This is a genomic window from Paracoccus sp. (in: a-proteobacteria) (assembly GCF_039808215.1).
Taxonomy (GTDB): Bacteria; Pseudomonadota; Alphaproteobacteria; order Rhodobacterales; family Rhodobacteraceae; genus Paracoccus.
In genome coordinates this window covers 1-54899 of the sequence record NZ_JBDHSP010000016.1, presented here as the reverse complement: position 1 = coordinate 54899, position 54899 = coordinate 1, and the positions used below count along the sequence as shown (strand labels likewise).

The 54899-nt window shown below is 67.9% G+C and carries 59 protein-coding genes (1 of these 59 running past the window's edge); 46 read left to right on the top strand and 13 right to left on the bottom strand.

The annotated features are described in order from the left end of the window. The 21 genes from WMK75_RS07980 to aroA all read left to right on the top strand — a co-directional run. Positions 1-352, top strand: partial view of a hypothetical protein gene (locus WMK75_RS07980; protein WP_347267147.1) — the 3' portion only. The gene continues 248 nt to the left of window position 1, outside the view; only the last 352 of its 600 coding nucleotides appear in the window; its start codon lies off the left edge, out of view; its stop codon occupies positions 350-352. Next, a complete protein-coding gene (locus tag WMK75_RS07975; RefSeq protein ID WP_347267146.1) occupies positions 352-597 on the top strand; it encodes a DUF5337 domain-containing protein in 246 nt (81 codons plus the stop codon). Before WMK75_RS07980 ends, WMK75_RS07975 begins: the two co-directional genes overlap by 1 nt. Before the next feature lie 4 nt (positions 598-601). Continuing rightward, positions 602-1897 (top strand): NADH-quinone oxidoreductase subunit NuoF, encoded by a 1296-nt coding sequence (nuoF, locus tag WMK75_RS07970; RefSeq protein ID WP_347267145.1) that lies wholly within the window; start codon positions 602-604, stop codon positions 1895-1897. A gap of 6 nt (positions 1898-1903) precedes the next feature. Continuing rightward, the gene (locus WMK75_RS07965) at positions 1904-2362 is read left to right on the top strand and encodes a DUF5333 domain-containing protein (protein ID WP_347267144.1); all 459 of its coding nucleotides are present in this window, start codon (positions 1904-1906) and stop codon (positions 2360-2362) included. Then, entirely contained in the window at positions 2359-2805 is a 447-nt protein-coding gene (locus WMK75_RS07960; protein WP_347267143.1) for a hypothetical protein, read from the top strand. The genes WMK75_RS07965 and WMK75_RS07960 overlap by 4 nt, the downstream gene beginning before the upstream one ends. Before the next feature lie 148 nt (positions 2806-2953). Then, positions 2954-5023 carry an NADH-quinone oxidoreductase subunit NuoG gene (gene nuoG / locus WMK75_RS07955; protein ID WP_347267142.1) on the top strand — a complete coding sequence of 690 codons (2070 nt, stop codon included), beginning with the start codon at positions 2954-2956 and terminating at the stop codon, positions 5021-5023. An 11-nt stretch (positions 5024-5034) separates the two neighbouring features. After that, complete coding sequence (locus WMK75_RS07950; RefSeq protein ID WP_347267141.1) at positions 5035-5802, top strand: hypothetical protein; 768 nt, start codon at positions 5035-5037, stop codon at positions 5800-5802. A gap of 18 nt (positions 5803-5820) precedes the next feature. Further along, the gene (gene nuoH / locus WMK75_RS07945; RefSeq protein WP_347267140.1) at positions 5821-6858 is read left to right on the top strand and encodes an NADH-quinone oxidoreductase subunit NuoH; all 1038 of its coding nucleotides are present in this window, start codon (positions 5821-5823) and stop codon (positions 6856-6858) included. Between the two features lie 2 nt (positions 6859-6860). Next, entirely contained in the window at positions 6861-7190 is a 330-nt protein-coding gene (locus WMK75_RS07940) for a TM2 domain-containing protein (protein WP_347267139.1), read from the top strand. A 1-nt stretch (position 7191) separates the two neighbouring features. Next, positions 7192-7683: an NADH-quinone oxidoreductase subunit NuoI gene (gene nuoI / locus WMK75_RS07935; protein WP_347267138.1), complete on the top strand. Its 492-nt coding sequence runs from the start codon at positions 7192-7194 to the stop codon at positions 7681-7683. Beyond that, positions 7680-8084, top strand: a complete 405-nt coding sequence (locus WMK75_RS07930) for a carboxymuconolactone decarboxylase family protein (RefSeq protein ID WP_347267137.1) — start codon at positions 7680-7682, stop codon at positions 8082-8084. The genes nuoI and WMK75_RS07930 overlap by 4 nt, the downstream gene beginning before the upstream one ends. Then, the gene (locus WMK75_RS07925) at positions 8081-8683 is read left to right on the top strand and encodes an NADH-quinone oxidoreductase subunit J (RefSeq protein ID WP_347267136.1); all 603 of its coding nucleotides are present in this window, start codon (positions 8081-8083) and stop codon (positions 8681-8683) included. The genes WMK75_RS07930 and WMK75_RS07925 overlap by 4 nt, the downstream gene beginning before the upstream one ends. A 105-nt stretch (positions 8684-8788) precedes the next feature. Continuing rightward, positions 8789-9094, top strand: coding sequence for an NADH-quinone oxidoreductase subunit NuoK (gene nuoK, locus WMK75_RS07920; RefSeq protein WP_347267135.1), 306 nt, complete (start codon positions 8789-8791; stop codon positions 9092-9094). Positions 9095-9100: 6 nt separating this feature from the next. Continuing rightward, on the top strand, positions 9101-11206 hold the full coding sequence (nuoL, locus tag WMK75_RS07915; protein ID WP_347267134.1) for an NADH-quinone oxidoreductase subunit L: 2106 nt from the start codon (positions 9101-9103) through the stop codon (positions 11204-11206). 1 nt (position 11207) lies between these two features. Next, positions 11208-12746 (top strand): NADH-quinone oxidoreductase subunit M, encoded by a 1539-nt coding sequence (locus tag WMK75_RS07910; RefSeq protein ID WP_347267133.1) that lies wholly within the window; start codon positions 11208-11210, stop codon positions 12744-12746. 9 nt (positions 12747-12755) lie between these two features. Further along, positions 12756-14234 (top strand): NADH-quinone oxidoreductase subunit NuoN, encoded by a 1479-nt coding sequence (nuoN, locus tag WMK75_RS07905; protein WP_347267132.1) that lies wholly within the window; start codon positions 12756-12758, stop codon positions 14232-14234. Beyond that, positions 14227-14985, top strand: coding sequence for a biotin--[acetyl-CoA-carboxylase] ligase (locus WMK75_RS07900; RefSeq protein ID WP_347267131.1), 759 nt, complete (start codon positions 14227-14229; stop codon positions 14983-14985). The genes nuoN and WMK75_RS07900 overlap by 8 nt, the downstream gene beginning before the upstream one ends. 3 nt (positions 14986-14988) lie before the next feature. Then, complete coding sequence (locus WMK75_RS07895) at positions 14989-15768, top strand: type III pantothenate kinase (RefSeq protein ID WP_347267130.1); 780 nt, start codon at positions 14989-14991, stop codon at positions 15766-15768. Then, positions 15761-17437 carry a ribonuclease J gene (locus WMK75_RS07890; protein WP_347267129.1) on the top strand — a complete coding sequence of 559 codons (1677 nt, stop codon included), beginning with the start codon at positions 15761-15763 and terminating at the stop codon, positions 17435-17437. The genes WMK75_RS07895 and WMK75_RS07890 overlap by 8 nt, the downstream gene beginning before the upstream one ends. Positions 17438-17486: 49 nt before the next feature. Then, positions 17487-18188, top strand: a complete 702-nt coding sequence (locus tag WMK75_RS07885) for a tRNA (guanine(46)-N(7))-methyltransferase TrmB (RefSeq protein ID WP_347267128.1) — start codon at positions 17487-17489, stop codon at positions 18186-18188. A 58-nt stretch (positions 18189-18246) separates the two neighbouring features. Next, complete coding sequence (aroA, locus tag WMK75_RS07880; RefSeq protein WP_347267127.1) at positions 18247-19578, top strand: 3-phosphoshikimate 1-carboxyvinyltransferase; 1332 nt, start codon at positions 18247-18249, stop codon at positions 19576-19578. Positions 19579-19583: 5 nt separating this feature from the next. Here aroA and WMK75_RS07875 read toward each other — a convergent pair whose 3' ends face one another. From WMK75_RS07875 to WMK75_RS07865, 3 genes are all read right to left on the bottom strand, one after another. After that, positions 19584-20663 (bottom strand): hypothetical protein, encoded by a 1080-nt coding sequence (locus WMK75_RS07875; RefSeq protein ID WP_347267126.1) that lies wholly within the window; start codon positions 20661-20663, stop codon positions 19584-19586. 158 nt (positions 20664-20821) lie between these two features. Next, a complete protein-coding gene (gene rpoH / locus WMK75_RS07870) occupies positions 20822-21727 on the bottom strand; it encodes an RNA polymerase sigma factor RpoH (RefSeq protein ID WP_347267125.1) in 906 nt (301 codons plus the stop codon). 66 nt (positions 21728-21793) lie between these two features. Then, entirely contained in the window at positions 21794-22819 is a 1026-nt protein-coding gene (locus WMK75_RS07865) for a pseudouridine synthase (protein WP_347267124.1), read from the bottom strand. On the opposite strand from WMK75_RS07865, the gene WMK75_RS07860 reads away from it, so the two are divergent. Next, positions 22818-23123: a DUF6476 family protein gene (locus WMK75_RS07860; protein WP_347267123.1), complete on the top strand. Its 306-nt coding sequence runs from the start codon at positions 22818-22820 to the stop codon at positions 23121-23123. The genes WMK75_RS07865 and WMK75_RS07860 overlap by 2 nt on opposite strands. On the opposite strand, the gene WMK75_RS07855 is transcribed toward WMK75_RS07860, so the two are convergent. Continuing rightward, entirely contained in the window at positions 23114-23368 is a 255-nt protein-coding gene (locus WMK75_RS07855) for an accessory factor UbiK family protein (protein WP_347267122.1), read from the bottom strand. The genes WMK75_RS07860 and WMK75_RS07855 overlap by 10 nt on opposite strands. Positions 23369-23472: 104 nt before the next feature. Between WMK75_RS07855 and lgt the strand changes: the two genes are divergently transcribed. The 4 genes from lgt to WMK75_RS07835 all read left to right on the top strand — a co-directional run bounded on the left by lgt (position 23473) and on the right by WMK75_RS07835 (position 26750). Further along, positions 23473-24363 (top strand): prolipoprotein diacylglyceryl transferase, encoded by an 891-nt coding sequence (lgt, locus tag WMK75_RS07850; RefSeq protein ID WP_347267121.1) that lies wholly within the window; start codon positions 23473-23475, stop codon positions 24361-24363. Continuing rightward, positions 24360-25418: an SAM-dependent methyltransferase gene (locus WMK75_RS07845; RefSeq protein WP_347267120.1), complete on the top strand. Its 1059-nt coding sequence runs from the start codon at positions 24360-24362 to the stop codon at positions 25416-25418. The genes lgt and WMK75_RS07845 overlap by 4 nt, the downstream gene beginning before the upstream one ends. Beyond that, positions 25402-26166, top strand: coding sequence for a peptidoglycan editing factor PgeF (gene pgeF / locus WMK75_RS07840; protein WP_347267119.1), 765 nt, complete (start codon positions 25402-25404; stop codon positions 26164-26166). The genes WMK75_RS07845 and pgeF overlap by 17 nt, the downstream gene beginning before the upstream one ends. A 137-nt stretch (positions 26167-26303) precedes the next feature. After that, the gene (locus WMK75_RS07835) at positions 26304-26750 is read left to right on the top strand and encodes a DMT family transporter (protein ID WP_347267118.1); all 447 of its coding nucleotides are present in this window, start codon (positions 26304-26306) and stop codon (positions 26748-26750) included. Between the two features lie 24 nt (positions 26751-26774). On the opposite strand, the gene WMK75_RS07830 is transcribed toward WMK75_RS07835, so the two are convergent. After that, the gene (locus WMK75_RS07830; RefSeq protein ID WP_347267117.1) at positions 26775-27275 is read right to left on the bottom strand and encodes an Lrp/AsnC family transcriptional regulator; all 501 of its coding nucleotides are present in this window, start codon (positions 27273-27275) and stop codon (positions 26775-26777) included. A gap of 163 nt (positions 27276-27438) precedes the next feature. Between WMK75_RS07830 and trxB the strand changes: the two genes are divergently transcribed. Continuing rightward, a complete protein-coding gene (gene trxB, locus WMK75_RS07825) occupies positions 27439-28464 on the top strand; it encodes a thioredoxin-disulfide reductase (protein WP_347267116.1) in 1026 nt (341 codons plus the stop codon). Positions 28465-28542: 78 nt separating this feature from the next. Continuing rightward, on the top strand, positions 28543-29325 hold the full coding sequence (locus tag WMK75_RS07820) for a hypothetical protein (RefSeq protein WP_347267115.1): 783 nt from the start codon (positions 28543-28545) through the stop codon (positions 29323-29325). 19 nt (positions 29326-29344) lie between these two features. On the opposite strand, the gene WMK75_RS07815 is transcribed toward WMK75_RS07820, so the two are convergent. Both WMK75_RS07815 and WMK75_RS07810 read right to left on the bottom strand, forming a co-directional pair. After that, on the bottom strand, positions 29345-29572 hold the full coding sequence (locus tag WMK75_RS07815; RefSeq protein ID WP_347267114.1) for a DUF1150 domain-containing protein: 228 nt from the start codon (positions 29570-29572) through the stop codon (positions 29345-29347). Between the two features lie 13 nt (positions 29573-29585). Continuing rightward, positions 29586-29996 (bottom strand): Hsp20 family protein, encoded by a 411-nt coding sequence (locus tag WMK75_RS07810; protein WP_347267113.1) that lies wholly within the window; start codon positions 29994-29996, stop codon positions 29586-29588. Between the two features lie 189 nt (positions 29997-30185). On the opposite strand from WMK75_RS07810, the gene WMK75_RS07805 reads away from it, so the two are divergent. From WMK75_RS07805 to WMK75_RS07795, 3 genes are read left to right on the top strand one after another with little or no spacing between them, the layout of a single operon-like run. Beyond that, positions 30186-30404 (top strand): DUF465 domain-containing protein, encoded by a 219-nt coding sequence (locus tag WMK75_RS07805; RefSeq protein ID WP_347267112.1) that lies wholly within the window; start codon positions 30186-30188, stop codon positions 30402-30404. A 52-nt stretch (positions 30405-30456) separates the two neighbouring features. Continuing rightward, positions 30457-30942, top strand: coding sequence for a 5-(carboxyamino)imidazole ribonucleotide mutase (gene purE / locus WMK75_RS07800; protein WP_347267111.1), 486 nt, complete (start codon positions 30457-30459; stop codon positions 30940-30942). Further along, complete coding sequence (locus WMK75_RS07795; protein ID WP_347267110.1) at positions 30935-31999, top strand: 5-(carboxyamino)imidazole ribonucleotide synthase; 1065 nt, start codon at positions 30935-30937, stop codon at positions 31997-31999. Before purE ends, WMK75_RS07795 begins: the two co-directional genes overlap by 8 nt. On the opposite strand, the gene cobD is transcribed toward WMK75_RS07795, so the two are convergent. Continuing rightward, positions 31962-32927 carry a threonine-phosphate decarboxylase CobD gene (gene cobD / locus WMK75_RS07790; RefSeq protein ID WP_347267109.1) on the bottom strand — a complete coding sequence of 322 codons (966 nt, stop codon included), beginning with the start codon at positions 32925-32927 and terminating at the stop codon, positions 31962-31964. The genes WMK75_RS07795 and cobD overlap by 38 nt on opposite strands. A 220-nt stretch (positions 32928-33147) precedes the next feature. Here cobD and WMK75_RS07785 point away from each other — a divergent pair, with 220 nt between their 5' ends. Genes WMK75_RS07785 through WMK75_RS07765 form a run of 5 tightly spaced genes read left to right on the top strand, consistent with a single transcriptional unit; the run spans position 33148 to position 36795 of the window. Further along, positions 33148-33648: a YbjN domain-containing protein gene (locus WMK75_RS07785; protein WP_347267108.1), complete on the top strand. Its 501-nt coding sequence runs from the start codon at positions 33148-33150 to the stop codon at positions 33646-33648. A 37-nt stretch (positions 33649-33685) separates the two neighbouring features. After that, complete coding sequence (gene proC, locus WMK75_RS07780; protein ID WP_347267107.1) at positions 33686-34489, top strand: pyrroline-5-carboxylate reductase; 804 nt, start codon at positions 33686-33688, stop codon at positions 34487-34489. Then, positions 34486-34827, top strand: coding sequence for a tRNA-binding protein (locus WMK75_RS07775; RefSeq protein WP_347267106.1), 342 nt, complete (start codon positions 34486-34488; stop codon positions 34825-34827). The genes proC and WMK75_RS07775 overlap by 4 nt, the downstream gene beginning before the upstream one ends. Next, a complete protein-coding gene (locus tag WMK75_RS07770; protein WP_347267105.1) occupies positions 34827-35777 on the top strand; it encodes a D-glycerate dehydrogenase in 951 nt (316 codons plus the stop codon). Before WMK75_RS07775 ends, WMK75_RS07770 begins: the two co-directional genes overlap by 1 nt. Positions 35778-35835: 58 nt before the next feature. Then, positions 35836-36795 (top strand): magnesium transporter CorA family protein, encoded by a 960-nt coding sequence (locus tag WMK75_RS07765; protein WP_347267104.1) that lies wholly within the window; start codon positions 35836-35838, stop codon positions 36793-36795. Here the strand turns inward: WMK75_RS07765 and WMK75_RS07760 are convergent. After that, positions 36792-37457 (bottom strand): DUF1045 domain-containing protein, encoded by a 666-nt coding sequence (locus tag WMK75_RS07760; protein ID WP_347267103.1) that lies wholly within the window; start codon positions 37455-37457, stop codon positions 36792-36794. The two genes, WMK75_RS07765 and WMK75_RS07760, sit on opposite strands and share 4 nt — an antisense overlap. Positions 37458-37559: 102 nt before the next feature. Between WMK75_RS07760 and WMK75_RS07755 the strand changes: the two genes are divergently transcribed. Then, positions 37560-38612, top strand: coding sequence for a DUF475 domain-containing protein (locus WMK75_RS07755; RefSeq protein WP_347267102.1), 1053 nt, complete (start codon positions 37560-37562; stop codon positions 38610-38612). Between the two features lie 84 nt (positions 38613-38696). On the opposite strand, the gene WMK75_RS07750 is transcribed toward WMK75_RS07755, so the two are convergent. The 4 genes from WMK75_RS07750 to cobS all read right to left on the bottom strand — a co-directional run bounded on the left by WMK75_RS07750 (position 38697) and on the right by cobS (position 44801). After that, positions 38697-40511, bottom strand: coding sequence for an aminopeptidase P family protein (locus WMK75_RS07750; protein ID WP_347267101.1), 1815 nt, complete (start codon positions 40509-40511; stop codon positions 38697-38699). 21 nt (positions 40512-40532) lie between these two features. Then, positions 40533-41801, bottom strand: a complete 1269-nt coding sequence (gene epsE, locus WMK75_RS07745; protein ID WP_347267100.1) for an exopolysaccharide biosynthesis GT4 family glycosyltransferase EpsE — start codon at positions 41799-41801, stop codon at positions 40533-40535. 95 nt (positions 41802-41896) lie between these two features. Further along, the gene (cobT, locus tag WMK75_RS07740; protein WP_347267099.1) at positions 41897-43759 is read right to left on the bottom strand and encodes a cobaltochelatase subunit CobT; all 1863 of its coding nucleotides are present in this window, start codon (positions 43757-43759) and stop codon (positions 41897-41899) included. Positions 43760-43826: 67 nt separating this feature from the next. Next, positions 43827-44801, bottom strand: a complete 975-nt coding sequence (gene cobS / locus WMK75_RS07735; protein ID WP_347267098.1) for a cobaltochelatase subunit CobS — start codon at positions 44799-44801, stop codon at positions 43827-43829. Positions 44802-44975: 174 nt separating this feature from the next. Here cobS and WMK75_RS07730 point away from each other — a divergent pair, with 174 nt between their 5' ends. The 9 genes from WMK75_RS07730 (at position 44976) to fusA (ending at position 54755) form a co-directional block, all read left to right on the top strand. Then, positions 44976-45944, top strand: a complete 969-nt coding sequence (locus tag WMK75_RS07730) for a DUF808 domain-containing protein (RefSeq protein WP_347267097.1) — start codon at positions 44976-44978, stop codon at positions 45942-45944. Positions 45945-46007: 63 nt separating this feature from the next. Further along, on the top strand, positions 46008-47387 hold the full coding sequence (locus WMK75_RS07725; RefSeq protein WP_347267096.1) for an FAD-linked oxidase C-terminal domain-containing protein: 1380 nt from the start codon (positions 46008-46010) through the stop codon (positions 47385-47387). A gap of 111 nt (positions 47388-47498) precedes the next feature. Then, the gene (locus WMK75_RS07720; protein WP_347267095.1) at positions 47499-48281 is read left to right on the top strand and encodes a GH25 family lysozyme; all 783 of its coding nucleotides are present in this window, start codon (positions 47499-47501) and stop codon (positions 48279-48281) included. Next, the gene (locus WMK75_RS07715) at positions 48257-48913 is read left to right on the top strand and encodes a CPBP family glutamic-type intramembrane protease (protein WP_347267094.1); all 657 of its coding nucleotides are present in this window, start codon (positions 48257-48259) and stop codon (positions 48911-48913) included. Before WMK75_RS07720 ends, WMK75_RS07715 begins: the two co-directional genes overlap by 25 nt. Positions 48914-48974: 61 nt before the next feature. Further along, positions 48975-50750, top strand: a complete 1776-nt coding sequence (gene aspS / locus WMK75_RS07710) for an aspartate--tRNA ligase (protein WP_347267093.1) — start codon at positions 48975-48977, stop codon at positions 50748-50750. A 148-nt stretch (positions 50751-50898) separates the two neighbouring features. Then, positions 50899-51453, top strand: a complete 555-nt coding sequence (locus WMK75_RS07705; RefSeq protein WP_347267092.1) for an isoprenylcysteine carboxylmethyltransferase family protein — start codon at positions 50899-50901, stop codon at positions 51451-51453. Positions 51454-51764: 311 nt separating this feature from the next. After that, complete coding sequence (gene rpsL / locus WMK75_RS07700) at positions 51765-52136, top strand: 30S ribosomal protein S12 (protein ID WP_010399029.1); 372 nt, start codon at positions 51765-51767, stop codon at positions 52134-52136. Between the two features lie 12 nt (positions 52137-52148). Next, positions 52149-52619: a 30S ribosomal protein S7 gene (gene rpsG, locus WMK75_RS07695; RefSeq protein WP_347267091.1), complete on the top strand. Its 471-nt coding sequence runs from the start codon at positions 52149-52151 to the stop codon at positions 52617-52619. Between the two features lie 12 nt (positions 52620-52631). Next, entirely contained in the window at positions 52632-54755 is a 2124-nt protein-coding gene (fusA, locus tag WMK75_RS07690; RefSeq protein WP_347267090.1) for an elongation factor G, read from the top strand. The last annotated feature ends 144 nt before the right edge of the window (positions 54756-54899 follow it).

Below are 54899 nucleotides of genomic sequence, written 5' to 3'. Positions count from 1 at the left end.
GCCCGCGCCGGCACCCGCGGCGCCCCGGCCGGCGCAGTCCGGTCCGCGGCTGCCCATCGTCGCCGGCACGCTGCCGGCGGGCTGGGCGGAGGAACCCGCGCCGGGCGCCGACGATCTGCAGCGCATCAAGGGCGTCGGCCCCAAGATCTCGGACTGGCTGCGCGACAATGGCATCACCAGCTTTGCCCAGATCGCCGCCTGGGATGCCGGGGCGGTCGCCGATGTGGCGCAGCGCCTCGGGCGGCTTGGCGGGCGCATCGAGGCCGAGGACTGGGTGGGCCAGGCGCAGCTTCTGGCCGCGGGCGGCGAGACGGCGCATTCGCGCCGTCATGACGGGGGCGGGGCGGGCTGATGGGCCGCCCGAAGGAACAGGGTGTTGCGGTCGCGGATGCGGGCCAGGCGCGGCTGGCGGCGGCGGTGATCGCCGCGACCATGCTGCTGTGGCTTGCGGTGCAATGGCTGGGGGGCCAGATGGGCTGGCCCGCGAAATACGCCTTTCTCGCCGATCTTCTGGCGATTGGGGCCTTGATCTGGTCGCTGACGGTGACCTGGCGGATCTGGCGGCGGCGCAATGCGTCCTCGCAGGGACAAGGATAAGACGATGCTGAACGATCAGGACCGGATCTTTACGAACATCTACGGCATGGGCGACCGCAGCCTTGCCGGCGCGAAGAAGCGTGGCTGCTGGGACGGCACCGCCGGCATCATCCAGCGCGGCCGCGATGCCATCGTCAACGAGATGAAGGCCTCGGGCCTGCGTGGCCGCGGCGGCGCGGGTTTCCCAACCGGGATGAAATGGTCCTTCATGCCCAAGGAATCCGACGGCCGCCCGGCCTATCTGGTGATCAACGCCGACGAATCTGAACCCGCGACCTGCAAGGACCGCGAGATCATGCGCCACGACCCGCATACGCTGGTCGAGGGCGCGCTGATCGCCAGCTTTGCCATGGGCGCGCATGCCGCCTACATCTACATCCGCGGCGAGTTCATCCGCGAGCGCGAGGCCCTGCAGGCCGCCATCGACGAATGCTATGACGCGGGGCTGCTGGGCCGGAACGCCGCCGGCTCGGGCTGGGATTTCGACCTGTTCCTCAGCCACGGCGCCGGCGCCTATATCTGCGGCGAGGAAACCGCGCTGCTGGAAAGCCTCGAGGGCAGGAAGGGCATGCCGCGCATGAAGCCGCCCTTCCCGGCGGGCGCGGGGCTTTACGGCTGCCCGACCACGGTCAACAATGTCGAATCGATCGCCGTGGTGCCGACCATCCTGCGCCGCGGCGGCGAATGGTTCGCGGGCTTTGGCCGCCCGAACAACGCGGGCGTCAAGCTGTTCGGCATGACCGGCCACGTCAATACCCCCTGCGTGGTCGAGGAGGCCATGTCGATCCCCATGCGCGAGCTGATCGAAAAGCATGGCGGCGGCGTGCGCGGCGGCTGGAAGAACCTCAAGGCGGTGATCCCCGGCGGCGCCTCCTGCCCGGTGCTGACCGCGGCGCAATGCGAAAACGCCATCATGGATTACGACGGCATGCGCGAGCTGAAATCCAGCTTCGGCACCGCCTGCATGATCGTGATGGATCAGGACACCGACATCATCAAGGCGATCTGGCGTCTGTCCAAGTTCTTCAAGCACGAAAGCTGCGGCCAGTGTACGCCCTGCCGCGAGGGCACCGGCTGGATGATGCGCGTCATGGAACGCCTGGTGCGCGGCGAGGCCGAGGTCGAGGAGATCGACATGCTGTTCGACGTGACCAAGCAGGTCGAGGGCCACACCATCTGCGCCCTTGGCGACGCTGCCGCCTGGCCGGTCCAGGGTCTGATCCGCAATTTCCGCGAGGAGATCGAGGACCGCATCAAGGCCAAGCGCAGCGGGCGCATGGGCGCCCTGGCGGCGGAGTAGGCACATATGGTCCGGCGCCCCGACAGCATGGCGACACGCATCCCCCCCCGGGGCGGGCTGCGCCTGCGCGGGGCCGGGGCAGGGGCGTTGCTGGTGGCGCTGCTGGCCGTGCCCGCCGCGGCACTTGAACCGCTGTCGGCTGAAAAGCACATCAACGACCGGCTGATCGCGGCGCGCATCGCCGACCGCATCCGCCGGACCTGCCCGACGATCAACGGCCGCCTGCTGTTCGCCTATGGCGAGGCGCGCAAGCTGCGCCGCTATGCCGAGCAGAAGGGCTACAGCGCGGCGCAGATCGACGCTTTTCTGGACGACAAGTCGGAAAAGGCCCGCGTCTATGCCGTGGCCGAGGATTATCTGGCGCGCAAGGGTGCCAGGGCCGACGATCCCGAAAGCTTCTGCCGCCTCGGAAGGCAGGAGATCGCGAACAACAGCATCATCGGCAGCCTTCTGGTGGCGAAATGAAGCGCTGGCTGAACCCGATCGCGATCGCGCTGATGGCGGCTTCGGCGCTGGCGATGATCGCCGCCGACGGCTTTGCCGGCGAGCCTTCGCGGCCCTTCGCGCCCACGGCGCAGAAGTTCTTCCTGGATTTCGACCTGCTCGCCCCGGCGGATCTGAGCTGCGACGCCAGCGGGCCCGGGGTGCGCGTGCATCGAAGCCGCGACCTGGTGGGCAAGCCGGTGCTGCGGGTGACCGGCAATGCCGCCGGCGCCGAGATCACCTGTTCGCGCCCCGATGGCAGCCGTTTCACCACCGCGGCCAACCGCCTGCAGTTCTACAACAGTGCCGAGCCCGTCCGGGCGACCGTGACCTTCCAGCCGGGCAGGGACGCGATGACCGCGGTCCTGCGCCGGGGAGAGCGGATCGTCGAGGTCGCGCATGGCGCCTTTGTCAGGGTGCCGTGATGGAACACATGCGCATGCAGAACCCGGTGCAAGACGAAACCCGGCCAGCCCCCACCCGGCCAGCCTTCGGCCAGCATTCACAGCGCGCGGACAGCGACCGGCAGGGCGCCGGCATGACGCCGTTCCGTGCGGAATAAGGAAAGACAAGATGGCAGATCTTCGCAAGCTCAAGATCGACGATGTGATTGTCGAGGTCGATCCGAACCTGACCCTGATTCAGGCCTGCGAGCAGGCGGGGATCGAGATCCCGCGCTTTTGCTATCACGAGCGGCTGTCGATCGCCGGCAACTGCCGCATGTGCCTGGTCGAGGTGGTGGGCGGCCCGCCCAAGCCTGCCGCCTCCTGCGCCATGCAGGTGCGCGACCTGCGCCCCGGCCCCGATGGCGCGCCGTCCGAGATTCGCACCAACTCGCCCATGGTCAAGAAGGCGCGAGAGGGGGTGATGGAGTTCCTCTTGATCAACCATCCGCTGGACTGCCCGATCTGCGATCAGGGCGGGGAATGCGACCTGCAGGACCAGGCCATGGCCTACGGCGTCGATTTCTCGCGCTTTCGCGAGCCCAAGCGCGCCCTGCCCGATCTGGACATCGGGCCGCTGATCTCGACCACGATGACGCGCTGCATCTATTGCACGCGCTGCATCCGCTTCACCACCGAGGTGGCGGGCCTGAACGACATGGGCACGCTGGGCCGCGGCGAGGATACCCGCGTCACCACCTATGCCAATGAGATGCTGCCTATCGACGGCGAGGATGCCGTGCATGCCGCGCTGCGCGCGGTGATGGATTCGAATCTGCAGGGCAATGTGATCGACCTGTGCCCGGTGGGCGCGCTGACCTCGAAACCCTATGCCTTCACCGCCCGGCCCTGGGAACTGACCAAGACCGAATCGATCGACGTGATGGACGCGCTCGGCTCGTCGATCCGCATCGACACCAAGGGCCGCGGGGTCATGCGCATCCAGCCGCGCAACCATGACGGTGTGAACGAGGAATGGATCAGCGACAAGACCCGTTTCATCTGGGACGGGCTGCGCCGCCAGCGCCTGGACAAGCCCTATATCCGTGAAAACGGCCGGCTGCGCGCCGCGACCTGGCCCGAGGCGCTGGAGGCCGCCGCGACGGCGATGAAGGGCCGCAAGCTGGCCGGCCTGATCGGCGATCTGGTGCCGGTCGAGGCCGCCTTCAGCCTGAAACAGCTGGTCGAAGGCTTGGGCGGCAAGGTCGAATGCCGCACCGATGGCGCGCGCCTGCCGGCGGGCAACCGCTCGGCCTATGTCGGCACGGCCCGGATCGAGGATATCGACCATGCCGCGATGATCCATCTGATCGGCACCAACCCGCGCGACGAGGCACCGGTGCTGAACGCGCGCATCCGCAAGGCCTGGCTGCGCGGCGCCCGCGTCAGCCTGGTGGGCGATCTGGCCGATCTGACCTATGAGGTCACGCATCTGGGCAACGACCGCGCGGCGCTGGCCAGGCTCTCGGGGCTTGAGGTCACCGACGCCGCCCGCGCCGAGCCCAGCATCGTCATCATTGGCCAGGGCGCCATCCGCGAGGCCGACGGCGAGGCGGTGCTGGCGCATGCGATGAAGCTGTGCGAGGCGACGGGCTCGAAGCTTTTGGTGCTGCACAGCGCTGCCAGCCGCGTCGGTGCCATGGATGTGGGTGCGGTGACCGAGGGCGGGCTGCTGGCCGCCATCGACGGCGCCGAGGTGATCTACAACCTGGGCGCCGATGAGGTCGACATCGCCGCCGGCCCGCTGGTGATCTATCAGGGCAGCCATGGCGACCGCGGCGCGCACCGGGCCGACATCATCCTGCCCGGCGCCTGCTATACTGAGGAAAACGGCCTGTTCGTGAACACCGAGGGCCGGCCGCAACTGGCGATGCGGGCCAATTTCGCCCCCGGCGACGGCAAGGAGAACTGGGCGATCCTGCGCGCGCTTTCGGCGGAACTGGGCGCGACCCTGCCCTGGGACAGCCTTGCCGGCCTGCGCCGCAAGCTGGTCGAGGCGGTGCCGCATCTGGCGCAGATCGACCGCGTGCCGGAAAACGCCTGGACGCCGCTGACCCGGCTGGACCTGGGCAGCGCCGACTTCCGGCCGCTGATCCGGGATTTCTACCTGACGAACCCCGTCGCGCGCGCCTCGCCGCTGATGGGGGAACTTTCGGCGATGGCGGCCGCTCGCAACGGCCAGGCGCTGGCGGCGGAGTGACGGTGATGCGGATGGGCCGGCTTGCACTGCTGACCGGGATGGGCGCCGCGGCGTTGCTGGCGGGCTGCGGCGCGGGCGGTGTGGATTCGCGCCCGCAGCCCAAGCCCGACGAGCTGGGCGTGGCGGTGCTGCAAAGCGATGCCGGCGCGCCCGACAAGAAGATACTGACCCGCGGCCGCATCTCGACCAAGTCCGGCGAGATCCTGATCCTGGAACCCGACGGTTCGGTGACCGAGATGAAGCTCGATTCACCCGCGGGCCGCGACGCCTTCGCGGTCAGCGAGGCGGATCTGATGGCGCTGAACGCCAATCTGCAGCTTGACCTGTCGGGCATGGCGGACATGGGGCCGGTGCGCCGGCGCGCGCCGACCGCCCAGGAAAAGGCGCTGGCCGAGTTCAAGGCCCGCACCCAGCCGATGCGGCTGAATCTGCCTGCGGCCTTCGCGGCCGAGCCGAAGGATTTCATCGGCGCAAGCGTGGCGGGGATCGGCCCGGCGCGCAAGGGCGCGGACGGGCTGGTGGAAGTGCAGGCCAGGCTGCGCGGCGGGGTGGACGCGGACACGGCCTTCGCCTATGCCACATGCGCGCTGGCCAGTTGGGCCGAGGCAAACGGCACGCCCTATGCCCGCCACATCCGCACCCTGCGCGACAAGCGCGATGGCAAGATCGTCGTCGGCTCGGTCTTTGCGCTTTCGGGCAGCCAGCCGATGGGGCTGACGGTGATGACAACGAATGAGACCTTGCAGGAATGCAAGGCGCGCGGCATTCCCGCGGCGTGAGGAGAGGGACGAAAGATCATGGCTGAATTCTGGGCCTCGCCCTATGGTTTCGCGCTCATCCTGCTGTTGCAGGGGCTGGCGATCATCGCCTTCGTCATGGGATCGCTGATCTTCATGGTCTATGGCGACCGCAAGATCTGGGCGGCGGTGCAGATGCGCCGCGGCCCGAACGTGGTCGGCCCCTGGGGCCTGCTGCAGACCTTCGCCGACGCGCTGAAGTTCATCGTCAAGGAGATCGTCGTCCCGGCGGGCGCGGACAAGTTCGTGTTCTTCCTTGCGCCCTTCCTGTCGATGATGCTGGCGCTGTTCGCCTTCGCGGCCGTGCCCTTCGACCAGGGCTGGGTGATGGCCAATATCAACGTCGGCATCCTGTTCATCTTTGCCGCCTCCTCGCTTGAGGTCTACGGCGTGATCATGGGCGGCTGGGCCTCGAACTCGAAATACCCGTTCCTCGCGGCCCTGCGTTCGGCGGCGCAGATGATCTCCTACGAGGTGTCGATGGGGCTGATCATCATCGGCGTCATCATCTCGGCCGGGTCGATGAACCTGACCGAGATCGTCGAGGCGCAGCGCGGCGATTTCGGCCTGCTGAACTGGTTCTGGCTGCCGCACCTGCCGATGATGGTGCTGTTCTTCATCTCGGCGCTGGCCGAGTGCAACCGCCCGCCCTTCGATCTGGCCGAGGCCGAATCGGAACTGGTCGCGGGCTTCATGACCGAATATTCCTCGACGCCCTACCTGCTGTTCATGGCTGGCGAATACATCGCCATGTATCTGATGTGCGCCATGCTGTCCTTGCTGTTCTTCGGCGGCTGGCTGTCGCCCATCCCCTTCATCGCCGACGGCTGGTGGTGGATGGTCATCAAGATGTGGTTCTGGTTTTACATGTTCTCGATGGTCAAGGCGATCGTGCCGCGCTACCGCTACGACCAGTTGATGCGCATCGGCTGGAAGGTGTTCCTGCCGCTGTCGCTGGGCTGGGTGGCGCTGGTGGCGATCCTCGCCCGCTATGGGGTGCTGGGCGGCTTCTGGGCGCGCTTCGCGGTGGGGGGCTGAAGATGACATCGAACCCCAATCCAAGCCTGCCCTCATCGCCGGTGTCCAATGACACGCTTGCGCTGATGAAGTTCCAGAGCCGGGCCAAATCGACAGGGACAGCCTATCTGCTGTGGTTTTTCCTGGGCAGCCTGGGCGGGCACCGCTTTTACCTGGGCAAGACCGGCACCGCCATGTTGATGCTGGCCTGCACGGTCATCGGCCTGTTCACGCTGTTTCCGCTTCTGGTGACGCTCCTGATCGGCCTTTACGACCTTTTTACGTTGCCGTCTCAGGTGCGGGCGATCAACGACGGCCTGATGGCTGACATATCAAGTGGGAAGGGGAGCTGAGATGGCCTTCGATTTCGCGCGGGCGACCAAGTATTTCCTGCTGTGGGATTTCATCCTCGGCTTCAAGGTCGGCATGAAATATTTCGTCGCGCCCAAGCCGACGCTGAACTATCCCCATGAAAAGGGCCCGCTGTCGCCGCGTTTTCGCGGCGAGCACGCGCTGCGGCGCTATCCGAACGGCGAGGAACGCTGCATCGCCTGCAAGCTGTGCGAGGCGGTCTGCCCGGCCCAGGCGATCACCATCGACGCCGAGCCGCGCGACGACGGCTCGCGCCGCACCACGCGCTATGACATCGACATGACGAAATGCATCTTCTGCGGCTTCTGCCAGGAGGCCTGCCCGGTCGATGCCATTGTCGAGGGGCCGAATTTCGAATACGCCACCGAGACCCGCGAAGAGCTGTTCTATGACAAGCAGAAGCTGCTTGCGAACGGCGAGCGCTGGGAATCCGAGATTGCCCGCAACCTGCAACTGGACGCGCCCTACAGATGACCGACGCATTCACCAGGCTTTTTGCGCAGATGCTGGCCTCGGGCCAGGAGATGGCGCGCGCGTTCAACCCGGCGCTTGAGCATTTCGACATGCGGGCCATGGAAAAGCTGGTGCCGACGATCCCCGCCGACATGCTGGAGATGTGGTTCGGCAAGACCTTCAACCGCGAGGGGCTGGACGCCAGGACGCGGCTGCTGCTGACCATCGGCGCGATCACCGTCCAGGGCGCCCTCGCCGAGCCGCAGCTGCGCGTGACCATCCGGCAGGCGCTTGCCGCCGGCGCCACCAAACGCGAGATCGCCGAGACGATCTTTCAGATGAGCATGTTCGGCGGGCTGCCTGCGATGCAGAAGGCGCTTGAGATCGCCCAGAGCGTCTATGCCGAGGAGGACGAGGAATGATGACCTTCGCTTTCTACCTGTTCGCGATCAGCGCATGCGTCGCGGGCTTCGGGGTGGTGATCGGGCGCAACCCGGTGCATTCGGTGCTGTGGCTGATCCTGGCCTTTTTCTCGGCTGCGGGTCTGTTCGTGCTGCAGGGGGCGGAATTCGTCGCCATGCTGCTGGTCATCGTCTATGTCGGCGCGGTGGCGGTGCTGTTCCTGTTCGTGGTGATGATGCTGGACGTGGATTTCGCCAAGCTCAGGGGCGAGCTGGCGCGCTATCTGCCGCTGGCGCTGCTGATCGCGGCGGTGCTGCTGGCGCAGCTCGGCATCGCATTCTCGGGCTGGACGCCGGCCGAGACCGCGGCCGATCTGCGCGCCGCGCCGGTCACCGCCGGGGCCGAGAACACCCGCGACCTGGCGCTGGTGCTTTACGACCGCTATCAGCTGATGTTCCAGATGGCGGGGCTGGTGCTGCTGGTGGCGATGATCGGGGCGATCGTGCTGACCATGCGCCACCGCCGCGACATCAAGCGCCAGAACGTGCTGGAGCAGATGTGGCGCGACCCCGCCAAGACCATGGAACTGAAGGATGTGAAGCCGGGGCAGGGACTTTAGGCCCCGCGCCTCCCGCCGGGGCGGGCCAGCCAATTCGGGCCGCGGCGCGCGGCCCATGTAGCGAACGGATATTCAACGGGTGAACGACCCGGAGGGACCAGGACGATGATCGGATTGACTCATTATCTTGTTGTGGGGGCGATACTTTTCGTCACCGGCATTTTCGGGATCTTCGTGAACCGAAAGAACGTCATCGTCATCCTGATGTCGGTCGAACTGATGCTTCTGGCGGTGAACATCAATTTCGTCGCCTTTTCGGCCCATCTGGGCGATCTGACCGGCCAGGTGTTCACCATGTTCGTGCTGACCGTGGCCGCGGCCGAGGCCGCCATCGGTCTGGCGATCCTGGTGGTCTTCTTCCGCAACCGCGGCACGATCGCGGTCGAAGATGTCAACGTGATGAAGGGATAAGGGGCCATGGAGAAGATCGTCCTTTTTGCGCCCCTGGTCGGGGCGCTGATCGCAGGCCTCGGATGGCGCGCCATCGGCGAGAAGGCAGCGCAATACCTGACCACCGGCCTTCTGTTCCTGTGCTGCCTGATCAGCTGGTATCTGTTCCTCAGCTTTGACGGCACGCCCTATCGGGTGCCGGTGCTGGACTGGGTGGTGTCGGGCGATTTCCACACCGAATGGGCCATCCGCATGGACCGGCTGACGGCGATCATGCTGATCGTGGTGAACACGGTCTCGGCGCTCGTGCACATGTATTCGCTGGGCTATATGGCCCATGACGACAACTGGACGCATGACGAGGCCTATCGCGCCCGTTTCTTCGCCTATCTGTCGCTGTTCACCTTCGCCATGCTGATGCTGGTCACCGCCGACAACATCCTGCAGATGTTCTTCGGCTGGGAGGGCGTGGGCCTGGCCTCGTATCTGCTGATCGGCTTCTACTACAAGAAGGAAAGCGCCAACGAGGCGGCGATGAAGGCCTTCATCGTGAACCGCGTCGGCGACTTCGGCTTCCTTTTGGGGATCTTCGGCCTCTACTGGCTGACCGGCTCGCTGAAATTCGACGAGATCTTCGCGCAGGTGCCCGAGATCGCCCAGACCAGCATGACCTTCCTGTGGCGCGACTGGAACGCCGCGAACATCCTGGGCTTCCTCTTGTTCGTCGGCGCCATGGGCAAGTCGGCGCAGCTGCTGCTGCACACCTGGCTGCCCGACGCGATGGAGGGCCCGACCCCGGTCTCGGCGCTGATCCACGCCGCGACCATGGTGACCGCCGGCGTCTTCCTGGTCTGCCGCATGTCGCCGCTTTACGAATTCGCGCCTGACGCCAAGAACATCATCGTCATCATCGGCGCCAGCACGGCCTTCTTTGCCGCCACGGTGGGCCTGGTGCAGAACGACATCAAGCGGGTCATCGCCTATTCGACCTGTTCGCAGCTGGGCTACATGTTCGTGGCCGCGGGTGTGGGCGTCTATTCGGTGGCGATGTTCCACCTGCTGACGCATGCCTTCTTCAAGGCCATGCTGTTTCTGGGCGCCGGCTCGGTCATCCATGCCATGCATCACGAACAGGACATGCGCAATTACGGCGGGCTGCGGAAAAAGATTCCGCTGACATTCTGGGCGATGATGATCGGCACGCTGGCCATCACCGGCGTCGGCATTCCGCTGACCCATATCGGCTTTGCCGGCTACCTGTCCAAGGACGCGGTCATCGAAAGCGCCTGGGCGGGCAGCAACTATGCCTTCTGGCTGCTGGTGATCGCGGCCTGCTTCACCAGCTTCTACAGCTGGCGGCTGATGTTCATGACCTTCTACGGCAAGCCGCGGGGCGATCATCATGCGCATGACCACGCGCATGAAAGCCCGCATGTGATGACCATCCCGCTGGGCGCGCTGGCCATCGGCGCGATATTCTCGGGCATGGTCTGGTACGGGCCTTTCTTCGGCGACCATGACAAGGTGACCAGCTTTTTCCATATCCCCGGTGCGCATGCGACCGCCGAGCCGGCGCCCGAAGCCGGCCCGGCGACCGCCGAGGCCCCCGTGGCCGCGCCGGCCGCCGAGCATGGCGCCAGCGATGCCGCGCCGGCCGCGGATCACGCCGCGGTGGCGGCCCCGGTCGGCGGTGCGATCTTCATGCACCCGGGCAACACGATCATGGACGACGCGCACCACGCCCCGGCCTGGGTCAAGGTTTCGCCCTTCATCGCCATGCTGCTGGGCCTGGTCGTCGCCTTCTTCTTCTACATCGTCAATCCGACGCTGCCGCGGCGCCTGGCGCAGCAGCAGCCGGGGCTTTACCAGTTCCTGCTGAACAAGTGGTATTTCGACGAGATCTACCACATCGTCTTTGTCCGCGGCGCGCAATGCCTCGGGCGCCTGCTGTGGAAGGGCGGCGATGTCGGCGTCATTGACGGCACCATCAACGGGGTCTCCATGGGGCTGATCCCGAGGCTAACGCGCGCGGCGGTCCGCGTGCAATCGGGCTATCTGTTCCACTACGCCTTCGCGATGGTCCTGGGCATCGTAGGCTTTCTGATCTGGGTGATGATGCGGGGCGCGCACTGACATGACGAACCTTCTTTCCATCATCACCTTCCTGCCGATCGTCGCCGCGATCATCATGGCGCTGTTCCTGCGCGGCGATGACGAGGCGACGGCGCTGAATGCCAAATGGCTGTCGCTGCTGGCGACGACGGCCACCTTCGTGATCTCGCTCTTCGTGCTGTTCCGTTTCGACCCGGCCAATACCGGCTTCCAGTTCGTCGAGGACCAGCCCTGGATCATGGGGCTGCGCTACAAGATGGGCGTGGACGGGATTTCGGTGCTGTTCGTGCTGCTGACCACCTTCCTGATGCCGTTGACCATCCTCTCGGCCTGGCATGTCGAGGTGAAGGTCAAGGACTACATGATCGCCTTCCTGGTGCTGGAAGGGCTGATGATCGGCGTGTTCACCGCGCTGGACTTGGTGCTGTTTTACCTGTTCTTCGAGGGCGGGCTGATCCCGATGTTCCTGATCATCGGCATCTGGGGCGGCAAGGACCGCATCTATGCCAGCTTCAAGTTCTTCCTCTACACCTTCCTCGGCTCGGTGCTGATGCTGGTGGCGATGATCGCCATGTATCGCATGGCGGGCACCACCGACATCGTGGCGCTGCTGGCGTTCGACTTCCCCTCGGACAGCTTCCGCCTGCTGGGCGTCACCGTGCTGGGCGGCATGCAGATGCTGCTGTTCCTGGCCTTCCTGGCCAGCTTTGCCGTCAAGCTGCCGATGTGGCCGGTCCACACCTGGCTGCCCGATGCCCACGTTCAGGCGCCCACCGCCGGTTCGGTGCTGCTGGCCGCGGTGCTGCTGAAGATGGGCGGCTACGGCTTCCTGCGCTTTTCGCTGCCGATGTTCCCGGTCGCCTCGGACATCATGCAGCCGGTGATGTTCTGGCTGTCGGCCACCGCCATCGTCTATACCTCGCTGGTGGCGCTGGTGCAGACCGACATGAAGAAGGTCATCGCCTATTCCTCGGTCGCGCATATGGGCTATGTCACACTGGGCACCTTCGCGGCGAACCAGATCGGCATCGACGGCGCCATCTTCCAGATGCTGTCGCACGGCTTCATCTCGGGGGCGCTGTTTCTTTGCGTCGGCGTGATCTATGACCGCATGCACACGCGCGAGATCGCGGCCTATGGCGGGCTGGTGAACCGCATGCCGGCCTATGCGGCGGTGTTCATGTTCTTTACCATGGCCAATGTCGGCCTGCCCGGCACCTCGGGCTTCGTGGGCGAGTTCCTGACCCTGATGGGCGCGTTCCGGGCCGATACCTGGGTGGCTCTGTTCGCGACCTCGGGGGTGATCCTGTCGGCCGCCTATGCGCTGTGGCTTTACCGCCGCATCAGCATGGGGCAGCTGGTGAAGGAAAGCCTGAAGGCGATCACCGACATGAGCTCGCGCGAGCGCTGGGTATTCATCCCGCTGATCGTGATGACGCTGCTGCTGGGCGTTTATCCGCGCCTCGTCACCGATGTGACCGGCCCGGCCGTCGCCGCGCTGATCAATGACTACAACCAGAGCCAGCCGGTGGCGCCCGCCGCCGCTGAGACCAGCCACTAGGGGACGGCCATGACCTCGCTCGACTTCTCGACCATTCTGCCCGAGGTGGTGCTGGCCGTCTACGTGCTTGCCGCATTGATGGCGGGGGCCTTCTTCGGCAAGGACAGGCTGGCGCGGACGCTGCTGTGGACCACGGTGCTGGCGCTGCTGATCGTCACCGCGATGATCGGCTTCGGCGACGGCGCCGATGTCACCGCCTTTCATGACATGTTCATCAACGACGGCTATGCGCGCTTTGCCAAGGTGGTGACGCTGATCGCCGCCGCCTCGGTGCTGGCGATGAGCGCCGATTACCTGCAGCGGCGCAACATGCTGCGCTTCGAGGTGCCGATCCTGGTCACGCTTGCGGTGCTGGGGATGCTGTTCATGGTCTCGGCGGGCGATCTGCTGACGCTTTACATGGGGCTGGAACTGCAGTCGCTGGCGCTTTACGTCATCGCCGCCATGCGCCGCGATTCCGTGCGCTCCTCCGAGGCGGGGCTGAAGTATTTCGTGCTCGGCTCGCTCAGCTCGGGGCTGCTGCTTTATGGCGCCTCGCTGGTCTACGGCTTTGCCGGCACCACCACCTTCACCGGCATCATCGCCACGCTGCAGGCGGGGCATCTGTCGCTGGGCATGCTGTTTGGCCTGGTGTTCCTGCTGCTCGGCCTCAGCTTCAAGGTCTCGGCGGTGCCCTTCCACATGTGGACCCCCGATGTCTATGAGGGCTCGCCCACGCCGGTCACCGCCTTCTTCGCCACCGCGCCGAAGGTCGCGGCCATGGCGCTGATCGCGCGGCTGGTCTTCGACGCCTTCGGTCATGTCGTCGCCGACTGGAGCCAGGTCATCGCCGCGCTGGCGGTGATGTCGATGTTCCTTGGCGCGGTCGGCGGGATCGGCCAGACCAATTTCAAGCGCCTGATGGCCTATTCCTCGATCTCGCACATGGGTTTTGCCCTGGTCGGGCTGGCGGCCGGCACCGCGGTCGGGGTGCAGACCATGCTGATCTACATGACCATCTATGCGATCATGAACGTCGGCACCTTCGCCTTCATCCTGTCGATGGAGCGCGACGGCGTGCCGGTCACCGACCTTGCCTCGCTGAACCGTTTCGCCAATGCCGAACCGCTGAAGGCGCTGGCGGTGCTGGTGCTGATGTTCAGCCTTGCCGGCGTGCCGCCGACGCTGGGCTTCTTTGCCAAGTTCGGGGTGCTGATGGCGGCGGTCGATGCGAACATGGCCTGGCTGGCGGTGCTGGGCGTCATCGCCTCGGTCATCGGCGCCTTCTATTACCTGCGCATCGTCTATTACATCTATTTCGGTGGCGAATCCGACGGCATGACCAGCCGCATGGATGTGGCGCAATATCTGGCATTGCTGGTGCCGGCGCTGATCATGGTCGTGGGCGCGGTCACCATGTTCGGGGTCGATGCCGCCGCCGGGCGCGCCGCGCAGTCGCTGGTCTCGGCACCGCTGGCACAAGCCGCCGCGCCGGCGCAAGGTGAGTGATCCCTGGCCCCAGGGCGTCGCCCGCCATGTGCTGGCCCGCAGCGACAGCACCAATGCCGAGGCGCTGAGACTGGCGCCCGGCCTTTCGGGACCGGCCTGGATCATGGCCCGCGAACAGTTCGCGGGCCGTGGCCGTCGCGGCCGCGACTGGGCGATGCCGGCGGGAAACTTCGCCGCCACCCTGGTCTTGCGGCCGCGCGGCGGGGCGCTGGCGGCGGCGCAACTGTCCTTCGTCGCGGCGCTGGCGCTTTACGACGCGCTGGCGCTGGCCTGCGGGCCGGCGGTGCGCCTGGCGATCAAATGGCCCAATGACGTGCTGCTGAACGGCGGCAAGGTCGCCGGCATCCTGCTGGAAAGCGCCGGCGCCGGCGCGGATCTGCAGGCCGTCGCGGTGGGCATCGGGGTGAACCTGGCCGAGGCCCCCGATCCCGGCCGCATCGAGGCCCGCGCCATCGCCCCGGTCTCGGTCCGCGGCGAAAGCGGCCACAGCGTCAGCCCCGAGGAATTCCTCGACCTGCTGGCCCCGGCCTTCGCCCGCTGGCAGGCGCAGCTGGACACCTACGGCTTTGCGCCGATCCGCAGCGCCTGGCTGGCGCGCGCCGCGAAACTGGGCGAGCCGATCGTGGCCCGCACCGGCACGGCGGAAAGCCACGGCATCTTCGAGGGCATCGACGAGCAGGGCGCGCTGATCCTGCGCGGCGCCGCCGGGCGCCAGATCCTGCCCGCCGCCGACGTGTTCTTCGGGGGCTGAACCATGCTGCTGTGCATCGACACCGGCAATACCAACACCGTGTTCTCGGTCTGGGACGGGGCGGGATTCGCCGGCATGTGGCGGATCTCGACCGATCACCGGCGCACGGCGGACGAATATTTCGTCTGGCTCTCGACGCTGATCTCGTTGCAGAAGCTGGAGCTGCAGATCACCGATTGCATCATCAGCTCGACCGCGCCGCGGGTGGTTTTCAATCTGCGCGTGCTGTGCAACCGCTATTTCGACACGCGCCCGCTGGTCGTCGGCCGGCCGGACTGCCTGCTGCCGGTGACGCCGCGGGTGGATGAGGGGGTGACCGTCGGTCCCGACCGGCTGGTGAACACCTGGGGCGCCTTCGACCGCCACGGCCCGGACCTGATCGTGGTCGATTTCGGCACCGCCACCACCTTCGACGTGGTGGACCGCGACGGCGCCTATGCCGGCGGGGTGATCGCACCGGGGGTGAACCTGTCGCTCGAGGCGCTGCACATGGGCGCCGCCAGCCTGCCGCATGTCGATGTGACCATGCCGGGCAAGGTGATCGGCACCAATACCGTGGCCTGCATCCAGTCGGGCATCTACTGGGGCTATGTCGGGCTGGTGCAGGGCGTGGTCGACAAGATCCGCGCCGAGCGCGCCCGCCCGATGAAGGTCGTCGCCACCGGCGGACTTGCGCCGCTGTTCGCGCAGGGTTTCGATGTCTTCGACGCGATCGAGGACGATCTGACCATGCACGGCCTGCGGCTGATCCATGATTACAACAAGGAGATGGGCAATGGCTGAGCGCCTGATCTATCTGCCGCTGGGCGGCGCGGGCGAAATCGGCATGAATGCCTATGTCTATGGCCATGGCGAGCCGGGGCGCGAAAGGCTGATCGTCGTCGATCTGGGGGTGACCTTCGGCGACATGGACAGCGCCCCGGGCATCGACCTGATCATGGCCGACATCGCCTGGCTCGAGCAGAACCGCGACCGCATCGAGGCGATCTTCATCACCCACGGGCATGAGGACCATATCGGCGCCCTGGGCCTGTTGTGGTCCCGGCTGCAAAAGCCGGTGCATTGCCGGCGCTTTACCGCCGCCTTGGCCCGCCTGAAGATGGAGGAGGCCGGCCAGCCGGTCGAGCAGATCCACATCCACGCCCCGCGCCCCGAGACCGTCACCGCCGGACCGTTCCGGGTGCAGTTCGTGCCGGTCAGCCACTCCATCCCGGAAAGCTCGGCGCTGATCATCGACACGCCGGCCGGCCGCATCGTGCATACCGGCGATTTCAAGCTGGACGGCACGCCGGTGGTGGGCGAACGCTTTGACCCGGTGCTCTGGCACGAGATCGCCCGCGAGGGCGAGGGGGTCAGGATCGTCGCCTGCGATTCGACCAATATCTTCGCCACTCATCCCGGGCGTTCGGAATCGCAGCTGGCCGAGCCGATCCGCGACTTTGTCGCGGCGCAAAGGCAGATGGTGGTGGCCACCACCTTCGCCAGCAATATCGCGCGGCTGCGCACCCTGGCCGAGGCCGGCGTCGCCTCGGGGCGGCAGATCTGCCTGCTGGGCCGGGCGATGCGGCGCATGCTCACCGCCGCGATCGAGACCGGCATCCTGACCGGCTTTCCGCCGGTGATCGCCCCCGAGGAGGCGGCGGGACTGGCGCGCGACAAGGTCATGCTGATCGTCACCGGCAGTCAGGGCGAACGCCGCGCCGCCAGCGGGCAGCTGTCGCGCGGCCGCTATCTGGGCATCGACCTGCAAGAGGGCGACAGCTTCCTGTTTTCCTCGCGCACCATCCCCGGCAACGAGCGCGGCGTCCTGCGCATCCAGAACCAGCTGAGCGAGATGGGCATCGAGCTTTATGACGCCGATGACGGATTCTATCACGTCTCGGGCCATGCCAACCGCCCCGACATCGAGGCGCTGCACGAATTGCTGAAGCCGCAGATCGTCATCCCCATGCATGGCGAGCACATGCATCTGCGCGAACATGCGCAACTGGCCGAGGCGCGCGGCATCGCCTCGGCCGTCGCCACCAATGGCACCATGCTGGACCTGACCGGCAGCCGGCCGCGCGTTGCCGAGCGCATCGAGAGCGGCCGGCTCTATCTGGACGGTTCGGTGCTGATCGGCGCCATGGACGGGGTGGTGCGCGACCGCATCCGCATGGCGCTGAACGGCCATGCCATGGTCTCGATCATCGTCGATGAGGACGACAACCCGCTGCCCGATGCCTGGGTCGAACTGTCGGGCCTGCCGGGGCGGGGCCGCGCCGGCGTGCCGCTTTCGGAGCGCATCGAAAGCGATCTGGCCGGTTTCCTCGATCGCGCCGACGCGCGCACCGTCGGGGACGACGACCGGCTGGAGGAGGCGATCCGCAAGATCACCCGCCAGGTCTCCATGGAGGAGGTCGGCAAGAAGCCCGAGGTGACGGTGATCATCTCGCGTCTGGCCGCCGAATAGGCGGCGGATGGCTTGACCTTGCGCCCCGGGCCGGGCAAAGCCCCGGCCCATGAGCGAATTCGACCCGAACCCTCCGCGCCGCAACTTCTACGGTCGCCGCCACGGCAAGACCCTGCGCCAAAGCCAGAAGGGCTATTTTGCCGAAGATCTGGGCAGCCTGCGCCCGCGCGGCGTCACCCTGCAGGACAATCCCGAACGCGCGCCGATCGAGCCGGCGGCGATCTTTGGCGACGACCGCCCGCTGTGGCTGGAGGTGGGTTTCGGCGGCGGCGAGCACATGGTCCACATGGCCGCGCGCTATCCCGGGATCGGCATCATCGGCTGCGAGCCCTTCATCAACGGCGTCGCCATGCTTCTGGGCAAGATCCGCGCCGCCGGCGTCGAGAACGTCAGCGTGCATCCCGGTGACGCGCGCGACCTGATGGATGTGCTGCCCGCGGCCTCGATCAGCCGGGCCTTCCTGAACTATCCCGACCCCTGGCCGAAGGCGCGCCACCACCGCCGCCGCTTCGTCACGCCCGAACATCTGATCCCGCTGGCGCGGGTGATGCGGCCCGGCGCCGAATTCCGCGTCGCCAGCGACATCCCCGACTATATCCGCCAGACGCGCGAGGAAGTGCCGCCCGCCGGGTTCGACCTGATCCATGACAGCGTCACGCCTTGGGACGATTGGCCCGGCACCCGCTATGAACAGAAGGCGCTGCGCGAGGGCCGGGCGCCGCATTACGTCACCTTCCGTCGCCAAGGCTGATTGCCAGCGCGGCCCGTGACCGCTATCACCTTGCGCTGACACCACGAAGGGGGCCGCCATGTCACATTCCGTCGAACCGCTTGCGATGATCGCCCGCCGCTCGGGTCCGCTGGGCGGCACGGCGCAGGTGCCGGGCGACAAGTCGATCAGCCACCGCGCCCTGATCCTTGGCGCGCTTGCCGTGGGCGAAACCCGGATCAGCGGCCTGCTGGAGGGTCAGGACGTGCTGGACACGGCCGCGGCCATGCGCGCCTTCGGGGCGCAGGTCGAACGCCTGGGCGCCGGCGAATGGCGGGTCAATGGCGTTGGTGTCGGCGGCTTTCGCGAACCCGGGACGGTGATCGACTGCGGCAATTCCGGCACCGGCGTGCGGCTGATCATGGGGGCGATGGCGACGACGCCGATCAGCGCCACCTTCACCGGCGACGCCAGCCTGTCGCAGCGGCCGATGGGGCGGATCACCGACCCGCTGGAACTGTTCGGCTGCCAGGTGACGGCACGCGAGGGCAAGCGCCTGCCGCTGACCATCCAGGGCGCCGCCGATCCGGTGCCGGTGCGCTATCGCACCCCGGTCGCCAGTGCGCAGATCAAGTCGGCGGTGCTGCTGGCCGGGCTGAACGCCCCGGGCGAGACCGTGGTGATCGAGGCCGAGCCGACGCGCGATCACACCGAACGCATGCTGGTCGGTTTCGGCGCCACCATCCGCACCGAGATCACCGCAGAGGGCCATGTCATCACCCTGCAGGGCCGGCCCGAGCTGCGGCCGCAGCCGGTGGCGGTGCCGCGCGACCCCTCCAGCGCCGCCTTCCCGGTGGCGGCGGCGCTGATCGTGCCGGGGTCCGAGATCCGCGTGCCCGGCGTCAGCCGCAACCCGACCCGCGACGGGCTTTACATCACGCTGCTGGAAATGGGCGCCGACATCGCCTTTGAAAACCAGCGCGAGGAGGGCGGCGAGCCGGTCGCCGACCTCGTGGTGCGCCACGGGCCGCTGAAGGGTGTGACCGTGCCGGCAGAGCGCGCCGCCAGCATGATCGACGAATTCCCGATCCTGTCGGTCATCGCCTGCTTTGCCGAAGGCGCGACGGTGATGCAGGGCGTGCATGAATTGCGCGTCAAGGAAAGCGACCGCATCGACGCCATGGCCACCGGATTGCGCGCCAATGGCGCCGAGGTCGAGGACACGCCCGACACGATGACCGTGCACGGGCGCGGCGGGCTCAGGGGCGGGGCGGTCTGCGCCACGCATCTCGACCATCGCATCGCCATGTCCTTCCTGGTCGCGGGGCTTGCCTCCGAACAGCCGGTCAGCGTCGATGACGGCAGCCCGATCGCCACCTCGTTTCCGGATTTCCTGCCCCTGATGCGCGGCCTCGGCGCCCGCATCGATTAGCGCCGCTACTGGTCGCAGATTTCCTGCAGGGCGACCCATTCGCGGTCGCTCAGCACCGGGCTCGGCTCGGCGGTGCGAAAGGGATCGGCTTCGATCAACCCCAGCGTCGCCTCGCCCGTCGGGTCCAGCGCCCGGGCATAGGGCTCGCTGGCGATGCCGGCGCGGGCGAAATAGCCCAGCAGCACCTCGTCGTCGGGGCGCGCGACCGGATCGGCCAGCAGCCGCTCGCCATAGCCGGTCAGGGCGCTGGCGGGCAGGGTGCCGGTGGTCAGCAGATGAAAGGTGGCGCGGGACCCGGCCTGGCGCAGCGCCGCCAGCATCGGGTCGTCGCGCACCGCGACCGCCTGCGCGGCCAGGACATGGCCGGCGACGCTTTCCGGCGTCGCCTCGCCCGAGATCAGGTCCTGGCCGATGACCGTGACCGGGCCGGGCAGGCGGATGGCCCCGCCCAGCGTCGCCGGCACCACGGCGATCTCGGCCTCGGGCCCCATCAGCCGGGTTGCCAGCTTGCGGCGCACCATGTCGCCCGCCGGGCGCGAGCAGGCGCTGCCGGTGGTGCGGGCGATGTCGGCCAGGATCAGGCGCCCGATCTCGGCGCGCTGGGCGGGCGGCGCGACATCGGCGGCATGGCGCACCAGCGCCGGCGGCACCCAGGTCAGCGCCGCCAGCGCCAGAACCCCGGTCATCCCCAGCAGCAGCCCGCCGCGCAGCTTGCCCGAGGGCGGGCGGCTGGTCTCGATCACCTGATGGATCTTCGAGATCGCCGAGATCATCAGCTCGTCGTCGACCTCCAGCTCCTCATCCGCATCCATGGCGCCCGGCGCATAGCGTGCCGGCACCCCGCCCGGGTTCAGCCGGGTGACTGCGGGCAGCGACCAATGCGCCAGCGGCACCTCTGAACGCGGATCGCTCAGCACCAGGGTGGCATCGCCGAATGCGATGATCACCTCGCGCGGCTTTGCCTGCGGGGTTTCACGCCAGTGGCCGGCGGCCTCCAGCCGTTGATATTGGTTCAGCGCCGTCATCGTCGCGGCAAGGCCCTCTGCTGCCTCTTTCGACCATAAGCCACGCCGGGCCCCGGTCAACACCGCCCCTTGTCGTGAAAAATCCGCGCGGGCGCCAGAGGCCCTGTGCAGGATCGCTGCCGTTTCGGCGGTGCGGCCCGCATCCGGCCGGTGCATCCCCGCTCCCGCCGGGCGCGGCCGGACGGGCGGCATGTCCGCCATGCCATGTCCGGCACCCGTCAGTTCGGCTCGGGAACTGCCATGCCGCGCGCCCGCGCCAGTTCGCGGATGCGGGCCTGCAGTTTTTCAAAGGCGCGCACCTCGATCTGGCGGATACGCTCGCGCGAGACCGCATAGCGGGTCGAGAGATCCTCCAGCGTCATCGGATCGTCGCGCAGCCGCCGCTCCATCAGGATGTCCTTCTCGCGCTCGTTCAGCACATCCATGGCGGCAAGCAGCATCTCGCGGCGGGCGGCAAGCTCGTCGGCCTCGGCAAAGGCCTCGGCCTGGTTCGCGTCCTCGTCCTCGAGCCAGTCCTGCCATTGCGCCGTCGATTCCCCGTCGCCCGAGCCGACCGTGGCGTTCAGCGAGGCATCGCCCCCCGAAAGCCGGCGGTTCATCTCGATCACTTCCTGCTCGGTCACGTTCAGGTCATGCGCGATCCGGGCGACGTTCTCGGGGCGCAGGTCGCCTTCCTCCAGCGCGCCCAGCTTGGATTTCGCCTTGCGCAGATTGAAGAACAGCTTCTTCTGCGCGCTGGTCGTGCCCATCTTCACCAGCGACCACGACCGCAGGATGTATTCCTGGATCGAGGCGCGGATCCACCACATCGCATAGGTGGCCAACCGGAAACCCTTTTCCGGGTCGAAACGCTTGACCGCCTGCATCAGCCCGACATTGGCCTCCGAGATCACCTCGGCCTGCGGCAACCCGTAGCCGCGATAGCCCATGGCGATCTTGGCCGCCAGGCGCAGGTGGCTGGTCACCAGCCGCTCGGCGGCCTCGGAATCCTCGTGGTCGACCCAGGCCTTGGCCAGCATGTATTCCTCCTCCGGCTCAAGCAGGGGGAACTTGCGGATTTCCTGCAAGTAGCGGTTCAGGCCCTGTTCGGGGCTGGGGGCGGGAAGGTTCGTCTGGTTCGCCATCTGAAGAATTCCTTTCCCGCGCAGGGGCGGGCAATGTTGAACGCCGGCCGCACGGGCCCGGTTCCGTTACCTGACGGTTTCGCGCAGTCTTGCCAGCAGCCCGGCCATGTCCGCGGGCAGCGGGCTGGCGAAATGCAGGCTCTCGCCGCTGAGCGGATGGCGAAAGCCCAGTTCGGCCGCATGCAGTGCCTGGCGGGGAAAGACTGCTACCGCGGCGGCCACCTCGGCGCCCAGCACCCGCGCCGAGGCGCGGCGGCTGCCGCCATAGACCGGATCGCCCACCAGCCCCAGCCCGGCATGGGCCATGTGCACGCGGATCTGATGCGTGCGCCCGGTCTCCAGCCGGCATTCCACCAGCATGAGCGCGGGCGGGCTGCCAAAGGATTCAAGCAGCCGCGCCCGCGTCACCGCATGGCGGCCGCGGTCAAAGCTGACCGCCTGCCTCTGGCGGTCGCTGGGATGGCGGCCCAGCATGGTGGTGATGCGCAGGACGCCGCCCGGCTCGAAGGCCAGGCCGGGCAGGCCGCGCAGGCGCGGATCGGCGGGGTCGATCATGCCATGCGCCAGCGCCAGATAGCGCCGGTGCGCGCTGTGATCGGCGAATTGCGCCGCCAGCCCCTGATGCGCACGGTCGGATTTCGCCACTACCAGCAGGCCCGAGGTCTCGCGGTCGATGCGATGCACGATCCCTGGCCGCGCCGCGCCGCCGATGCCCGACAGGCTGCCGGCGCAATGCGCCAGCAGCGCATTCACCAGCGTGCCATTGGGTGTGCCGGGCGCCGGATGCACCACCATGCCGGCGGGCTTGTCCACCACGATCAGTTCGGCATCCTCATAGGCGATCGCCAGCGGGATGGCCTCGGGCTGCGCCGCCAGCGGCTCGGGTGCGCCGATGGTCACGCGATAGTCGCCGGTCTCGGCGCGTGCGCGGCCATCCGTGACCGGCCCCGAGGGGCCGCTGACCGCGCCCTCGGCCAGCAGTTTTGCCAGGCGCGAGCGCGACAGCGCCGCCGCCTCTGGTGCGCAGGCGGCAAGCGCCTTATCAAGCCGGTCGGACAGACCTTCGGGAATGGTGATGAGGATTTCGGCCATGGCTGGGGATGATAGGCTGGATCGGGGGGCAGAGGAAGCGCTGCCGATGCTGCGCTGGCTGCGCATCCTGGTCACCGCACTGGCGCTGGTGATGGGCCTGGGCGTGCTGGTGATCGCGGCGCTCTTGTGGCTGCGCCTGTCGGTGGCGCCGCTGCCGGAGCTGCCGCCGCAGATCGCCCTGCCGCAGGGCGCCGCGCCCGCGGCCGTCACCTTTGCCCGCGACTGGCTGGTGGTGGTGACCGAAACCGGCGAGGTACTGCTTTACGACCGCCAGGGCAGGCTGAGGCAGCGGGTTCAGCCCTGATCGCCGGCCTTGCCTTCCAGCGCGTCCAGCCGGGCGCGCAGCTCGGCGTTCTCGGTGCGGGCCTTGATCGCCATCTCGCGCACGCATTCGAATTCCTCGCGGGTGACGAAATCGCGCTCGGCCAGCCAGCGGTCGATCCAGCCATTGAAGGCGGTCTGTGCCTCGTCCTTGGCGCCCTGGGCCACGCCCATGGCATTGGTCATCAATTTCGAGAGATCGTCGAAGAAACGGTTGTTCGCGTTCATGGCGGGCCTTTCGATTCAGCGTTGCGCCCTATATGGCCCTGCCGGGGCGGCTGTTCAATCGCCAACCGGCCACCGCCCGGCCCGCGCGTCGAGACGAGGACAACATGATCGCCTTCCCGGACATCTCGCCCGAGATCTTTGCCGTCAGCCTGTTCGGGATCGAATTCGCGCTGCGCTGGTATGCGCTGGCCTATCTGGCCGGGCTCGTGATCGGCTGGCGCATCATCGTGGCGCTGATGCGGCGGCCGGCGCTGTGGGGCGATGCCGCCCCCATGCGCCCCGAGCAGGTCGAGGAACTGCTGACCTGGGTGATCCTGGGCGTCGTTCTGGGCGGCCGGCTGGGTTTCGTGCTGTTCTATGAGCCGGGCTATTACTGGGCCAATCCCGGCCAGATCCCGATCCTGTGGCGCGGCGGCATGTCCTTTCACGGCGGCTTTCTGGGGGTGGTGCTGGCCTCCTGGTGGTTCTGCCGCCGCCACGGCATCGCGGCGCTGCGGCTGGCGGATGCGCTGGCGGTGGCGACGCCCATCGGCCTCGGTCTGGGCCGGGTGGCGAATTTCATCAATGCCGAGCTGTGGGGCAGGCCGACCGATCTGCCCTGGGGGGTGATCTTTCCTGGCGAGGCGGCACAGACCTGCCCCGGCATCACCGGCCCTTGCGCCCGCCACCCCAGCCAGCTTTACGAGGCCGCGCTCGAGGGCATCGTGCTGGCGCTCTTGCTGTTTTGGCTGGTGCGCGCCGGCGGGCTGCGCCGGCCCGGCCAGGCGCTGGGGCTGTTTCTGGCGGGTTATGGCCTGTCGCGTTTCGTGGTCGAGTTCTTTCGCCAGGCGGATGCGCAGTTCATCACCCCCGACAATCCGCTGGGCCATGTGATCGGCGGTCCGGTCTGGGGTCTCAGCATGGGGCAGCTGCTGTCACTGCCCATGGTGCTGATCGGGCTGGTGTTCTGGCTGCGGGCGCGGATGCGGCCCGCCGCCGCTGCCCCGCAGCCATGACGCCGCTGGCCCGGCTGATCGCCGCGCGCATCCGGCTGTCGGGGCCGATGCCCATCGACGAATACATGCAGCTGTGCCTGCTGCATCCCGAGCACGGCTATTACGCCACCCGCGATCCCTTCGGCGCGGCGGGCGATTTCACCACCGCCCCCGAGATCAGCCAGATGTTCGGCGAGATGATCGGCCTTGCGCTGGCGCAGTGCTGGCTGGACCAGGGCCGGCCCGCGTCCTTTTCCCTGGCCGAGATCGGCCCCGGCCGCGGCACGCTGATGGCCGACATCCTGCGCACCATCCGCCGGGTGCCCGGCATGGCCGCGGCCGCCCGCGTGGTGCTGGTCGAGGCCTCGCCGCACCTGCGCCGGATGCAGCGCGAAAAGCTGGGCGAGATCACGCATCTGGACGAGGTGCGCGACCTGCCCGAGGCGCCGCTGTTTCTGGTCGCCAACGAATTCTTCGACGCCCTGCCGATCAAGCAGCACCAGCGCACCCCCGGGGGCTGGGCCGAACGCATCGTGGCGCTTGATCCCGGGGGCGGGCTGATCCTGGGCCTTGCCGCGCCTGCGCCTGGCGTGCCCGCGCCCCTGGGCGAGCTGCGCGAGACCTGTCCCGCCGCGCCGCCGATCGTCGCCGCCATCGCCGGGCGCATCGCCGCGCATGGCGGCGTGGCGCTCATCATCGACTATGGCGGCTGGGACGGGCGCGGTGACACCTTTCAGGCGCTGCGCCGCCACTGCCCCGAGGACCCCCTGGCCCATCCCGGCGAGGCCGACCTGACCGCGCATGTCGATTTCGCGCCCCTGGCCATGGCGGCGCGCCGGGCGGGGGCGCGGGTCTCGCGGCTGGTCGGGCAGGGCGACTGGCTGCTGGGCCTCGGCATCGCCGCCCGGGCCGAGCGGCTGGCCCGGGCCGGGGACGCCGGCGCCATGGCGGCGCTTCATCGCTTGACCGCGGCCGGGGAAATGGGTCACCTGTTCCGAATTCTGGCCCTCTGGGCCGGTGATGCGCCCCTGCCCCCCGGTTTCGAGCCCCTGGAGGATCATGCACACGACGCTTGAGATCCTGACGCATCCGCTGCTGGAGCCGCTGCGCCACGGCTTCTTCACCCGGCGCGGCGGCGCCTCGTCGGGGCTGTTTTCGGGGCTGAACTGCGGCTACGGCTCGAGCGACCAGGGCGAGATCGTGGCGATCAACCGCGCCCGCGTGGCCGAGGCGATGGGCGTGGCGGCCGCCCGCATCGCCACGCTGCATCAGACCCATTCCGCCGATGTCGTGGTGCTGCGCGAGGGCGACGATCCGGCCGACACCGCCGGCCGGCGCGCCGATGCGCTGGTCACCGACCAGCCGGGCGTGGCGCTGGCGGTGCTGACCGCCGATTGCCAGCCGATCCTGCTGGGCGATGCGCAGATGGGCGTGATCGGCGCCGTGCATGCCGGTTGGCGCGGCGCGCTCTCGGGCGTGATCGAGGCCGCGGTCGGCGCGATGACCGACCTCGGCGCGCGGCACATCCGCGCGGTGATCGGCCCGACGATCAGCCAGCGCGCCTATGAGGTCGGCGAGGATTTCATGGACGAATTCCTGACCGAGGACCCGGACTGGCACCGCTTCTTTGCCCAGGGACCGAACGGACGGCCGCTGTTCGACCTGCCCTCCTTCGGCCTGATGCGCCTGCGCGAGGCCGGGGTCGAGGCGGAATGGATCCGCCATTGCACCTATTCCGACCCGGACCGGTTCTTTTCCTACCGCCGCAGCACGCATCAGCACGAGGTGGACTACGGTCGCCTGATCTCGGTGATCAGGTTGTGACGGGGCGCGGTCGCACGGCCTGCCCAGTCGTCGGTGCGCCGGGACTATCCGTGCCTAGACGGCGCCAGGATGCGCGAGCACTGTTGCCGCAGCTTGTTCGAAGGAGTCGAAGTCATGCATGAATTGTTGACAGTCTGATGCTTCAGGGTCTTGTCCTTCTGCTGCTTGCAGCATTGGCGGGGGTCAGCATCGTCATCCAGCAGGCCCTGAATGCGAATCTGCGCAACGCGCTGGATTCCGCTGCCTGGTCGGGTTTCATGAGCTATCTCGTCGGGGTGGTCTGCATGGTGCTGTTCGCCCTGATCCTGCGCGACCCGCTGCCCTCGGGCGCTGCCGCCGCCAAAATCCCGTGGTGGGCCTGGAGCGGGGGCCTGTTCGGCGCGATCTTCATCGCGCTTGGCATCTATCTTGTGCCGCTGATCGGAGCGACCGCCTTCATCGCCTTCCTCATCGCGGGACAGATGCTCGCATCACTGGCATTCGATCAATTCGGCTGGCTTGGCCTGGCCGAGCGGCCGATCGACGCCATGCGCCTGCTGGGGGTTGTCCTGCTGGTTGCGGGTGTGGTGCTGATCAGGCGCTGATGCGCCCGGACCTGTGCCGGCCCCTCACCCCAGCGCGGCCGCCCGTTCCTCGACCACGGAAAACGGCACGCCCGGCTCGTCCTTGGCGCAGCGGATCACCAGGCTGGTCTTGACCGAGGCCACGTTCGGCGCCGCGGTCAGGCTTTCGGTCAGGAAGCGCTGGAACCCGGTCAGGTCGGGCGAGACGCATTTCAGGATGAAGTCGATCTCGCCGTTCAGCATGTGGCATTCGCGCACCAGGGGCCAGCCGCGGCACAGGGCCTCGAAGGCGGAAAGGTCGCGTTCGGACTGGCTGACGAGCCGCACCATGGCAAAGACCTGCACCTCGAAGCCCAGTTCGCGCGAGTCGATGTCGGCGTGATAGCCGCGGATAAAACCCATCTCCTCAAGCGCGCGGACGCGGCGCAGGCAGGGCGGGGCCGAGATCCCGACCCGGCGCGCCAGTTCGACATTGGTCATGCGCCCGTCCGCCTGCAGTTCGGCCAGGATCTTGCGGTCGATTTCGTCCAGTCGGGCGCTGCTCATCTTTATCCTCTTGGGCCGCGATCGGGCCGAATTCATGCCGGAAACTATCCTGCCGGACCGGTTTGCGCAATATTGTTTCCGCTGCAGTGCAAAATCGCCGGCGCATTGCACGCGGCGGCGGGGAAGACTACCTAGGCGGGGCAAAGCAGGAGGTCCACCGCCCATGTCCCATGCCCCCCATGTCCCTGTCGCTGCCGCCGATGACGCCACGCTGCCCGCGCATACGCGGGTGCTGATCGTGGGCTCGGGTCCGGCCGGCTATACCGCCGCCGTCTATGCCTCGCGTGCCATGCTGGCGCCGGTGCTGATCCAGGGCATGCAGCCCGGCGGCCAATTGACCATCACCACCGAGGTCGAGAACTGGCCCGGCGATACCGAGGTGCAGGGCCCCGAGCTGATGGGGCGCATGGAGGCCCATGCCCGCGCCATGGGGGCGCGCATCGTCACCGACACGGTGACGCGGCTGGACCTGCAGGCGCGGCCCTTCGTGGCGCATTGCGATTCCGGCGCGCGCATCAGCGCCGATGCGGTGATCCTGGCCACCGGCGCGCAGGCGCGCTGGCTGGGACTGGACAGCGAAGAGCGCTTCAAGGGTTTCGGCGTCTCGGCCTGCGCCACCTGCGACGGGTTCTTCTATCGCGGGCGCGAGGTGGCGGTGATCGGCGGCGGCAATACCGCGGTCGAGGAGGCGCTGTTCCTGACCAATTTCGCCAGCAAGGTGACGCTGATCCACCGCCGCGACAGCCTGCGCGCCGAACGCATCCTGCAAGATCGGCTGTTTCGCCATCCCAAGGTGGCGGTGCTCTGGGACCACGAACTGGCCGAGGTCGAGGGCACGACGCAGCCGCCGGGGGTGACCGGGGTGCGGGTGCGCCACGTCACCACCGGCGCCGAGCAGGTGATCGCGGCGGATGGCGTCTTTATCGCCATCGGCCATGCCCCGGCCTCGGAACTGGTGCGCGACCAGCTGGAGCTGCACAACGGCGGCTATGTCCGGGTCGAGCCGGGCAGCACCCGCACCTCGATCCCCGGGGTCTTTGCCGCCGGCGACCTGACCGACCATATCTATCGCCAGGCGGTGACCAGCGCCGGCATGGGCTGCATGGCGGCGCTGGACGCCGAGCGCTGGCTGGCCGAGCATGACCTGGCCGGCGCCGCGCAGCCGCAGCCGGCCGAGGCCCCGGCCTGAACGGGCCGCGGGCGCGGCGTTGACCGCCCGCCCGCCATGGCCTATCGCCAAGGGCAGACGCAGACCAGCGGGGCGCAGATGACCGAGCCTGTCCTGATCCTGACGATGAAATGGGGCACGCTTTATGGTGCCGAGGACGTGAACCGGCTGTTTCGCCAGGTCCGCCGGCATCTGCAGCGCCCGCATCGGTTCATCTGCCTGACCGACGACGCCCAGGGCATCGATCCGGGGGTCGAGGCGCTGCCGCTGCCGGACCTGGGCCTGCCGCCCGGCGACACCGACACGCGCTGGCGCAAGCTGGCGCTGCTGCGCCGCGATCTGGGCGGATTTGCCGGGGCGACGGCGCTGTTTCTGGACCTCGATCTGGTGGTGCTGGGCGACATGGCGGCGTTTTTCGACCTGCCGGGGCAGTTTCTGATCATCCGCGACGACGACCTGTTTCGCGCCAAGCCGCTGCGCCGGCTGAACCCCGGGCGCGACCGGTTCCTGCACATGGTGGGCAATTCCTCGGTCTTTCGCTATCGCGTGGGGGCGCATGGCGATGTGCTGGACGCCTATCTGGCCGATCCGGCGGCGGCGGCGCGCGACTATGAGCATGAACAGCAGTTCCTGAGCGCCGAGATCGCGCGGCGCGGCCTGATGACCTATTGGCCGCGCGGGCTGTGCGTCAGCTTCAAGAACGACTGTGTGCCGCGCGGGCTGCGCAGCTATCTGGCCGATCCGGTCCTGCCCGCCGGCGCCCGCATCGTGCTGTTCGCCGGGGCGCCGAAGATGTCCGAGGTCTTTGGCGGGCAGGGCCACAAATGGTATCGCCGCATCGGCAGGATCGACTGGCTGCGCAGCGCCTGGGAATGCGCCTGAGCCCAGTGCACAGCAAAGCCTAGTGCACGCTGACCGGGGTCAGTTCGTTCTGGCGCGCCAGCATGAAGGCCATGCCGCGGTCGCGCACCAGCGCCAGCCTTTCGCCATCGGCGCCGTGCAGCGCGTAAAGCGCCTCGGCACCCGGCACCTGGCGGCGGATCTCCTCGGGCAGGGTGTCGACGGCGACGCGGCGGATATAGACGATATTGCCCGCAAGCTGCGGGCCGAAGTCGAATTTCTCGTTCATCTGCGATCCCCTTTCATTTGCGGCTGATCGGTATGGTCTGAACGATGCTTTCGGGCACGGCGCGGCTGAGGTCGATATGCAGCAGACCGTTTTCCAGCCCTGCCGCGACCACCTCGACACCGTCCGCCAGCACGAAGCTGCGCTGGAAGGCGCGGGCGGCGATGCCGCGATGCAGGAAGACGCGATCCTCATCCGGGTCGGCCTGGCGGCCCCGAATCACCAGCTGGCGATCCTCGAGCGTGATCGCCAGATCGTCGTCGGAAAATCCGGCCACGGCCAGCGTGATCCGGAAGCCGTTCGGCCCCTGGTGTTCGATATTGTAGGGCGGATAGCCCTCGGCGCCCTTGGCGGCCCTCTCGGCCAGACGTTCGAGCTGGTCGAAACCCAGCAGGAACGGATGAGCGGCGAGACTGATCTTGGTCATCTTCCCAAGCCCTTTGCATCAAAGCGACAAGTCGGCCGGACCCCGGGACGGCAGTCCGGCTGCGATCAATATGTGAACTCGCGCCGCGATCCGCAAGATGGCCGGCCGCGGCGTGGCGGGGCCGGCAAGGGCATTAACACTGTCGGGCCATTGGGTTATAACCATGCGACTCCAGCCCGAGGCCCGACCATGAACGCCCAGCACGAGATGTCCAGCGAGGAGATCGCCCGCACCCGGCTTGAGGTGCTGCGGCGCGAGCACCGCGATCTTGACGAGGCGATCACCGCGCTGAGCAGCCAGTCCCTGACCCATTCCCTGACGCTGCAGCGGCTGAAAAAGCAGAAACTGGCGCTCAGGGACCGCATCGCCCGGCTCGAGGACGATCTGACCCCCGACATCATCGCCTGATTGCGCGCCGGCCCGTCCCGCGCTAGGGCGGGGCCAAAAGGGGGCATCTGCCATGGAAAGACCCGTCGCAATCATCATGGGCAGCCAGTCCGACTGGCCGACCATGCGCGAGGCCGCCACCATTCTGGACGAGCTTGGCATCGGCTATGAGGCGCGCATCGTCTCGGCGCATCGCACGCCGGACCGGCTGTGGGACTATGGCAAAAGCGCGGTTTCGCGCGGGCTGAAAGTCATCATCGCCGGCGCCGGGGGGGCGGCGCACCTGCCGGGCATGATGGCCTCCAAGACACGGGTGCCGGTGATCGGCGTGCCGGTGCAGACCAAGGCCCTGTCGGGGGTCGATTCGCTTTATTCCATCCTGCAGATGCCCAGGGGCTATCCGGTGGCGACCATGGCCATCGGGGCTGCCGGTGCAGCCAATGCCGGGCTGATGGCGGCGGGGATCCTGGCGATTTCCGATCCCGAACTGGCGGCGCGGCTGGACGCCTGGCGCCAGGCGCTGAGCGATTCCATCCCCGAGGAGCCGAGAGATGACTGAGCTGAAACCGGGTTCCACCATCGGCATCCTGGGCGGCGGGCAGTTGGGGCGGATGCTGTCCGTTGCCGCCAGCCGGCTGGGCTATCGCTGCCACATCTATGAACCCGCGGCGGCGCCCGCGGGGGACGTGGCCCATGCCCTGACCACCGCGCCCTACGAGGATGTGGCGGCGCTGCGCGCCTTTGCCGGGTCGGTCGATGTCATCACCTATGAATTCGAGAACGTGCCGACCTCGGCGCTGGATCTGCTGGAATCGCTGCGTCCGATCCGCCCGAACCGCCGGGCGCTGGCGGTGTCGCAGGACCGGCTGATGGAAAAGGACTTCCTGGCCGGCATCGGGCTGACGACCGCGCCCTACCGCAATGTCGAGAGCGAATCCGACCTGCCCGCGGCGCTGGCCGATCTGGGCGCGCCCGCGATCCTGAAAACCCGGCGCATGGGTTATGACGGCAAGGGCCAGATCCGCTTTTCGGACGCGGGCCAGCGGGACTGGACCGGCGCGCCCTCGGTGCTGGAGGGGTTCGTCGAGTTCTCGGCCGAGATCAGCGTCATCGTGGCGCGCGGCGCCGACGGGCAGGTGGCGGCCTATGATCCGGGGCTGAACGTGCATCGCGAGGGCATCCTGCGCACAACCACCGTGCCCTGCGGTCTGCCCGCCACGCTGACCACCGATGCGGTGCTGATCGCGGCGCGCATCGTCAATGCGCTGGACTATGTCGGCGTCATGGGGGTCGAACTGTTCGTGACCCCGGCCGGGCTGGTGGTGAACGAGATCGCGCCGCGGGTGCACAACTCGGGGCACTGGACGCAGGCGGGCTGCGCCGTCGACCAGTTCGAGCAGCATATCCGCGCCGTCGCCGGCCTGCCGCTGGGCGACGGCCAGCGCTATGCCGATGTCGAGATGCAGAACCTGATCGGCGGGGATATGGCCCGCCTGCCGGAACTGCTGCGCCAGCCGCGCCTGCAGATCCATCTTTACGGCAAGGGCGAGGCGCGCCCGGGCCGCAAGATGGGCCATGTCAACCGGCTGCTGCCAGCGCCTGCCGCAGCCGGGTGAATTCCGCCCGGCCGGCCGGGATTCCCAGGCGCAGCCAGTGCCGGTGCCAGGGAAAGATCCGGCTCCAGATCGCGGCGCGGGCCAGCCGGTCCTGCGCCGCCTGCGCATCCGGCGTGTGGTAAAGCCGGAACAGATGCGTGCCGCCGGCCAGATCCCAGCCCTGGCCGGTCACGATCTGGTCCAGATGCAGCGCCGCCTCGGACAGCCAGGTGACCGTGGCCTCGTGCCAGCGGTCGTCGGCCAGCGCCGCGGCCCCGATCTCCAGCGCCGGGCCGCTGACCGCCCAGGGCCCGCGCGCGGCGCGCAGGCGTGCCAGCAGCTCCGGCGCCGCGATGACGAATCCCAGCCGCAGCCCGGCGAGGCCCCAGAACTTGCCAAAGCTGCGCAGCACCGTGACATTCGCCGGCCGCGCCGCCGCCACCGAGAGGTCCGGGCGCGCATCGGCAAAGCTTTCATCGACAAGCAGATGCCCGACACCGGCGGCGATGCCGGCGATCTGCGCCGGGCTGAATTCGCGCCCGTCGGGATTGTTCGGGTTCACGATCACCGCCAGATCGGTGCCGGCCAGGGCCGCGGGGCTCTGGACCTCTGCCACCTGCCAGCCGGCGGCGGCCAGGCTGGCCGCATGTTCGTTATAGGTCGGCGCCAGCACCGCGGCGCGCTGCCCGGCGATCAGGCGCGGCAGGCTCTGGATCGCCGCCGAGGCGCCGGCCACGGCCAGCAGCTGTTTCTCGGGGCAGCCAAAGCGCGCGGCGGCGGCGCGCGCCAGCCGCGTCTCGTCGGCGCGGGTGGGCAGCGCGGTCAGGGCATGGGCACTGAGCGGCGGTGCCCGATAGGGCCGGCGGTTGATGCCGGTCGAGAGGTCGATCCAGTCCCCGCCGCCAAAGCGGGAGGCCGCCCGGTCGATGTCGCCGCCATGGTCACGCATTGCCTTCCTCCTGTCCGTCTGCGCGCAATCAAGGGGCGGCGGGCGGCGCGGTCAAGCCGTGCCGTGGCCGTCAGCCGGCGGTAACGGAATTTTCGCTTTACACCCTCATGGAACCTGCCCACGATATATGGTAGGCACACAAGGCTGGCACGCCGGGTGTAGTCGGCGCGACAACAGGTTGGGGAACGTCCGCAGCCGCTTGGACCAAGGGGGAAAGGGCATGGCACAGTTGGACTATTTCGACAGCGACGACATCCATCCCATCGACATCGTGGAAACCGTCGCCACCCATCACGACTGGGATTTCGACCGCCTGGCCGAGGACCAGATCGCCATGACCGTCGAGGGCCAGTGGCGCAGCTATTCCATCACCCTGGCCTGGTCCCCGCGCGAGGAGGTGCTGCGGCTGATCTGCACCTTCGACATGGATCCGCCGGCCGAGCGGCTGCCGGCGCTTTACGAGGTGCTGAACCTCGCCAATGACCAGGTCTGGGACGGCGGCTTCACCTTCTGGGCGGCGCAGCGGCTGATGGTCTGGCGCTATGGTCTGGTGCTGTCGGGCGAGGCGATCGCCAGCCCCGAGCAGATCGACCGCATGATCGGCAATGCCATCGCCGCCTCCGAGCGTTTCTACCCCTGTTTCCAGCTAGCCTGCTGGGGCGACGCCTCGCCTGCGGCGGCAATGGACATCGCCCTGTCCGAGGCTTACGGTCGCGCCTGAGATGCCGCCCGCCGGGCGGCTGGCAGGGGGGCGGATCATGGATTTTTCCCGGGTGAATGCACGCGGTCTGGTGCTGGTCGGCTGCGGCCGCATGGGCGGCGCGCTGCTGGACGGCTGGCTGGGGCAGGGGCTTGCGCCCTCGGCCGCGCATGTCATCGACCCCAACCCCCGGGAGGAACTGTCGCGGATGGGTATTTCGGTGAATGCAGACCTGCCCGCCGATCCGGCGGTTCTGGTCATCGCCGTCAAGCCGCAGATGATGGCCGAAGTCCTGCCGCGGCTTGCGGTCGGCGCCGATACGCTGGTGGTCTCGGTCGCGGCCGGCGTGCGCATCGCCGCCTATGAGCGGGCCTTTCCCGGCGCGGCGGTGGTCCGGGCGATGCCCAACACGCCGGCGGCGATCGGCCAGGGCATCACCGCCATCATCGGCAATGCCCGCGCCGGCGCGCCGCAGCTGGCGCTGGCCGAGGCGCTGATGTCCGCCGTCGGCCGCGTGGTCCGCCTTGAATCCGAGGCGCAGATGGATGCGGTCACCGCGCTGTCGGGGTCAGGCCCGGCCTATGTCTTTCACCTGATCGAGGCCATGGCCGCAGCGGGCGAGGCCGAGGGGCTGGCGCCGGCCCTGGCGCTGGAACTGGCGCGGGTGACCGTGGCCGGCGCCGGCGCCCTGGCGGTCCATGCCGACGAGGACCCGGCGGTGCTGCGCCGGAACGTCACCTCGCCCGGCGGCACCACCGCCGCGGGGCTGCACGAGCTGATGGATGCCGAACACGGCCTGCCGCCGCTGATGCGCCGCACCATTGCCGCGGCCGCGGCGCGCGGGCGGGAGCTGGGGGCATGAGCGGCCAGATCGCCTGGGAGGATTTCGACAAGGTGCAGATCCGCGTCGGCACGATCCTGCGCGCCGAGCCCTTTCCCGAGGCCCGGCACCCGGCGCTGAAGCTGTTTGTGGATTTCGGCCCCGACATCGGCGAGCGGAAAAGCTCGGCCCGGATCACCCGGCATTACGCGCCCGAGGCGCTGGTCGGCCGGCAGGTTCTGGCGGTGGTGAACTTCCCGCCGCGCCAGATCGGCAAGTTCATGTCCGAGGTTCTGGTGCTGGGCCTGCCCGACGAGACGGGCGAGGTGGTGCTGATCGGCCCGGACCAGCCGGTGCCCCTGGGCGGGAGGATGTTCTGATGAGGCTTCTGGTGACGCGGCGGATGACCCAGGCGGCCGAACATGCGCTGAAGGCGCGGTTCGATACCGAGATCATGGACCGCAGGGACGGGCTCAGCGTCGATGAGGCGGCGCAGGCGCTGGCCGATTACGACGCGATCATGCCGACGCTGGGCGACTGCTTTTCGGCCGAGGCCTTTCGCGGCAGCCCGCGCTGCAAGCTGCTGGCGAATTTCGGCGCCGGCTATAACCACATCGACGTGGCGGCGGCCGATGCCGCCGGCGTCGCGGTGACCAATACCCCCGATGCGGTGACCGATGCCACCGCCGACATCGCACTGACGCTGATCCTGATGACCGCGCGCCGCGCCGGCGAGGGCGAGCGGCTGTTGCGCGCCGGCGGCTGGACCGGCTGGCAGCCGACGCAGCTGCTGGGCCGGCATGTCTCGGGCAAGACGGTGGGCATCATCGGCATGGGCCGCATCGGTCGCGCCATTGCCCGGCGCTGCCATTACGGCTTTGGCATGCAGGTGCTGTTTCACAACCGCTCGACGGTCTCATCGCTGGATTTCCCCGCCCGGCAGGTGCAGGGGCTGGACGAGTTGCTGGCGCAGTCGGATTTCGCCGTGCTGGCCGTGCCGGGCGGTGCCGCCACCCGGCATCTGATCGGCGCGGCGGAACTGGCGCGGCTGGGGCCGCAGTCCTATCTGGTCAATATCGCCCGCGGCGACGTGGTCGACGAGGCGGCGCTGGTCGAGGCGCTGCGCGAGGGCCGCATCGCCGGGGCCGGGCTTGATGTCTATGAACACGAGCCCGCCGTCCCGCCCACGCTGTGCACCCTCGAGAACGTGACGCTGCTGCCGCATCTGGGCACCGCCGCCGAGGAGGTGCGCACCGCCATGGCCATGCGCGCGATGAACAACCTTCTGGCCTTTGACGAGGGGCATCTGCTGCCCGACCGGGTGTATTGATCCGGGGGCTTGACCGCCGGCGGCGGGGCTGCTCAGGCTGCGGCAGAAGGGGGCGCGCATGATCCACAGCTATGTCGTCAGGGGGGCCGGGCTGGCGCCGCTGCCCGAAGGGGGCGAACTGGCCGATGCCATCTGGATCGACCTCTACCAGCCGCTGGCCGCGCAGGTCGCGGCGGTCTCGGCGCTGGGCTATGAGATCCCGACGCTCGAGGACATGGAAGAGATCGAGATCTCGAACCGGCTCTTTACCGACAGGGGCCTGATCTACATGACGGGCGTGCTGCCCGGCCAGCGGCCCGAGGGTGCCCAGGTCGCCATGCCGGTCACCTTCATCATCGACCACCGCCGTCTCATTACCGTGCGCCATCACGCGCCGCGCCCGTTCGAAACCTTCGCCCATCGCGCCGACCGCTCCAGCGGCGGCTGCGCCACGCCCGAGCGGGTGTTCCTGGGGCTAGTCGAGGAAATCGTCGGCCGGCTGGCCGACCTTTCGGAAAACGTCGCCAGAGAGATCGACCAGACCGCGGGACAGGTGCTGGCGATGACGCCCGGCGGCAAGGCCGGGGCGCTCCACCAGGCGCTGGTCACCGTGGGCCAGCAGGCCGAGGTCATGGGCCGCATCCGCCTGGGGCTTCTGTCCATGGACCGCATCCTCGTCTATCACGCCGCCAGCGCCAGCCGCGCCGACAAGACCGGAGAGCTGAACGCGCTGCACAAGGCGATCCAGCGCGACATCCAGGCGCTTGAGGTGCACGCGGATTTCCTTGGCTCGCGCGTGGCGATGACCGTCGATGCCACCATGGGCATGATCGGGCTGCAGCAGAACGACCGCGTACGCATCCTGTCGGTGGTGGCGGCGCTGTTCCTGCCGCCGACGCTGATCGCCAGCATCTACGGGATGAACTTTACCCACATGCCGCAGCTGGAACTGCGCTGGGGCTTTCCGATGTCGCTGGCGATGATGGTCGGCTCGGCCGTGGTGACCTTCCTGGTGCTGAAATGGCGGCGCTGGCTTTAGCCGCGCAGCGGGAATTCCTCGATCAGGTGAAAGAATCCGGCCTCGTCCTCGCCGGTCAGCGCCACCGCCCCGACGGCGGCGGGGCGCGCCAGAAGCGGCGCCAGCGGTCCGGCCAGTCTCTGGCGCAGCGCCTCGGCCCGGTCGGGGGGCAGGGTGCCGCTCAGCGTCAGGTGGTAATGGAACAGGTCCAGCACATGGGGATAACCCCAATGCTCCAGATGCGCCCGCGCCCGGGCGGGCAGGGCGTCGGGATTGCGCCGCGCGCGCTCCTCCGCGGTCAGAGGGGCGCGGAAATGGTCCAGCCGGGTGACCAGCGCCGATTCCAGCGCGACCAGTTCGGGCGGCTGCCTGCGCGGCCGCAGTGCCACGAAGCCGCAGTCGCAGCACAGCTCCAACGCCAGGGAAAAGCCGGCGAGGCGGTCGCAAAGCAGCCGCAGTTCCAGCGCCAGCGCCTCGGGGCGCGCGTTCGCTGCCAGGCGGAAGGGTGCCTTCAGCGTGGCGTGAAAGCCGTAACGGCACGGCGCTTCAGTCAGGGCGCCGCCCCGCAGGCCGCCCGCGGCGGGCACCGCGCCCAGGCGCGCGTCCCAACCCAGCCAGGCGGCGCCGAAAGCGCCCAGTTCGCCCTCGGGCAGGTGATAGATCGCCAGCCGGCGAAAGCGCATGGCCCTATTCCCCTCGCATGGCCGGATCAGGTCCGGCAACCTTGCGGCCAGTGATAGCAGGGTCTAAGCCCGAAGGACCAGCCGCAGGAACAGGGCACGCGCATGCGATCCACCTTCAGCTACATGATCTGGCCGCTCATCGTCACCGGCGCCGGGCTGGCGCTGGCCGCGGCGCTGGGCTGGCAGTATCGCGGCAGCGGCGCGGGGGCGCTGGCCTTCTTCCTGATCGCCGGCATCCTCGCGGTGCTCGAGATCTCGCTTTCCTTCGACAATGCCATCGTCAATGCGCAGAAGCTGCAGCAGATGACGCCGAAATGGCAGCGGCGCTTCCTGACCTGGGGCATCGTCATCGCGGTCTTCGGCATGCGGGTGATCTTTCCGCTGCTGGTGGTGGTCATCGCGGCGCAGCTTGGCCCCTGGCAGGCGCTGCGCCTCGCCGCCACGCAGCCGCAGGAATATTCGCGCATCATCCATGAGGCGCATCTGCCCATCGCGGCCTTCGGCGGCTCGTTCCTGATGCTGGTGGCGCTGAACTATTTCTTCGACAGCGGCAAGGATATCGACTGGATCAAGGGCGTCGAGGCGGCGCTGCGCAAGCTGGGCGAGATCCGCGGCATGGAGGTCGGGCTGGTGCTGATCTGCATGCTGGTGGTATCGGCACAACTGCCGGCGGAAAAGGAACATGCCTTCGTCGCCGCGGCGATCTGGGGCGTGCTCACCTATCTGCTGGTGGACATGCTGGGCCATGTGCTCGACCGCTGGGGCTCGGGCCAGACACCGTCGGACATGGCCCGCGGCGGCTTTGGCGCCTTCCTCTACCTCGAGGTGCTCGACGCCTCCTTCAGCTTCGACGGCGTCATCGGCGCCTTCGCCTTGACGCAGAACCTGTTTCTCATCGCCATCGGCCTTGGCATCGGCGCCATGTATGTGCGCTCGATGACCGTCATGCTGGTCGAGCGGGGAACCCTCGCCGCCTTCCGCTATCTGGAACATGGCGCCTTCTGGTCGATCTTCGTGCTGTCGGTCCTGATGTTCATCCAGACCCTGCACCCGATCCCCGAGGTGGTCACCGGCCTCCTCGGCGCGGGCTTCATCGGCATGGCCTTCCTCAGCTCGCTTGCCTGGCGCCGCCGCAATCCCGAGGACGAGCCGTAAAGCCGCACCCCGAGGGGGCGCGGCCCGCGCTTCTTCGTTCCCCAAATACTCATGCGACCGCGCCAGGGGGCGCGGCGCCGCTCCTCAGGCGCCGGTCAGCGGTCGCGTGGCCAGGAACAGCCAGTCGCGCGCCTCGCCTTCGACCAGCGGCGCGATCTTGTTCCAGACCTCGGCGTGATAGGCGTCCAGCCAGGCGGTCTCGTCCTGCGACAAAAGCGCGGGTTCGATCAGTCGGCGGTCGATCGGGGCGAAGGTGATGGTCTCCAGCCCCAGCATGTCGCGGCCGTCCGGGCTGTCGCGCCTCTCGACCACCACCAGATTCTCGATGCGGATGCCGAATTCGCCCTCGCGGTAATAGCCCGGCTCGTTCGACAGGATCATCCCGGCCTGCAGCGCAATGTCCGAGATGCGGGCAAAGCGCACCGGCCCCTCATGCACCGAAAGGCCGGCGCCGACGCCATGGCCGGTGCCATGGTCGAAATCCAGGCCCTCGGACCACAGTGGCGCGCGCGCCAGCGCGTCCAGATGGCAGCCGGCGACGCCCTGCGGGAATTGCGCACGGCTCAGCGCGATCATGCCTTGCAGCACGCGCGTATAGGGCCGGCGCACCGCCGGGTCGAAGGCGCCCATCGGCAGGGTGCGGGTGATGTCGGTGGTGCCGTCGCCATATTGCCCGCCGGAATCGACCAGCAGGATATGGCCCGGCTCGATGCGCAGGTCGCTGTCCTCGCTGACGTGATAGTGACAGATGGCGCCATGCGGGCCGGTGGCCGAAATGGTGTCAAAGCTGATGTCCAGGATGCCGCGCTTGCGGCGCAACTCCTCAAGCTTCTTCGCCACGCCGATCTCGGTCAGCGGCTCGCTTGCCAGATGCGGCGCGCGGCCGTCCAGCCAGCACAAGAGCTCGACCACCGCCGCGCCGTCGCGCAGATGCGCCGCGCGCATGCCGGCGATCTCGGCCGGGTTCTTGCGGGCCTTGCGCATGATCACCGGGTCTTGGCCCTCGGCGATGGCGGTGCCCATGCTCTCGATCAGGGTGAACACCTTCTCCGGGGCGGTGCCGGGATCGACCAGCACCGGGCCCGAGAGATTGGTCAGCGCCGGGGTCAGCGCCTCGGGCGGCAGCAGCGTCACCTCATTGCCAAGCGCCGCGCGCACCTCGGCGGGGAATTTCGCCGGATTGGCAAAGACCGCGACATGGGCGTTGGCCTCGATGATGGCGAAGGCCTGCACCACCGGGTTCTTGGGCACGTCCGAGCCACGGATGTTCAGCAGCCATGACAGGCAGTCGGGCAGGGTCAGCACCGCCGCCTGCTGCCCGGCGGCCCGCAGCGCCGCGGCGATGCGGGCGCGCTTTTCCGCCGCGGTCTCGCCGGCGATCGCCTCGGGCCAGAGCCGCACCTGGCCCACCGGCGCCGGCGGCTGGTCGTGCCAGATCGCGTCCAGCGGGTTGGAATCAACCGCGATCAGTGCGATGCCCGAGCCGGCAAGCCCGTGCTCCATCTCGCGGATCTCGCGGCGGGTGTGCAGCCACGGGTCATAGCCGACGCGCCCGCCCTCGTGCAGGGCCTCGCGCAGCCAGGCGGCGGGCTTCGTCTCGGGCCAGGGCACGGGGGTGAAATGACCCGGGTCCACCTCGGCCTTGACCTGCACGCGGTAGCGGCCGTCGATGAACACGCCGGCGCGGTCGGGCGTGACGATGCAAAAGCCGGCGCTGCCGGAAAACCCGGTCAGCCAGGCCAGGCGCGCGTCGCGGGCGGCGACATATTCGCCCTGGTGCGCATCGGCGCGCGGGACGATGAAGCCGTCCAGATCGCGCGCCGCCAGTTCGCGGCGCAGATCGGCCAGCCGCGGCGGGTGGCGCGCGGGATCGGAAAAGCTGTCATAGGTCTGGAACATGTCGGTCTTTCGTCTGTCCTGTCAGGCGGGGGTGGCGGCGCGCCCAAGCGCCGCCGGTGCGCCGGGCAGGGTGCGGGTGATGCCGTCAGCGACCGCCTCGGCGCTGCGGCGGTGGTGAAAATCCTGCGCCACGCGGGCGCGCGAGGCCTGGGCCAGCGCCAGGGCGCGCGCCGGCTCGGCCAGAAGGCCGGCGATTTCGGCGGCCATGACCTCGGGGCGTTCCGCGGGCACCAGGATGGCGTCGCGCCCCGAGGTGATCAACTCGCTGTTGCCGCCGACATCGGTGACCACGACCGGCATTTCCATGGCCATCGCCTCCATGATCGCGACCGAGATGCCCTCATTCAGACTGGCAAGCGCAAAGACATGCGCCGTCTCAAGCCCCTCGCGCACCCGCGCCTCATCGACCGCACCCAGAAGCGTCACCACATCGCCCAGGCCCTTTCCGGCGATCAGCGCGTCCAGGTGCCGGTGATAGCCCGAGCCGCCCTGCTCGTCCTCGCCGGCGATCTCGAGCCGCGCGTCGATGCCCTGCGCGCGCAGCAGCGCCACGGTCGCGATCAGATGGTCATGGCCCTTGACCGCGTTCAGCCGGCCGCAACTGAACAGGCGCAGCGGCGCGCCCGCGGCCGGCGGCTGCCATGGGCGGGCGCGCCGGATCTGGTCCAGATCCACGCCCATCGGCGCGACATTGACCACCGCGGGACGGTCGGCGCCGATCTCGCGCGCGGCCACGCCCTCCAGCAGGCGCGAGATGATGGTGACGAAACGCGCGTGGCGCCATTTCTGGCGCTGGTTCGGGCCGTAGCCGTCCAGGGTCGGGCCGTGCAGGGTCAGGCTGTAGCCCGGGCCGCCAAGGCGTTCACACAGCATGGCGATATTGGCGCTGTCGGCGCAGCTGTGGACATGGATGTGCTGCCAGCCCTGCGCCCGCGCGATGCGCCGCAGACGCGCGCCCATGGCCAGAAGCCCCAGCATCCTGAACCTTCCGCGCAGCCCGCCCGCCGTCTCGGCGCCGAAGGCCGCGCCCAAGGACCGCGCCCAGGCCAGGGGACCGGCGCGCAGGAACTCGGCGACGATGCCCGGGGCACCGCCGCCCAGGGGCAGCAGATAGCGCGTCTCGGCCTGTGCCTCGGCCGCCCAGCTGTGCGAGGCCACGGCGCGCGGCGGCGGCCGGGTCGAGACCAGCTCGGCCCGGATGCCCAGTTCGGCCAGCGCCTGGCGTTCCCGCCACAGGAAGATATGGGTCTGGCCCGGAAACTCGGGGATGAAAAAACCGATCGTCAACACGTCAACGCCCCATGGCGACCGGGTGAAATGCCCCGGCCCGGCGGCATTGGTCGCATGGACCGGGGCGCGAAATCAAGCCGCCCGATTGGTCAGGTTCAGCCGGCGCGGCGCAAGTTCATGGCGCGGGCGCGTTTGCGCGGGTCGGCCTCGAACAGCGCCGCCAGCTGTTCGGTGATGGCGCCGGCCAGCTGCTCGGCATCGGTGATCGTCACCGCGCGCTGGTAATAGCGCGTCACGTCATGGCCGATGCCGATGGCCAGCAGTTCGACCTGACGCTTGCGCTCGATCATGGCGATCACGTCGCGCAGGTGCTTTTCCAGGAAATTCGCCGGATTCACCGACAGGGTGGAATCGTCGACCGGCGCCCCGTCCGAGATCACCATCAGGATGCGGCGCGCCTCGGCGCGGCGGGTCAGGCGGCGGTGCGCCCATTCCAGCGCCTCGCCGTCGATGTTTTCTTTCAGAAGCCCTTCCTTCATCATCAGGCCAAGGTTCGGGCGCACCCGCCGCCAGGGCGCATCGGCGCCCTTGTAGATGATGTGGCGCAGGTCGTTCAGCCGCCCCGGATGCGCCGGACGGCCGGCGGCCAGCCATTTCTCGCGCGCCTGGCCGCCCTTCCAGGCGCGGGTGGTAAAGCCGAGGATCTCGACCTTGACCTGGCTGCGTTCCAGCGTGCGCGCCAGCACGTCGGCGCAGATCGCGGCAATGGAAATGGGGCGCCCGCGCATGGACCCCGAATTGTCCAGCAGCAGCGTCACCACGGTATCGCGGAACTCGGTGTCCTTCTCGACCTTGAACGAAAGCGGCGTGGTCGGGTTCGCCACCACCCGCGCCAGGCGTCCGGCGTCCAGCACGCCCTCTTCCTTGTCGAATTCCCAGCTGCGGTTCTGCTGCGCCTGCAACCGGCGCTGCAGCTTGTTGGCCAGGCGCGAGACCGCGCCGCGCAGGGGTTCAAGCTGCTTGTCCAGATAGGCGCGCAGCCGTTCCAGTTCCGCGGCGTCGGCCAGGTCCTCGGCGCGGATCTCCTCGTCGAACTCCTGGGCAAAGACGCGGTAATCGGCGCTGGCCTCGCTGACCGGGGGCGGCAGTTCCGGCGGGTTGTCGGCCTCCGAGATCTCGGCCTCCTCGGCCATCTCCTCGTCCGACTGGTCGTCCATGCTGACCTGGGCCTGACGCTCTTCCTGGGTCTGGTCCTGGGTGCGGTCGGGGCTGGCCTCGGCGTCATCGTCCTCGTTCTGGTCGCTCGACTGCTCGTTGCCGGCCTCCTCGTCGGCCTCAGCCCCTTCATCCGAGCTGTCGTCCTGCGGCTCGTCCGGGTCCTCGCCCAGCTGGTCGCCATAGCCCAGATCGGCGATCACCCGCCGCGCGAGGCGGGCGAAGGCCGCCTGGTCGGCCAGCACCCGGTCGACATCCTCAAGGTCGGCGCCGGCCTGTTCCTCGATGAAGGGCCGCCACAGGTCGGCGACATGCTGGGCGGCGGCCGGCAGCGGCCGGCCCGTGGCCGCCTGGCGCACGATATAGCCCGCCGCCACCGCCAAAGGCGCGTCCGAGGGCGATTTGATCTGGCCATAGCCCTTGCGGTCGGCGTCATGGCCCAGCCGCACGTCGATGTTGGACAGTGCCCCGGGCATGTCGCGCGCCCCCAGCGCCTCGCAGCGCGCGGTCTCCATCGCCTCGTAGAGGTCGCGCGCCATCGGCCCTGCGGGGACGTATTTCGCATGCGTCGCGGCGTCGTGGTGGCGCAGCTTCATCGCCAGGGCATCCGCCGTGCCGCGCGCCAGCAGGATTTCCTCGCGCGTCATGCGCCGGCTGACCTGCGGCAGGCGCATGGTATCGCCGGCGACGCCCGAGGGATCGGCGGTGAAGGTCACGTTCAGCTCGCGGTCCTCGGCCATGGCCCGGGTGGCCTCGGTCAGAGCCTTCTTGAACGGATCGGCGGGGTTGTCGGATTTCTTCATGTCTTACCCCCTGACAGGTCGCGGCGGCGTTGCGGGCAGCGGGCAATGCCGCTGCCGCGGCAGGCAATCATCCCGCCTTGACCGCCGCGCTTTCCGGCAGTTCCTCGTCGAACAGGCGCTGATAGAATTCGGCCACGGTCTGGCGCTCCAGCTCGTCGCATTTGTTCAGGAAGGTCAGGCGGAAGGCATAGCCGATATTGTTGCCGAAGATGCGCGCGTTCTGCGCCCAGGCGATCACCGTGCGCGGGCTCATCACCGTCGAGAGGTCACCCTGCATGAAGGCGGTGCGCGTCAGGTCGGCCAGCGTCACCATCTGGCCGATGATCTTGCGGCCCTTTTCATTGTTCCAGGTCGGGTTTTTCGACAGCACGATCGCCACCTCGGCGTCATGGCTGAGGTAGTTCAGCGTCGAGACCAGCGACCAGCGGTCCATCTGGCCCTGGTTGATCTGCTGCGTGCCGTGGTAAAGCCCGGTGGTGTCGCCAAGACCCACGGTGTTTGCCGTGGCGAACAGGCGGAAATAGGGGTTCGGGGTGATGACCTCGTTCTGGTCCAGAAGCGTCAGCTTGCCGTCGGCCTCCAGCACGCGCTGGATGACGAACATCACATCGGCGCGGCCGGCGTCATATTCGTCGAAGACGATGGCGGTCGGGTTCCTCAGCGCCCAGGGCAGGATGCCCTCGTGGAAGACCGTGACCTGCTTGCCGTCCACCAGCTTGATCGCATCCTTGCCGATCAGGTCGATGCGCGACACATGGCTGTCGAGGTTCACGCGTACGCAGGGCCAGTTCAGTCGCGCCGCCACCTGCTCGATATGGGTGGATTTGCCGGTGCCGTGATAGCCCTGGATCATCACCCGGCGGTTATGGGCAAAGCCGGCAAGGATCGCCAGCGTGGTGTCGGGGTCGAACTTGTAGGTCGGATCCACGTCCGGCACGCGGTCGCTGCGCTCGGCAAAGCCCTTGACCTTCATGTCGCTGTCAAGGCCGAAAACTTCGCGCAGGTCGATCTCTTCGGTGGGTTTGGCGTTCACGTCCAGCATGGTCAGGCCCTTTCCTCGCAACGCCGCATTGTTCGCGCATTCGGGCTCCACACGCAAGAGACCGCGACAGGTCGGGGTGAAATGCGCGCCGGGCCTTGCCCTTGGGCGCGCGCCCAGATAAGCGCCTGCGGGCGCGCAAGACGCCCGGCACATGGAACCAGGGACGAGGGACGGATGAGCGGATTGCTGGCACTGCTGGATGACGTGGCGGGCATTGCCAAGATCGCGGCGGCCTCGGTCGACGATGTGGCGGGGCAGGCGGCCAAGGCGGGTGCCAAGGCGGCGGGCGCGGTGATCGACGACGCGGCGGTGACGCCGAAATATGTGCACGGATTTTCCGCCGCGCGCGAAGTGCCGATCGTGATGAAGATCGCCCGCGGCTCGCTGTTCAACAAGCTGGTGATCCTTCTGCCCATCGCACTGCTTTTGTCGGCATTCGCGCCCTGGGCGATCACGCCGCTGCTGATGGTCGGCGGCGCCTATCTGTGCTTCGAGGGCGCCGAGAAGGTCTGGCACGCGCTGGCCCATGACCATGGCAACGACCCGGAACTGGAGATCGCGCCCGATGGCACGGTCAGCCTCGAGGAGGACCGGGTGCGCGGCGCGATCAAGACCGATTTCATCCTTTCGGCCGAGATCATGACCATCGCCCTGGCGACGATTCCGGTCGCCAATTCGATCTGGATGAAGGCGCTGGTGCTGGCGGTGGTTGCGCTGGGCATCACCGTCGCCGTCTATGGTTTCGTGGCGCTGATCGTGAAGGCCGACGATTTCGGCCTGCATCTGGCGCGCCGCGGCGGCGTTGCGGCGCCGCTGGGTCGCGGTCTGGTGCGCATCATGCCCGGCTTCATGCGCGTGCTGACCGTGGTCGGCACCGCGGCGATGATCTGGGTCGGCGGCCAGATCGTCGTGCACGGGCTGCACGAACTGGGCCAGCACCAGCCCTATGAATGGGTGCGGCAGCTCTCGGCGGCGGCGGCGACGCTGCTGCCGGCGGCGCCGGGCCTGGCCGGCTGGGCGGCGACGGCGTTTCTGGACGGCATCTTCGGGCTGGCCCTGGGCCTTTTGCTGATCCCGCTGGCCAGGCATCTGGTCTCGCCGGCGATCGGCGCGGCGCGCGGGTTGTTTCGCTTGCGCGGCTAGGCGGGGTTTTCATCCCCTGGGCGGCGGGATTATCAAAGGTCCAGACAGCCCAGGAGGTTCGCCATGCCGATTCCCGCCCCCGCCGCCGAGGCGCTGAGCAGCCTGCTCGGCCCGCGCTTCTCGGCCGCCAGCGCCGAGTGCGAGCTGCACGCCCAGTCCGAAAGCTATCACCGCGCGCCGCCGCCCGATGCCGTGGCCTGGCCGGTCTCGACCGAGGAAGTATCGGCGATCATGGCGATCTGCCACGCGCATCGCGTGCCGGTGACCGGCTGGGGCACCGGCACCTCGCTTGAGGCGCAGGCGCTGGCGACCCGGGGCGGGCTGATCCTTGACATGATGCGCATGGACCGGGTGCTCGAGATCCGCGCCGAGGATCTGCAGGTCAGCGTCCAGCCCGGCGTCACGCGCGAGGCGCTGAATACCGAACTGCGCGCCACCGGCCTGTTCTTTCCGGTCGATCCCGGCGCCAACGCGAGCCTTGGCGGCATGGCCGCGACCCGCGCCAGCGGCACCACCGCCGTGCGCTACGGCACCATGCGCGACAATGTGCTGGCGCTTGAGGTGGTTCTGGCCGACGGGCGGGTGATCCGCACCGGCACGCGGGCGGCGAAATCCAGCGCCGGCTATGACCTGACCGGGCTGATGGTCGGGTCCGAGGGCACGCTGGGGATCATCACCGAACTGACCCTGCGCCTGCACGGCCAGCCCGAGGACGTGGCCGCCGCCGTCTGCGGCTTTGCCACGCTGGAGGAGGCGGTGGAATGTGTCACCGCCACCATCCAGTCGGGCATCCCCATGGCGCGCATCGAATTCATCGACGCCGACGTGGTGCGCGCCTTCAACAGGTTTTCGGGCACCGCGATGCACGAGGGCCCGCATCTGATGGTCGAGTTCCACGGCTCTCCCGCCATGGTCGCCGAGGATGCGCAGCGCTTTGGCGAGATCGCGGGTGATTGCGGCGGCACCGGCTTTGACTGGGCCTCGACGCCCGAGGAACGCGCGGCGCTGTGGAAGATGCGCCACGGCGCCTATCGTTCCTGTCTGGCGCTGCGTCCGGGCGCCACGGCGGTGATCACCGATGTCTGCGTGCCGATGTCGCATCTGCCCGCCGCGGTCGCCGCTGCCGCCGAGGACATCCGCGCCGAAGGCCTGCTGGGTCCGATGGTCGGCCATGTCGGCGACGGCAATTTCCACGCCCAGATCCTGGTCATGCCAGGAGACGAGGCCGAGCTGGCCGCCGCCAAGCGCGTCGCCGCCCGCATGGCCGAGCGCGCGCTGGCCGTCGGCGGCACCATTACCGGCGAACATGGCGTGGGTATCGGCAAACGCGCCCTGATGCGCGCCGAACATGGCGAGGCGGTGGCGGTGATGGCGGCGATAAAGCGTGCGCTCGACCCGGAAAACATCCTCAACCCCGGCAAGCTGATCCCCGAGGTGAACTGAACGCGGCGCAGGTGACGGATTCGTGATCCTCACGCTGGCGTGACTTTGCCCGGGCCTTTTGCGATAACGGTGCAAAGCGCCGGGAAAAGGCGCAGGAGGCAGAGGGCAGAGATGACATTCCTGGGCAGGATATTTGCAGTCATGCTGCTGGTCGCGCTGGCGGCCTGCGGCGGCGGATCGGGGAAACGCGCGGTCGTGGCCGGGCAGGGCAGCGGCCCGCAATTCGGCGACAGCGCGCCGCATGCCTGGGTCGGCGGTCATCCCTATGACCATCCGGTGCACGGCATCGACATCTCGCGCTATCAGGGCGACATCAACTGGGGGGTGGTGCGCCGCTCGGGGGTGAGTTTCGCCTTCATCAAGGCGACCGAGGGCGGCGATTATGCCGACCCGAGCTTTGGCCGCTACTGGGCCGAGGCGGCGCAGGCGCGCATCCCGCGCGGTGCCTATCACTATTTCTATTTCTGCCGCTCGGGCGCGGAACAGGCGCGCTGGTTCATCCAGAACGTGCCGCGCGAACGCGGCGCCATGCCGCCGGTGATCGACCTGGAATGGACGCGCTCCAAGACCTGCCCGACCCGGCCGCCGGCGCATGAGGTGCTGCGCGAGGCCAGGATCTTCAAGGACATCCTGCACCAGTATTACGGCCAGCGTCCGATCATCTACACCACGGTCGATTTCTACCGCGACAACAACCTGCGCAGCTGGCCCGAGGAGTTCTGGCTGCGCTCGGTCGCCGGCCACCCGCGCGAGGTCTATCCCGGCCAGCGCTACAGCTTCTGGCAATACAGCGGCACCGGCCTGGTGCCCGGCGTCGATGGCAATGTCGATCTGAACGTCTTTTCCGGCTCGCCGGCGCAGTGGCGGCAATGGCTGGGCCGCCGGCTGCAATAGCACGCGCCCGGCTGCGGGCCGAATTCGCGGCGCTCTATCTGGGGGCGCCGCTGGCCATGGCGCTGTTTTTGCCGCATGGCATGCTGTTTGCGGCGCTGGCGCTGTTCAGCGCCGCCGGGCTGGCCTTGCTGTGGTTCAGCGGCGGCTTTGACTGGCGCGGCCTGCTGCGCGGCTGGGGCGTCCTGCCCTGGCCCGAAATGGCAGCCGTCACCGCCGCCACGCTGGGCTTGGGCGCGGCGATCCTGGCGATCAGCCATCCTGGCGCGATCTTCAACCTGGCCCGGGACCGGCCGGGGTTCATGGCGCTGGTCTGGGTCCTCTATCCGGTCCTGTCGGCGCTGCCGCAGGAGCTGATCTTCCGGCCGCTGTTCTTTCATCGCTACGGCGCCGTGCTGCCCGCCGGGCGCGCGGCGATCTGGCTGAATGCCGGGGTCTTTGCCTTTGCGCATCTGATGTACTGGTCCTGGGTGGTGGCGGGTCTCAGCTTTCTGGGCGGGCTGGTCTTTGCCCGCGCCTATCTCACGCGCGGCTTTCCCGCCGCCTGGGTGCTGCATGCGCTGGCCGGAAATGCGCTGTTCACCGTCGGCATGGGGGCCTATTTCTATTCCGGCAATGTGGTGCGCCCCTTCTGATCGCTTGACTTCCCGCGCGCGCCGCGCTTCATGCGTGGCCTGATACGCAAGGGGAAACGTGATGAGCGCCTATCGCAGCCATACCTGCGGCCAGCTGACCGCAGCCGCCGCCGGAACCGAAGCCCGCCTGTCCGGCTGGGTGCACCGGGTCCGCGACCACGGCGGCGTGCTGTTCATCGACCTGCGCGACCATTACGGCATCACCCAGGTGATCGCCGACAGCGACTCGCCCGCCTTCCCGGTGCTGGAGCGGCTGCGCGCCGAGACCGTCATCCGCATCGACGGCCGGGTGAAGCTGCGCGACGCGAGCCTGATCAACCCGAAACTCCCGACCGGCGAGATCGAGGTCTATGCCACCGAGGTCGAGGTTCTGGGCGCCGCCGACGATCTGCCGCTGCCGGTATTCGGCGATCACGACTACCCCGAGGAAACCCGCCTCGCCTATCGCTTTCTCGACCTGCGCCGCGAAAGCCTGCACAACAACATCATGCTGCGCAGCCAGGTCGTGCGCTCGATCCGCAACCGCATGTGGGATCAGGGCTTTACCGAGTTCCAGACCCCGATCATCACCGCGTCCAGCCCCGAGGGCGCGCGCGACTTTCTGGTGCCCTCGCGCCTGCATCCGGGCAAGTTCTACGCCCTGCCGCAGGCGCCGCAGCAGTTCAAGCAGCTGATCATGGTCGCGGGCTTTGACAAGTATTTCCAGATCGCGCCCTGTTTCCGCGACGAGGACCCGCGCGCCGACCGCTCGCCCACCGATTTCTACCAACTCGACCTTGAGATGTCCTTTGTCGAGCAGGAGGACGTCTTCGCCGCGATCCAGCCGGTGATTCAGGGCCTGTTTCAGGAGTTCGGCAAGGGCCGTCCGGTCGATGCCGAATGGCCGCGCATCCCTTACGCGGAATCGATGCTGAAATACGGCAGCGACAAGCCGGACCTGCGGAACCCGATCGAGATGCAGGTGGTCAGCGACCACTTCCGCGGCTCGGGCTTTGCGATCTTTGCGAAACTGCTGGAACAGGACGGGACCGAGGTTCGCGCCATTCCCGCGCCGACCGGCGGCTCGCGCAAATTCGCCGACCGCATGAACGCCTTCGCCCAGGGGCAGGGCCTGCCGGGCATGGGCTATATCTTCTGGCGCAAGGCCGAGGATGGCAGCACCGAGGCCGCCGGCCCGATCGCCAAGGCGCTGGGGGCCGAGAAAACCGAGGCCATCCGCATCCAACTGGGTCTGGGCGGGGGCGACGCCGCCTTCTTCCTCGGCGGCAAGCCCGAGGCGTTTGAGGCCGTCGCCGGCCGTGCCCGTAACGAGATCGGACGCGAACTGGGCCTGACCGACGAGCACCAGTTCAAATTCGCCTGGATCGTCGATTTCCCGATGTATGAAAAGGGCGACGACGGCCGCATCGACTTTTCGCACAACCCCTTCTCGATGCCGCAGGGCGGGCTCGAGGCGCTCAATGGCGATCCGCTGGCGGTCAAGGGCTATCAATACGACCTCGCCTGCAACGGCTATGAGCTGATTTCCGGTGCGATCCGCAACCACAAGCCCGAGATCATGTTCAAGGCCTTTGAACTGGCCGGCTACGGCCATGACGAGGTGGAAAAGCGTTTCGGCGGCATGGTCAAGGCCTTCCGCTATGGCGCGCCGCCGCACGGGGGCTGCGCTGCCGGCATCGACCGCATCGTCATGCTGCTGGCCGATGAGCTGAACATCCGCGAGGTCATCATGTTCCCGATGAACCAGCGCGCCGAGGACCTGATGATGGGCGCCCCATCCGAGCCCACGAACGAGCAGCTGCGCGACCTGCGCCTGCGCGTGCTGCCGCGCGACTGAAGGCCGCAGGCCCCGCAGCCTTCAGGGCAATCACCCTTGAGGGCCCGGGCTGGTCGGGCGGCAGCGGCCAAAGCGCGATTGCGCATCGCCCGGGGCCGGGATAGTCGTGATGCGGTGGCAGGCCAGCCGGCCTGTGGCGGGAGGGGCCATGCGCACTGCGGTCAATCAGAAGATCCGGGTCAACATCCTGCGGCTGTCGGGGCTGGTCCTGCTGCCGGCCGTCCTGCTGATCCAGCCGGCACTGGGGCTTGATGGGTTTGGCCATGAGGCGATCGAAACCCTTGGCATCCTGCTGCTTCTGGTGGGGGTGCTGGGCCGTTTCTGGTCCATCCTTTACGTCGGCGGGGCCAAGAACCGGACCGTGATCCAGGACGGCCCCTATTCGATGACCCGCAACCCGCTCTATTTCTTCTCGACCGTGGCGGCAGCGGGCATCGGGCTGATCCTGTGGCTGACGGCGCGGCGCGAATCCGGCTTTCTGTCCCAGGCTTTCGGCGCCGATTACGATGCCTATGCGGCGCAGACGCCGTTCTTCCTGCCTGATCCGCGGCTGTTTCGCAGCGGGCGGATCGCCAGCTTCGACACCTCGACGCTGCGGCGCAACCTGTTCGACGCCCTCGTGTTTCTGAGCTTCATCCCGATTGCCGAACTGGTGGACCAGATGAAGCTGAGCCTGGGCTGGTCGCTGCTGAGCCTGTGGTGACAGGATCTGGCAGGACAGTGACGCCTGCGGCCCGGAATTGCTGATCTTGCGGCTGGTGCCTGGTGCCGGGGGCCTGTTGACTCACCCGGGAAATCCCCATATACGCCGCACACCCGGCAGGAAACTGCCAGGTAGCCCAGTAAACCTGTGGCCATGATCCGGGCCAAGACGCCTTGATCCTCTGGAGAACGCCCGTCCTCCCCCTTTTGGGGGCCGGATGGGTTCTGGCGTTTCACGATAGGCGTGATTCGCCGTCGAGAAGTGGCGCAGCCGAGGCTGCGAGTATTGACGAAAGCAAGACGGGGAACCGAATGCCGACGATCCAACAGCTGATCCGCAAACCGCGGCAGCCCAAGGTGCAGCGCTCGAAGTCGCAGCACCTGCAATCCTGCCCGCAGAAGCGTGGCGTTTGCACGCGCGTCTATACCACGACGCCGAAAAAGCCGAACTCGGCCATGCGCAAGGTGGCGAAAGTCCGCCTGACCAATGGTTTCGAGGTCATCTCCTATATTCCGGGCGAAAAGCACAACCTGCAGGAACACAGCGTCGTGCTGATCCGCGGCGGCCGGGTCAAGGACCTTCCGGGTGTGCGCTATCACATCCTGCGCGGTGTTCTGGATACGCAAGGCGTCAAGGACCGTCGCCAGCGTCGCTCGAAATACGGCGCGAAGCGTCCGAAATAAGGAGATAGGCCCATGTCCCGTCGTCACGCCGCTGAAAAGCGCGAAATCCTGCCCGACGCCAAATTTGGCGATCGCGTGCTGACCAAATTCATGAACAACCTGATGGTCGACGGCAAGAAGTCGACCGCCGAGCGCATCGTCTACAACGCGCTCGACCGCGTTCAGGGCAAGCTCAAGCGCGAGCCGATCGAAGTCTTTCACGAGGCCCTCGACAATGTGAAGCCCTCGGTCGAGGTGCGTTCGCGCCGCGTCGGCGGTGCCACCTACCAGGTTCCGGTCGAGGTCCGTCCGACCCGCCGCGAGGCCCTGGCGATCCGCTGGCTGATCGAGGCCAGCAAGAAGCGCAACGAACACACCATGGAAGAGCGCCTTGCGGGTGAGCTGGCCGATGCCGTCAACGGCCGCGGCACCGCGGTGAAGAAGCGCGAAGACACCCACAAGATGGCCGACGCCAACAAGGCGTTCAGCCATTATCGCTGGTAAGAGGAGGTAACCATGGCACGCGAATATCCGCTGGAGCGTTACCGCAACTTCGGGATCATGGCCCATATCGACGCGGGCAAGACCACGACGACCGAACGCATCCTGTTCTACACCGGCAAGAACCACAAGATGGGCGAGACGCATGACGGCGCCTCGACCATGGATTTCATGGAGCAGGAAGCCGAGCGCGGGATCACCATCTCGTCGGCGGCGACCACCACCTTCTGGCAGAAGCACGAGGATGCGGAGTTCACTCCGGATCAGGCCGAGCGCTGCCGCTTCAACATCATCGACACCCCCGGCCACGTCGACTTCACCATCGAGGTCGAGCGTTCGCTGGCGGTTCTGGACGGCGCCATCTGCCTGCTGGACGGCAATGCCGGTGTCGAGCCGCAGACCGAGACCGTCTGGCGCCAGGCCGACCGCTACAAGGTGCCGCGCATCGTCTTTGTCAACAAGATGGACAAGATCGGCGCCGACTTCTTCAAATGCGTCGCCATGATCAAGGACCGCACCGGCGGCACTCCCTGCCCGATCGCCCTGCCGATCGGCGCCGAGGACAAGCTGGAAGGCATCGTCGATCTGATCAAGATGGAAGAATGGGTCTGGATCGGTGAGGACCTCGGCGCAAGCTGGGTTCGCCAGCCGATCCGCGCCGAGCTGCAGGATGTGGCCGAGGAATGGCGCGGCAAGATGATCGAGCTTGCCGTCGAGCAGGACGATGCCGCCATGGAAGCCTACCTCGAGGGTAACGAGCCCGACGAGGCCACGCTGCGCAAGCTGATCCGCAAGGGCACGCTGTCCTTGTCCTTCTTCCCGGTCATGGCCGGATCGGCCTTCAAGAACAAGGGCGTGCAGCCGCTGCTGAACGCCGTTGTGGACTTTCTGCCCGCGCCGACCGACGTTCCGGCCTATGTCGGCTTCGCCCCCGGCGACGAGACCGAGACCCGCAACATCGAGCGTCATGCCACGGACAACGAGCCCTTCTCGGCTCTGGCGTTCAAGATCATGAACGACCCCTTCGTCGGCTCGCTGACCTTCACGCGCATCTATTCGGGCGCGCTGAAGAAAGGCGACCAGATGATGAACTCGACCAAGGGCAAGCGCGAGCGCGTCGGCCGGATGATGGTGATGCACGCCGTCAACCGCGAAGAATGCGACGAAGCCTTTGCGGGCGACATCATCGCGCTGGCCGGTCTGAAGGAAACCACCACGGGCGACACGCTGTGCGACCCGGCGAAACCGGTGGTTCTGGAAACCATGACCTTCCCCGAGCCGGTGATCGAGATCGCCGTCGAGCCGAAGTCGAAGGCCGACCAGGAAAAGATGGGCCTGGCGCTGCAGCGTCTGGCGGCCGAGGACCCGTCCTTCCGCGTCGAGACCGACATCGAGTCGGGCCAGACCATCATGAAGGGCATGGGCGAACTTCACCTCGACATCCTCGTGGACCGCATGAAGCGCGAGTTCAAGGTCGAGGCGAACATCGGTGCGCCGCAGGTGGCTTATCGCGAGACCATCTCGCAGCAGGCCGAGATCGACTACACGCACAAGAAACAGACCGGTGGCACCGGCCAGTTCGCGCGCATCAAGCTGGTGATCTCGCCCACCGAGCCGGGCGAGGGCTATTCGTTCGAAAGCAAGATCGTCGGCGGCGCGGTGCCGAAGGAATATATCCCCGGCGTCGAGAAGGGCATCAAGTCCGTCATGGACTCGGGCCCGCTGGCGGGCTTCCCGGTGATCGACTTCAAGGTGGCGCTGATCGACGGTGCCTTCCACGATGTCGACTCCTCGGTTCTGGCCTTCGAGATCGCCGCCCGTGCCGCGATGCGTGAGGGCCTGAAAAAGGCCGGCGCCAAGCTGCTCGAGCCGATCATGCGCGTGGAAGTGGTGACGCCGGAGGAATATACCGGCAACATCATCGGCGACCTGACCAGCCGTCGTGGCATGGTCCGCGGCCAGGATACCCGCGGCAACGCGAACGTCATCGACGCCATGGTGCCGCTGGCCAACATGTTCGGCTACATCAACAACCTGCGCTCGATGTCCTCGGGCCGGGCGGTGTTCACCATGCAGTTCGACCATTACGACGCCGTGCCGCAGAACATCTCGGACGAGATCCAGAAGAAATACGCCTGATCGGGATGGCGGGGCGTCCGGCCCCGCCTTTCCTCGTGAACCATCAGAACCCCAAGGAGCCCTGCTTATGGCAAAGGCAAAGTTTGAACGCACGAAACCGCACGTCAACATCGGCACGATTGGTCACGTTGACCACGGCAAGAC

Bases quoted from the DNA above. Each gene is read 5' to 3' on its own strand.
- WMK75_RS07975 (WP_347267146.1), top strand. From the start codon at position 352: ATGGGCCGCCCGAAGGAACAGGGTGTTGCGGTCGCGGATGCGGGCCAG.
- nuoF (WP_347267145.1), top strand. From the start codon at position 602: ATGCTGAACGATCAGGACCGGATCTTTACGAACATCTACGGCATGGGC.
- WMK75_RS07965 (WP_347267144.1), top strand. From the start codon at position 1,904: ATGGTCCGGCGCCCCGACAGCATGGCGACACGCATCCCCCCCCGGGGC.
- WMK75_RS07960 (WP_347267143.1), top strand. From the start codon at position 2,359: ATGAAGCGCTGGCTGAACCCGATCGCGATCGCGCTGATGGCGGCTTCG.
- nuoG (WP_347267142.1), top strand. From the start codon at position 2,954: ATGGCAGATCTTCGCAAGCTCAAGATCGACGATGTGATTGTCGAGGTC.
- WMK75_RS07950 (WP_347267141.1), top strand. From the start codon at position 5,035: ATGGGCCGGCTTGCACTGCTGACCGGGATGGGCGCCGCGGCGTTGCTG.
- nuoH (WP_347267140.1), top strand. From the start codon at position 5,821: ATGGCTGAATTCTGGGCCTCGCCCTATGGTTTCGCGCTCATCCTGCTG.
- WMK75_RS07940 (WP_347267139.1), top strand. From the start codon at position 6,861: ATGACATCGAACCCCAATCCAAGCCTGCCCTCATCGCCGGTGTCCAAT.
- nuoI (WP_347267138.1), top strand. From the start codon at position 7,192: ATGGCCTTCGATTTCGCGCGGGCGACCAAGTATTTCCTGCTGTGGGAT.
- WMK75_RS07930 (WP_347267137.1), top strand. From the start codon at position 7,680: ATGACCGACGCATTCACCAGGCTTTTTGCGCAGATGCTGGCCTCGGGC.
- WMK75_RS07925 (WP_347267136.1), top strand. From the start codon at position 8,081: ATGATGACCTTCGCTTTCTACCTGTTCGCGATCAGCGCATGCGTCGCG.
- nuoK (WP_347267135.1), top strand. From the start codon at position 8,789: ATGATCGGATTGACTCATTATCTTGTTGTGGGGGCGATACTTTTCGTC.
- nuoL (WP_347267134.1), top strand. From the start codon at position 9,101: ATGGAGAAGATCGTCCTTTTTGCGCCCCTGGTCGGGGCGCTGATCGCA.
- WMK75_RS07910 (WP_347267133.1), top strand. From the start codon at position 11,208: ATGACGAACCTTCTTTCCATCATCACCTTCCTGCCGATCGTCGCCGCG.
- nuoN (WP_347267132.1), top strand. From the start codon at position 12,756: ATGACCTCGCTCGACTTCTCGACCATTCTGCCCGAGGTGGTGCTGGCC.
- WMK75_RS07895 (WP_347267130.1), top strand. From the start codon at position 14,989: ATGCTGCTGTGCATCGACACCGGCAATACCAACACCGTGTTCTCGGTC.
- WMK75_RS07890 (WP_347267129.1), top strand. From the start codon at position 15,761: ATGGCTGAGCGCCTGATCTATCTGCCGCTGGGCGGCGCGGGCGAAATC.
- WMK75_RS07885 (WP_347267128.1), top strand. From the start codon at position 17,487: ATGAGCGAATTCGACCCGAACCCTCCGCGCCGCAACTTCTACGGTCGC.
- aroA (WP_347267127.1), top strand. From the start codon at position 18,247: ATGTCACATTCCGTCGAACCGCTTGCGATGATCGCCCGCCGCTCGGGT.
- rpoH (WP_347267125.1), bottom strand. From the start codon at position 21,727: ATGGCGAACCAGACGAACCTTCCCGCCCCCAGCCCCGAACAGGGCCTG.
- WMK75_RS07860 (WP_347267123.1), top strand. From the start codon at position 22,818: ATGGCTGGGGATGATAGGCTGGATCGGGGGGCAGAGGAAGCGCTGCCG.
- WMK75_RS07865 (WP_347267124.1), bottom strand. From the start codon at position 22,819: ATGGCCGAAATCCTCATCACCATTCCCGAAGGTCTGTCCGACCGGCTT.
- WMK75_RS07855 (WP_347267122.1), bottom strand. From the start codon at position 23,368: ATGAACGCGAACAACCGTTTCTTCGACGATCTCTCGAAATTGATGACC.
- lgt (WP_347267121.1), top strand. From the start codon at position 23,473: ATGATCGCCTTCCCGGACATCTCGCCCGAGATCTTTGCCGTCAGCCTG.
- WMK75_RS07845 (WP_347267120.1), top strand. From the start codon at position 24,360: ATGACGCCGCTGGCCCGGCTGATCGCCGCGCGCATCCGGCTGTCGGGG.
- pgeF (WP_347267119.1), top strand. From the start codon at position 25,402: ATGCACACGACGCTTGAGATCCTGACGCATCCGCTGCTGGAGCCGCTG.
- WMK75_RS07835 (WP_347267118.1), top strand. From the start codon at position 26,304: ATGCTTCAGGGTCTTGTCCTTCTGCTGCTTGCAGCATTGGCGGGGGTC.
- WMK75_RS07830 (WP_347267117.1), bottom strand. From the start codon at position 27,275: ATGAGCAGCGCCCGACTGGACGAAATCGACCGCAAGATCCTGGCCGAA.
- trxB (WP_347267116.1), top strand. From the start codon at position 27,439: ATGTCCCATGCCCCCCATGTCCCTGTCGCTGCCGCCGATGACGCCACG.
- WMK75_RS07820 (WP_347267115.1), top strand. From the start codon at position 28,543: ATGACCGAGCCTGTCCTGATCCTGACGATGAAATGGGGCACGCTTTAT.
- WMK75_RS07815 (WP_347267114.1), bottom strand. From the start codon at position 29,572: ATGAACGAGAAATTCGACTTCGGCCCGCAGCTTGCGGGCAATATCGTC.
- WMK75_RS07810 (WP_347267113.1), bottom strand. From the start codon at position 29,996: ATGACCAAGATCAGTCTCGCCGCTCATCCGTTCCTGCTGGGTTTCGAC.
- WMK75_RS07805 (WP_347267112.1), top strand. From the start codon at position 30,186: ATGAACGCCCAGCACGAGATGTCCAGCGAGGAGATCGCCCGCACCCGG.
- purE (WP_347267111.1), top strand. From the start codon at position 30,457: ATGGAAAGACCCGTCGCAATCATCATGGGCAGCCAGTCCGACTGGCCG.
- WMK75_RS07795 (WP_347267110.1), top strand. From the start codon at position 30,935: ATGACTGAGCTGAAACCGGGTTCCACCATCGGCATCCTGGGCGGCGGG.
- cobD (WP_347267109.1), bottom strand. From the start codon at position 32,927: ATGCGTGACCATGGCGGCGACATCGACCGGGCGGCCTCCCGCTTTGGC.
- WMK75_RS07785 (WP_347267108.1), top strand. From the start codon at position 33,148: ATGGCACAGTTGGACTATTTCGACAGCGACGACATCCATCCCATCGAC.
- proC (WP_347267107.1), top strand. From the start codon at position 33,686: ATGGATTTTTCCCGGGTGAATGCACGCGGTCTGGTGCTGGTCGGCTGC.
- WMK75_RS07775 (WP_347267106.1), top strand. From the start codon at position 34,486: ATGAGCGGCCAGATCGCCTGGGAGGATTTCGACAAGGTGCAGATCCGC.
- WMK75_RS07770 (WP_347267105.1), top strand. From the start codon at position 34,827: ATGAGGCTTCTGGTGACGCGGCGGATGACCCAGGCGGCCGAACATGCG.
- WMK75_RS07765 (WP_347267104.1), top strand. From the start codon at position 35,836: ATGATCCACAGCTATGTCGTCAGGGGGGCCGGGCTGGCGCCGCTGCCC.
- WMK75_RS07760 (WP_347267103.1), bottom strand. From the start codon at position 37,457: ATGCGCTTTCGCCGGCTGGCGATCTATCACCTGCCCGAGGGCGAACTG.
- WMK75_RS07755 (WP_347267102.1), top strand. From the start codon at position 37,560: ATGCGATCCACCTTCAGCTACATGATCTGGCCGCTCATCGTCACCGGC.
- WMK75_RS07750 (WP_347267101.1), bottom strand. From the start codon at position 40,511: ATGTTCCAGACCTATGACAGCTTTTCCGATCCCGCGCGCCACCCGCCG.
- cobT (WP_347267099.1), bottom strand. From the start codon at position 43,759: ATGAAGAAATCCGACAACCCCGCCGATCCGTTCAAGAAGGCTCTGACC.
- cobS (WP_347267098.1), bottom strand. From the start codon at position 44,801: ATGCTGGACGTGAACGCCAAACCCACCGAAGAGATCGACCTGCGCGAA.
- WMK75_RS07730 (WP_347267097.1), top strand. From the start codon at position 44,976: ATGAGCGGATTGCTGGCACTGCTGGATGACGTGGCGGGCATTGCCAAG.
- WMK75_RS07725 (WP_347267096.1), top strand. From the start codon at position 46,008: ATGCCGATTCCCGCCCCCGCCGCCGAGGCGCTGAGCAGCCTGCTCGGC.
- WMK75_RS07720 (WP_347267095.1), top strand. From the start codon at position 47,499: ATGACATTCCTGGGCAGGATATTTGCAGTCATGCTGCTGGTCGCGCTG.
- WMK75_RS07715 (WP_347267094.1), top strand. From the start codon at position 48,257: ATGGCTGGGCCGCCGGCTGCAATAGCACGCGCCCGGCTGCGGGCCGAA.
- aspS (WP_347267093.1), top strand. From the start codon at position 48,975: ATGAGCGCCTATCGCAGCCATACCTGCGGCCAGCTGACCGCAGCCGCC.
- WMK75_RS07705 (WP_347267092.1), top strand. From the start codon at position 50,899: ATGCGCACTGCGGTCAATCAGAAGATCCGGGTCAACATCCTGCGGCTG.
- rpsL (WP_010399029.1), top strand. From the start codon at position 51,765: ATGCCGACGATCCAACAGCTGATCCGCAAACCGCGGCAGCCCAAGGTG.
- rpsG (WP_347267091.1), top strand. From the start codon at position 52,149: ATGTCCCGTCGTCACGCCGCTGAAAAGCGCGAAATCCTGCCCGACGCC.
- fusA (WP_347267090.1), top strand. From the start codon at position 52,632: ATGGCACGCGAATATCCGCTGGAGCGTTACCGCAACTTCGGGATCATG.